Annotated in this window: 54 protein-coding genes (2 of these 54 cut by a window edge); 26 read left to right on the forward strand and 28 right to left on the reverse strand. The window is 66.5% G+C overall.

What is annotated here, in order from left to right:
• Together AC5ZH6_RS18275 and AC5ZH6_RS18280 are read right to left on the reverse strand one after the other, a co-directional pair.
• Positions 1 to 164: the 5' portion of a DUF3107 domain-containing protein gene (locus AC5ZH6_RS18275; protein WP_006368653.1), read on the reverse strand. Its footprint begins 67 nt before the window's first position; 164 of the gene's 231 nt are visible here — the first part of the coding sequence; its start codon is at positions 162 to 164; its stop codon lies beyond the left edge, outside the window.
• Positions 165 to 319: 155 nt separating this feature from the next.
• Positions 320 to 1009: a ferritin-like fold-containing protein gene (locus AC5ZH6_RS18280; RefSeq protein ID WP_006368654.1), complete on the reverse strand. Its 690-nt coding sequence runs from the start codon at positions 1007 to 1009 to the stop codon at positions 320 to 322.
• 365 nt (positions 1010 to 1374) lie between these two features.
• On the opposite strand from AC5ZH6_RS18280, the gene AC5ZH6_RS18285 reads away from it, so the two are divergent.
• Positions 1375 to 3036: a DEAD/DEAH box helicase gene (locus AC5ZH6_RS18285; protein ID WP_006368655.1), complete on the forward strand. Its 1662-nt coding sequence runs from the start codon at positions 1375 to 1377 to the stop codon at positions 3034 to 3036.
• Between the two features lie 47 nt (positions 3037 to 3083).
• Positions 3084 to 4385 (forward strand): Rv3212 family protein, encoded by a 1302-nt coding sequence (locus AC5ZH6_RS18290; RefSeq protein ID WP_211602014.1) that lies wholly within the window; start codon positions 3084 to 3086, stop codon positions 4383 to 4385.
• A 28-nt stretch (positions 4386 to 4413) separates the two neighbouring features.
• On the opposite strand, the gene AC5ZH6_RS18295 is transcribed toward AC5ZH6_RS18290, so the two are convergent.
• Together AC5ZH6_RS18295 and AC5ZH6_RS18300 are read right to left on the reverse strand one after the other, a co-directional pair.
• Entirely contained in the window at positions 4414 to 5205 is a 792-nt protein-coding gene (locus AC5ZH6_RS18295; RefSeq protein ID WP_006368657.1) for a ParA family protein, read from the reverse strand.
• A gap of 108 nt (positions 5206 to 5313) precedes the next feature.
• On the reverse strand, positions 5314 to 5889 hold the full coding sequence (locus tag AC5ZH6_RS18300) for an Asp23/Gls24 family envelope stress response protein (RefSeq protein ID WP_138944081.1): 576 nt from the start codon (positions 5887 to 5889) through the stop codon (positions 5314 to 5316).
• A gap of 87 nt (positions 5890 to 5976) precedes the next feature.
• Here AC5ZH6_RS18300 and AC5ZH6_RS18305 point away from each other — a divergent pair, with 87 nt between their 5' ends.
• Positions 5977 to 6924 carry a diacylglycerol/lipid kinase family protein gene (locus AC5ZH6_RS18305; protein ID WP_006368659.1) on the forward strand — a complete coding sequence of 316 codons (948 nt, stop codon included), beginning with the start codon at positions 5977 to 5979 and terminating at the stop codon, positions 6922 to 6924.
• A gap of 457 nt (positions 6925 to 7381) precedes the next feature.
• Positions 7382 to 7636 carry a WhiB family transcriptional regulator gene (locus AC5ZH6_RS18310; protein ID WP_006330074.1) on the forward strand — a complete coding sequence of 85 codons (255 nt, stop codon included), beginning with the start codon at positions 7382 to 7384 and terminating at the stop codon, positions 7634 to 7636.
• Between the two features lie 94 nt (positions 7637 to 7730).
• Here AC5ZH6_RS18310 and AC5ZH6_RS18315 read toward each other — a convergent pair whose 3' ends face one another.
• The 12 genes from AC5ZH6_RS18315 to AC5ZH6_RS18370 form a co-directional block, all read right to left on the reverse strand.
• Positions 7731 to 9257 carry a sensor histidine kinase gene (locus AC5ZH6_RS18315; RefSeq protein ID WP_006368660.1) on the reverse strand — a complete coding sequence of 509 codons (1527 nt, stop codon included), beginning with the start codon at positions 9255 to 9257 and terminating at the stop codon, positions 7731 to 7733.
• A 36-nt stretch (positions 9258 to 9293) separates the two neighbouring features.
• Positions 9294 to 9515 carry a biotin/lipoyl-binding carrier protein gene (locus AC5ZH6_RS18320; RefSeq protein WP_020170567.1) on the reverse strand — a complete coding sequence of 74 codons (222 nt, stop codon included), beginning with the start codon at positions 9513 to 9515 and terminating at the stop codon, positions 9294 to 9296.
• A 135-nt stretch (positions 9516 to 9650) separates the two neighbouring features.
• A complete protein-coding gene (locus tag AC5ZH6_RS18325; RefSeq protein WP_369758845.1) occupies positions 9651 to 9725 on the reverse strand; it encodes a 50S ribosomal protein bL37 in 75 nt (24 codons plus the stop codon).
• A 94-nt stretch (positions 9726 to 9819) separates the two neighbouring features.
• Complete coding sequence (rsrA, locus tag AC5ZH6_RS18330; RefSeq protein ID WP_288337708.1) at positions 9820 to 10140, reverse strand: mycothiol system anti-sigma-R factor; 321 nt, start codon at positions 10138 to 10140, stop codon at positions 9820 to 9822.
• Positions 10137 to 10991, reverse strand: coding sequence for a sigma-70 family RNA polymerase sigma factor (locus AC5ZH6_RS18335; protein WP_496169247.1), 855 nt, complete (start codon positions 10989 to 10991; stop codon positions 10137 to 10139). The genes rsrA and AC5ZH6_RS18335 overlap by 4 nt, the downstream gene beginning before the upstream one ends.
• A 270-nt stretch (positions 10992 to 11261) precedes the next feature.
• Positions 11262 to 11885 (reverse strand): helix-turn-helix domain-containing protein, encoded by a 624-nt coding sequence (locus AC5ZH6_RS18340; RefSeq protein ID WP_496167614.1) that lies wholly within the window; start codon positions 11883 to 11885, stop codon positions 11262 to 11264.
• 425 nt (positions 11886 to 12310) lie between these two features.
• On the reverse strand, positions 12311 to 13204 hold the full coding sequence (locus AC5ZH6_RS18345) for a helix-turn-helix domain-containing protein (protein ID WP_288337710.1): 894 nt from the start codon (positions 13202 to 13204) through the stop codon (positions 12311 to 12313).
• A gap of 239 nt (positions 13205 to 13443) precedes the next feature.
• Complete coding sequence (locus AC5ZH6_RS18350) at positions 13444 to 14511, reverse strand: helix-turn-helix domain-containing protein (RefSeq protein ID WP_288337711.1); 1068 nt, start codon at positions 14509 to 14511, stop codon at positions 13444 to 13446.
• Between the two features lie 4 nt (positions 14512 to 14515).
• Positions 14516 to 15226, reverse strand: coding sequence for a hypothetical protein (locus AC5ZH6_RS18355; protein WP_271353803.1), 711 nt, complete (start codon positions 15224 to 15226; stop codon positions 14516 to 14518).
• 119 nt (positions 15227 to 15345) lie between these two features.
• On the reverse strand, positions 15346 to 16755 hold the full coding sequence (gad, locus tag AC5ZH6_RS18360; protein WP_288337712.1) for a glutamate decarboxylase: 1410 nt from the start codon (positions 16753 to 16755) through the stop codon (positions 15346 to 15348).
• A 79-nt stretch (positions 16756 to 16834) separates the two neighbouring features.
• Positions 16835 to 18796, reverse strand: coding sequence for a YhgE/Pip domain-containing protein (locus AC5ZH6_RS18365; RefSeq protein ID WP_288337713.1), 1962 nt, complete (start codon positions 18794 to 18796; stop codon positions 16835 to 16837).
• 3 nt (positions 18797 to 18799) lie between these two features.
• Positions 18800 to 19486: an ATP-binding cassette domain-containing protein gene (locus tag AC5ZH6_RS18370; protein WP_496169248.1), complete on the reverse strand. Its 687-nt coding sequence runs from the start codon at positions 19484 to 19486 to the stop codon at positions 18800 to 18802.
• Positions 19487 to 20362: 876 nt separating this feature from the next.
• On the opposite strand from AC5ZH6_RS18370, the gene AC5ZH6_RS18375 reads away from it, so the two are divergent.
• From AC5ZH6_RS18375 to AC5ZH6_RS18385, 3 genes are all read left to right on the forward strand, one after another.
• Entirely contained in the window at positions 20363 to 21397 is a 1035-nt protein-coding gene (locus AC5ZH6_RS18375; RefSeq protein ID WP_208792036.1) for a linear amide C-N hydrolase, read from the forward strand.
• 148 nt (positions 21398 to 21545) lie between these two features.
• A complete protein-coding gene (locus AC5ZH6_RS18380; protein WP_288337714.1) occupies positions 21546 to 22046 on the forward strand; it encodes an aminoacyl-tRNA deacylase in 501 nt (166 codons plus the stop codon).
• A 46-nt stretch (positions 22047 to 22092) separates the two neighbouring features.
• Positions 22093 to 22842: an SOS response-associated peptidase gene (locus tag AC5ZH6_RS18385; protein WP_014360842.1), complete on the forward strand. Its 750-nt coding sequence runs from the start codon at positions 22093 to 22095 to the stop codon at positions 22840 to 22842.
• Between the two features lie 18 nt (positions 22843 to 22860).
• Here AC5ZH6_RS18385 and AC5ZH6_RS18390 read toward each other — a convergent pair whose 3' ends face one another.
• From AC5ZH6_RS18390 to AC5ZH6_RS18400, 3 genes are all read right to left on the reverse strand, one after another.
• The gene (locus tag AC5ZH6_RS18390; RefSeq protein WP_014360843.1) at positions 22861 to 23895 is read right to left on the reverse strand and encodes a zinc-binding alcohol dehydrogenase family protein; all 1035 of its coding nucleotides are present in this window, start codon (positions 23893 to 23895) and stop codon (positions 22861 to 22863) included.
• A 2-nt stretch (positions 23896 to 23897) separates the two neighbouring features.
• Positions 23898 to 25394, reverse strand: a complete 1497-nt coding sequence (locus tag AC5ZH6_RS18395; RefSeq protein ID WP_288337716.1) for a flavin-containing monooxygenase — start codon at positions 25392 to 25394, stop codon at positions 23898 to 23900.
• A 94-nt stretch (positions 25395 to 25488) separates the two neighbouring features.
• Complete coding sequence (locus tag AC5ZH6_RS18400) at positions 25489 to 26676, reverse strand: ATP-grasp domain-containing protein (protein WP_170320178.1); 1188 nt, start codon at positions 26674 to 26676, stop codon at positions 25489 to 25491.
• Between the two features lie 108 nt (positions 26677 to 26784).
• On the opposite strand from AC5ZH6_RS18400, the gene AC5ZH6_RS18405 reads away from it, so the two are divergent.
• Positions 26785 to 28050 carry an MFS transporter gene (locus AC5ZH6_RS18405; RefSeq protein WP_288337718.1) on the forward strand — a complete coding sequence of 422 codons (1266 nt, stop codon included), beginning with the start codon at positions 26785 to 26787 and terminating at the stop codon, positions 28048 to 28050.
• Between the two features lie 53 nt (positions 28051 to 28103).
• Here the strand turns inward: AC5ZH6_RS18405 and malQ are convergent, their stop codons facing one another.
• Entirely contained in the window at positions 28104 to 30272 is a 2169-nt protein-coding gene (gene malQ, locus AC5ZH6_RS18410; RefSeq protein ID WP_288337719.1) for a 4-alpha-glucanotransferase, read from the reverse strand.
• A 132-nt stretch (positions 30273 to 30404) separates the two neighbouring features.
• Here malQ and AC5ZH6_RS18415 point away from each other — a divergent pair, with 132 nt between their 5' ends.
• Positions 30405 to 31019 (forward strand): cysteine hydrolase family protein, encoded by a 615-nt coding sequence (locus tag AC5ZH6_RS18415; RefSeq protein WP_288337720.1) that lies wholly within the window; start codon positions 30405 to 30407, stop codon positions 31017 to 31019.
• A 13-nt stretch (positions 31020 to 31032) separates the two neighbouring features.
• Here AC5ZH6_RS18415 and AC5ZH6_RS18420 read toward each other — a convergent pair whose 3' ends face one another.
• The 3 genes from AC5ZH6_RS18420 to AC5ZH6_RS18430 form a co-directional block, all read right to left on the reverse strand.
• Positions 31033 to 32358, reverse strand: a complete 1326-nt coding sequence (locus AC5ZH6_RS18420) for an MFS transporter (protein WP_288337721.1) — start codon at positions 32356 to 32358, stop codon at positions 31033 to 31035.
• A 91-nt stretch (positions 32359 to 32449) separates the two neighbouring features.
• Positions 32450 to 33820 (reverse strand): FAD-binding oxidoreductase, encoded by a 1371-nt coding sequence (locus AC5ZH6_RS18425; protein WP_288337722.1) that lies wholly within the window; start codon positions 33818 to 33820, stop codon positions 32450 to 32452.
• A 15-nt stretch (positions 33821 to 33835) separates the two neighbouring features.
• Positions 33836 to 34516: an NAD(P)H-binding protein gene (locus AC5ZH6_RS18430; RefSeq protein ID WP_006368678.1), complete on the reverse strand. Its 681-nt coding sequence runs from the start codon at positions 34514 to 34516 to the stop codon at positions 33836 to 33838.
• Positions 34517 to 34740: 224 nt separating this feature from the next.
• Between AC5ZH6_RS18430 and AC5ZH6_RS18435 the strand changes: the two genes are divergently transcribed.
• Positions 34741 to 35352 carry a MarR family winged helix-turn-helix transcriptional regulator gene (locus tag AC5ZH6_RS18435; protein WP_288337723.1) on the forward strand — a complete coding sequence of 204 codons (612 nt, stop codon included), beginning with the start codon at positions 34741 to 34743 and terminating at the stop codon, positions 35350 to 35352.
• A gap of 77 nt (positions 35353 to 35429) precedes the next feature.
• Complete coding sequence (locus AC5ZH6_RS18440) at positions 35430 to 37262, forward strand: MFS transporter (RefSeq protein WP_496167619.1); 1833 nt, start codon at positions 35430 to 35432, stop codon at positions 37260 to 37262.
• Here the strand turns inward: AC5ZH6_RS18440 and AC5ZH6_RS18445 are convergent.
• Positions 37252 to 38103, reverse strand: coding sequence for a helix-turn-helix transcriptional regulator (locus tag AC5ZH6_RS18445; RefSeq protein ID WP_288337736.1), 852 nt, complete (start codon positions 38101 to 38103; stop codon positions 37252 to 37254). The genes AC5ZH6_RS18440 and AC5ZH6_RS18445 overlap by 11 nt on opposite strands.
• Positions 38104 to 38206: 103 nt before the next feature.
• On the opposite strand from AC5ZH6_RS18445, the gene AC5ZH6_RS18450 reads away from it, so the two are divergent.
• Positions 38207 to 38950 carry an SDR family oxidoreductase gene (locus tag AC5ZH6_RS18450; RefSeq protein ID WP_014360853.1) on the forward strand — a complete coding sequence of 248 codons (744 nt, stop codon included), beginning with the start codon at positions 38207 to 38209 and terminating at the stop codon, positions 38948 to 38950.
• Positions 38951 to 38979: 29 nt separating this feature from the next.
• Here the strand turns inward: AC5ZH6_RS18450 and AC5ZH6_RS18455 are convergent, their stop codons facing one another.
• The 3 genes from AC5ZH6_RS18455 to AC5ZH6_RS18465 form a co-directional block, all read right to left on the reverse strand.
• Positions 38980 to 39837 (reverse strand): ParA family protein, encoded by an 858-nt coding sequence (locus AC5ZH6_RS18455; RefSeq protein WP_288337737.1) that lies wholly within the window; start codon positions 39835 to 39837, stop codon positions 38980 to 38982.
• A gap of 96 nt (positions 39838 to 39933) precedes the next feature.
• Positions 39934 to 40167, reverse strand: a complete 234-nt coding sequence (locus AC5ZH6_RS18460; protein WP_014360855.1) for a hypothetical protein — start codon at positions 40165 to 40167, stop codon at positions 39934 to 39936.
• Positions 40168 to 40229: 62 nt separating this feature from the next.
• Positions 40230 to 40760 carry a hypothetical protein gene (locus AC5ZH6_RS18465; protein ID WP_288337738.1) on the reverse strand — a complete coding sequence of 177 codons (531 nt, stop codon included), beginning with the start codon at positions 40758 to 40760 and terminating at the stop codon, positions 40230 to 40232.
• 183 nt (positions 40761 to 40943) lie between these two features.
• Here AC5ZH6_RS18465 and AC5ZH6_RS18470 point away from each other — a divergent pair, with 183 nt between their 5' ends.
• The 5 genes from AC5ZH6_RS18470 (at position 40944) to AC5ZH6_RS18490 (ending at position 45888) form a co-directional block, all read left to right on the forward strand.
• A complete protein-coding gene (locus AC5ZH6_RS18470; RefSeq protein WP_496167621.1) occupies positions 40944 to 41417 on the forward strand; it encodes an NUDIX hydrolase in 474 nt (157 codons plus the stop codon).
• Positions 41418 to 41513: 96 nt separating this feature from the next.
• The gene (locus AC5ZH6_RS18475; RefSeq protein ID WP_006370705.1) at positions 41514 to 42515 is read left to right on the forward strand and encodes an NADP-dependent oxidoreductase; all 1002 of its coding nucleotides are present in this window, start codon (positions 41514 to 41516) and stop codon (positions 42513 to 42515) included.
• 61 nt (positions 42516 to 42576) lie between these two features.
• The gene (locus tag AC5ZH6_RS18480) at positions 42577 to 43407 is read left to right on the forward strand and encodes an aldo/keto reductase (RefSeq protein ID WP_006370704.1); all 831 of its coding nucleotides are present in this window, start codon (positions 42577 to 42579) and stop codon (positions 43405 to 43407) included.
• Positions 43408 to 43489: 82 nt separating this feature from the next.
• Entirely contained in the window at positions 43490 to 44677 is a 1188-nt protein-coding gene (locus AC5ZH6_RS18485; RefSeq protein WP_006370703.1) for an aminotransferase class I/II-fold pyridoxal phosphate-dependent enzyme, read from the forward strand.
• 5 nt (positions 44678 to 44682) lie between these two features.
• Positions 44683 to 45888, forward strand: coding sequence for a serine hydrolase domain-containing protein (locus tag AC5ZH6_RS18490; protein ID WP_006370702.1), 1206 nt, complete (start codon positions 44683 to 44685; stop codon positions 45886 to 45888).
• Positions 45889 to 45995: 107 nt separating this feature from the next.
• Here AC5ZH6_RS18490 and AC5ZH6_RS18495 read toward each other — a convergent pair whose 3' ends face one another.
• Positions 45996 to 46910 carry a type IV toxin-antitoxin system AbiEi family antitoxin domain-containing protein gene (locus tag AC5ZH6_RS18495; protein ID WP_035728172.1) on the reverse strand — a complete coding sequence of 305 codons (915 nt, stop codon included), beginning with the start codon at positions 46908 to 46910 and terminating at the stop codon, positions 45996 to 45998.
• 286 nt (positions 46911 to 47196) lie between these two features.
• On the opposite strand from AC5ZH6_RS18495, the gene AC5ZH6_RS18500 reads away from it, so the two are divergent.
• The 9 genes from AC5ZH6_RS18500 to AC5ZH6_RS18540 form a co-directional block, all read left to right on the forward strand.
• Positions 47197 to 48834, forward strand: a complete 1638-nt coding sequence (locus tag AC5ZH6_RS18500; RefSeq protein ID WP_006370700.1) for an aromatic/alkene/methane monooxygenase hydroxylase/oxygenase subunit alpha — start codon at positions 47197 to 47199, stop codon at positions 48832 to 48834.
• A 135-nt stretch (positions 48835 to 48969) separates the two neighbouring features.
• Positions 48970 to 50013, forward strand: a complete 1044-nt coding sequence (locus AC5ZH6_RS18505; protein ID WP_006370699.1) for a 2Fe-2S iron-sulfur cluster-binding protein — start codon at positions 48970 to 48972, stop codon at positions 50011 to 50013.
• A 47-nt stretch (positions 50014 to 50060) separates the two neighbouring features.
• Complete coding sequence (locus tag AC5ZH6_RS18510; protein WP_006370698.1) at positions 50061 to 51167, forward strand: aromatic/alkene monooxygenase hydroxylase subunit beta; 1107 nt, start codon at positions 50061 to 50063, stop codon at positions 51165 to 51167.
• 5 nt (positions 51168 to 51172) lie between these two features.
• Positions 51173 to 51508, forward strand: a complete 336-nt coding sequence (mimD, locus tag AC5ZH6_RS18515; RefSeq protein WP_170320219.1) for a propane 2-monooxygenase effector subunit MimD — start codon at positions 51173 to 51175, stop codon at positions 51506 to 51508.
• Positions 51509 to 51656: 148 nt separating this feature from the next.
• On the forward strand, positions 51657 to 52703 hold the full coding sequence (locus AC5ZH6_RS18520) for an amidohydrolase family protein (protein WP_006370696.1): 1047 nt from the start codon (positions 51657 to 51659) through the stop codon (positions 52701 to 52703).
• Entirely contained in the window at positions 52700 to 53488 is a 789-nt protein-coding gene (locus AC5ZH6_RS18525) for an iron-sulfur cluster assembly protein (RefSeq protein WP_006370695.1), read from the forward strand. The genes AC5ZH6_RS18520 and AC5ZH6_RS18525 overlap by 4 nt, the downstream gene beginning before the upstream one ends.
• Positions 53485 to 54546, forward strand: a complete 1062-nt coding sequence (locus AC5ZH6_RS18530; RefSeq protein WP_094600860.1) for an NAD(P)-dependent alcohol dehydrogenase — start codon at positions 53485 to 53487, stop codon at positions 54544 to 54546. The genes AC5ZH6_RS18525 and AC5ZH6_RS18530 overlap by 4 nt, the downstream gene beginning before the upstream one ends.
• A 70-nt stretch (positions 54547 to 54616) precedes the next feature.
• Positions 54617 to 56266, forward strand: coding sequence for a chaperonin GroEL (gene groL, locus AC5ZH6_RS18535; protein WP_006370693.1), 1650 nt, complete (start codon positions 54617 to 54619; stop codon positions 56264 to 56266).
• A 244-nt stretch (positions 56267 to 56510) separates the two neighbouring features.
• Positions 56511 to 57671 carry the 5' portion of a sigma-54-dependent Fis family transcriptional regulator gene (locus AC5ZH6_RS18540; protein WP_172398873.1) on the forward strand. The gene runs 612 nt beyond the window's last position, so the window shows 1161 of its 1773 coding nt (coding positions 1-1161); it begins with the start codon at positions 56511 to 56513; the stop codon falls past the right edge of the window.

Raw genomic sequence — 57671 nt, forward strand, 5'->3', positions numbered from 1 at the left:
GGCACGAGGTAGCGCGCACCGCGATCGTCGGTGAGCGAGAGCAGCGGCTCCTTGCCGGTCAGCACGGCCTCGACGGCCGCGAACGCCTTGTCGCTCTCCAGCGGAGACTGGATCGACAGTTCGCGAGGGCTGTCGGTGATACCGATCTTCACTTCAATGGTCATGGCCACCCTTCTGTGTGGAAACCTCGTGCGTCCACGCCGGCGGAGGAGACGCCGAGTGCCTGCCGCACAAGGCTAGTCCAGCGATCGCGGTGACCCACACCGGCTCCGCTCATAGCGAAAAGCGCGCCGATCTCCACCTTCGAACCCGAGCCCGATCAGCCCAACCCCATGTCGGACATCCGCTCGGCGTGCCGAGCGGTGATCGAGTCGAAGAAGTCGGCGACACCGTTGAGTGAGGTGGCCCCGGAGAACAGCAGGTCGGTCACGCCCTCCTCGGCCGCGAGCACCCACTGGGCGTGCGTGACGGCCTCACCGAGCAGGCGTCGGCCCCACAGGGTCAACGGCGAGCGCAGCGCCGGATCGGCGGCGATCGCCGCCTTGACCTGCTCCCGCGCGAACTGGGAGTTCCCGGTCTCGGCCATCACCTGGGCGACCACCTGCTGGGCGACCGGCGGCATCATCTCGGAGAGCTCGGTGTAGAAGTCGGCGGCCAGCCCGTCGCCGACATAGGCCTTCACCAGGGCCTCGAGCCAGGTCCGTGGGGTGGTTGCGCGGTGGTACTGGTCGAACACGGCGCGATAACGCTCGACCGACTCGGCGGGATCGAGTCCGCGGCGCGACACCTGCTCGGCAAGCAGTTCGAAGTGCGCGATCTCCGAGGCCGCCATCCGCGCGATGGCGATCCCGCTGGGAATGTCGGGGGCCATCGAGGATTCGTCGATCAGCCGGTAGAACGCGGCGTACTCGCCGGCGAGGAGCACCGCGAAGAGCTTGCCGACGGCCCTGTCCTCCTCGTCGTCGGGGGTTGCCGGGAGGGGTTCGGGCGAGGCGGTGGGCGACGACATGCCCCGATGGTAACGGTCGCGCGTGCAGGCGGCCGGTGAGCACCACGTACACTTGTGGACGGTGTGGTCGGCGAACGCCGGTCGTCCATGCACGTGGAGGCAGCCTTCCGGCGCCCTGCGCGCGTGCGACGCCGAGGGGTTCTCACACTCGGAGCCCGTCGGAATTCACCGACTCCTCGCAGACCACCCGGACATTGCGCGCGCACTGCCGAGCCCACCCGCTCGCCCGACGCGACCATGGCGGTCGCGCGGCGAACGCGAACCACCGGGGAGTTCCGAGAACCACTCGACCCGGTGCCACTCGCAGGATTCGTGGAGCCTTTCGTGCGCGCTCGAGCGACACACGAAAGGCACACGCACCACCCATGAGCACTCCCGAACTCCAGACCGACGAGGTCCAGACGACCATCGTCGACGAAGAGCACACCTCGCCGACCTTCGCCGACCTCGGCGTGGATGAGCACATCGTGTCGGCACTCGCCGACGACGGCAAGACCCGCACCTTCGCCATCCAGGAACTGACGTTGCCGCTCGCCCTCGGCGGCAGCGATCTGATCGGTCAGGCCCGCACCGGCATGGGCAAGACCCTCGGTTTCGGCGTTCCGCTGCTCCATCGCCTCGTCCACCCCGAGCAGTCGGGTGTGCGACCCCTGGACAACACCCCGCGCGCGCTGGTGATCGTGCCGACCCGCGAGTTGTGCCTGCAGGTGACCGGCGATCTGGAGGTGGCCGCCAAGAAACTCGTCGTCACCCTGCCGAGCCCTGATCCGGTCGAGGGCGACGACGCGCCCGCCACGAAGCCACGGCGTCGGCCGCTGAAGATCACCTCGATCTACGGCGGACGCCCGTACGAGTCGCAGATCGCGGATCTACGTGCCGGCGTCGACGTGGTCGTCGGCACCCCGGGTCGTCTGCTCGACCTCGCCCAGCAGGGTCACCTCATCCTCGGCAAGGTCGCGGTACTGGTACTCGACGAGGCCGACGAGATGTTGGATCTTGGCTTCTTGCCCGACATCGAACGCATCATGGCCACGCTGCCCGACCAGAAGCAGACCATGTTGTTCTCGGCGACGATGCCGGGGCCGATCGTGACCCTCGCGCGCACGTTCCTCAAGCAGCCAACCCACATCCGCGCCGAGCACGCCAACGACTCCGCCGTCCACGAGCGGACCACCCAGTACGTCTACCGGGCGCACGCACTCGACAAGGCCGAACTCGTCGCACGCATCCTGCAGGCGGAGGGTCGCGGGGCGACCATGATCTTCACGCGCACCAAGCGGACCGCGCAGAAGGTCGCCGACGACCTCGCCGAGCGCGGGTTCTCCGTCGGCGCGGTCCACGGTGACCTCGGCCAGGTGGCCCGCGAGAAGGCGCTGAAGAAGTTCCGCACCGGTGAGATCGACGTGCTCGTCGCCACCGACGTCGCCGCGCGCGGCATCGACATCGACGATGTCACCCACGTCATCAACTACCAGTGCCCCGAGGACGACAAGACCTACGTGCACCGCATCGGCCGGACCGGTCGCGCCGGACGCACCGGGATCGCGGTCACCCTCGTCGACTGGGACGAACTGCACCGGTGGGAACTGATCAACGCCGCACTACAACTCGGTGTGCCCGAACCGGCCGAGACCTACTCGACCTCCGAGCACCTGCGCGACGAACTGTCCATCCCGGAGTCGGCGACCGGACGGATCACCGCTCCCCGACGCAGCTCGGCCGACGGCGAGGGCGAACGCGCCGAGCGACGCGAGCGCCGGGAGCGACCCACCCGCAGTTCCCGCACGCGCCGCCGGACCCGCGGCGGTCAGGCGGTCGACGCGGACGGCGAGCAGAACACGACTGCCGATGCCGCGACGACGGCCGACACCGACGAGCGCCCGGCCGACAGCAAGGGTTCGGCCGACGCGGAGTCGGCCAACGACGCCGGCGACGCTCCCCGCAAGCGCCGGCGTCGCCGTGGCGGCGCCCGACATCGTGGTGGGCAGAACGCGCCGGCCACCTCGGACACCGGCGCCTCGGAGTAGAGTCCACCGGACCTGCCGACGCGCAGCCGCGACGAGGAGTATTCGAGATCAGCACGTCGACCCCATCCCGGAAGCCGCCTGCGCGTCGGGTACGCCCGGAGCGACGCACCCGCGTCGACCTCCTGGTGAGCCTGTTCATCGTCGTCGTGCTCGTGGTGGCGGGGGCGATCGTCTGGTGGATCAGTCCCGCCCGGACCACCGACAGCGTCACGGCGAGTACAACTCCCCCGGCGATCACACCGGCCACCGGCGTGCCCGAAGCCTTCGCCTCACGGTGGTCTGCCGAGTCCGCGGCCACCGACGTACCGGCGCTCACGGCGTCGACGATCGTCGCCGCCGACGGCGGGACGGTCGCCGGTCACGACCCCACCACCGGCCGGGTCCTGTGGCGATACTCGCGTGACTCCGCACTCTGTACCGCTGCGGCCGCATGGCCCAGCAGCGTCAACGAGGTCCTTGCGGTGTACCGCAATTCGCGCGGCTGCTCGGAGGTGACCGCGCTCGACGGGTCCACCGGTGCCCGCAAGGGCGCCCGCACCAGCGATGCCGACGACACCCTGCACCTGATCACCGACTCCGGCTACGTCCTGGCACAGGGGCCCGGCCGTCTGGAGACATGGGGATCGAACATGGTGCGCGGCATCGAATACGGACGCGTGACCGCACCGGTCAAACCCGGCGTGCAGCCCGGACGCACCGACTGCCACCTGTATTCGTCGGCGATCTCGGGCGATCGGGTCGCGGTCATCGAACGATGTGCGGGCGATCCCGGATACCGGCTGACGGTGCTCGGTGCGCTACTCGACAGCAACGAACAGGTCACCCAGTACGGATCGTCACTCATCACCGATCGGGCGTCAGCCGACCCACCCGCGCTGATCGCGATGAGCACCTCCGGGATCGCGGTCTACGACGGCGGCACCAACGGCAACGGTCCCACGCCTGCCACCCCGAGGATCCGCCTGTTCACCGCCGACGGCGCCGCCGGCGCATCGAGTGAGGTCAAGGGGTCACCGCAACCCCCGGTCGACAGCGTCGCCACGTTCTCGTCGGGGCTGATCACCTACTACACCGGCCAGGCCACCGTCGTCTTGGACGCGCAGTCGCTGCGCCCGCGCTATCAGATCCCGGCGGCCCTCGGTCCCGGTGAGGTGATGGCCGGTCAGTTGTTGCTGCCGAGTCCGTCGGGGATCACCGTCCGCAATCCCGCCGACGGCGCTGACATCCGCACCATCACCCTGCCGCGGCGCTCTCCGGCCGACGGCACGACGGTGATCCTGCGTGTTCTCGGCGATCTCGTCGTCGAGCAGCGCGGAGCCCAGCTGGAGGTCTTCGGGCCGCAGGCGTGACGCCCGGACCCCGGCGCGGAACGACGGATCAGGCGAGGTCGGCGGTACGCACGTCCCCGCCGCCGTCCCAGTACTTCCAGAGATTCTCGGCGAGCTCGCGATATGCGGTGGCGCCCTTGTTCTTTCGGCCCCGCATCACCGATGCACCGGACGCCGACGCCTCGGCGAAACGCACCGTGCGCGGGATCGGCGGATCGAGGACGGGAAGGCCGTAGCGGTCGGAGACATCCGAGAGCACGTCACGACTGTGGGTGGTGCGCGCGTCGTAGAGGGTCGCCACCGCGCCCAGCATCGTCAGCCCCGGGTTGGTGATCTGCTGGACCTCGGTGACCGTGCGCATCAGTTGACCGACGCCCCGGTGCGCGAGCGTCTCGCACTGCAGGGGCACGATCACCTCGTCGGCGGCAGTGAGCCCGTTGAGGGTCAGCACACCCAGCGACGGCGGGCAATCTATCAGGATCACGTCGAAATCCTCGGCGACCTCCGCGAGCGCCCGTTTCAACGCGTACTCCCGGCCAGGCCGCATCAGCAACAGTGCCTCGGCCCCGGCGAGGTCGATCGTCGCGGGCAGCAGGGTGACGTTGTCCTCCGTGTCGAGCAGGACGTCAGCGATCTCCTCGTCGCCGAGCAGCACGTCGTGCACCGACGACTGCACCTGATCCGGATCGTGACCGAGCGAAAACGTAAGGCACCCTTGCGGATCCAGATCCACAACGAGAACCGACGAGTCCAGGTCCGCCAGCGCCGCCCCCAACGACGCGACCGTCGTGGTCTTGGCCACCCCACCCTTTTGGTTCGCAACCGCAAGCAAGCGCGTCATGGGTCCACTGTAAGGCTTTACCCAGGCAAATACTGTGCGCCGACCCGTACCCCACCGCGACGCCCAACCGTGGGCCGCTGCGATGCGAGGGGCCGCCGCGATGCGCAGCTACCGCTTGGGCCCTCGTTGACGTCGCGTCGTGCGCTCGGCCCGCCGTGCGGGTGCGGGCGTCGGCTCGTCCATCTCCAGATCGCCGGCCAGCCAGCGGATCGACGCCGGCGTGAACAAGCCCACCAGTGTGATGAGTGCGAGGACGGCCAGCGGGACGGCGAACCACGGTTGGTGACTGGTGAACAGGTAATACGACACCGGTAGCAGCAGGATCTGCGCGACCAGCGAGATCGCGCGTCCCCACCGGCGGCCGACGAGTAGCGCCACCCCGCCGGCCAGCACCCCACCGAAGATGATGGCGAGCCACAACGCGGTACCGATGCCGTTGAACGCGTCGTGCCGGTCCTCGGTCAGACCACGCACCACGAGGACGACGGCGATGACCAGGGCCACCACGCCCTCGAGGGTCGTCAGCGCTCCCGCCACCCGAATGGCGGTCGGCGGCCCATCGGTGTCCGCCGGATCGCGGTGGGACACCGACGCGTCCGACTCGCCCGGTTCGGTGACTCGCGGCTGGTCATCGCCGGATCGCCGGCCGCGCTGCCCACCCCCCGGCTCACTGCGTTTGCTCACCTGTCCAGGGTAAGCGGACCGGCCGCGGGGCTCACAGCGCCCGCCCGGCCGACCACGTCGGGCATCGACCCCATATCCTCGGGTGTCGTGCGCGTCATGCTCATCGTCAATCCGTTCGCCACCGCGACCAGCCCCGCGGGCCGCGACGCTCTCGTCAACACCCTGAGCGCGCACTTCCCGGTCGACGTCGAGCACACCACCCACCGCGGACACGCAGGTGAACTCGGTGCGCGAGCGGTGGCCGAGAATTACGACGCGGTGATAGTGCACGGTGGCGACGGGTCAATCAACGAGACGGTCAACGGACTGCTCGGACCCCCCACACACACCCCGCCGGCCCACCTGCCCGCCCTGGCCGTGATCCCCGGTGGCAGCGCCAATGTGTTCTCACGCACACTCGGTATCGATCCCGATCCGTTGCAGGCGACCCGTCAGATCATCGATCTGCTCGACCGTGACAGTCACCGGCGAATCGGCCTGGGCCACTCCGCCGATCGATGGTTCCTGTTCAACGCGGGTATGGGGATGGACGCGATCATCGTGCACGCGATGGAGGACAAGCGGCACGCGGGCAAGCCCGCCACCCCCGGTCGCTACCTCTGGACGACCATCGCCAGCTTCCTTCGAAATGCCGGTGGCACAGCCAGTTTCACGGTCACCGCAGCGGGTCACGACCCGAGGACCGGCGTGCGGTTCGCCTTCGTCTCCAACACCAGCCCGTGGACCTACCTCGGCCGGCGTGAGATCCGGATCAATCCGAGCACCGGCTTCGACACCCGGCTCGGCGTCTTCGCCGCGACGTCGACCGGCGTGCTGCGCAATCTGCCGCTGGCAACGCGTCTACTCACGCAACGCAATCCCAAGGCGCATCACCTCTTCCGCGACGACGACGTGGCGTGGGTCACGTTCGCAGCCACCGAACCGGTGGATGTGCAGATGGACGGCGACTACATCGGGGCCTACACGGACATCCGATTCGATCATCGACGTGACGCGCTCGACGTGGTCGCACCCGTGCCGTCGCCGACGGCCTGACGCAACACCCGAACGCAACATCCCCGTCACCGTGTCAACACCTGGCCGCAGCACGGCGAGGGCCCTTGACAGCGCGGCCCGCCCCCTGTGACATGGAGCGTTGTCACGGTTGCCCGGTGTTGCACGTCACCCGGCCGTGTGACGAAGCGGACGATCGAGAACAAGCCGACCTGGGAAAACGCGTGACGCGGCGCGGGATCGAAGCGTAGGATAGATCATCGGAGTTCGAGCTGACGCACGGACCCCCTGCCACCGGGGGTCAGCCGAAGTGATATTGCGACAACAGTGATATTGCCCACGTGTTAACGGAACACCATTGACTTCGGCTGGATTCGTGAAAGTATTCACAAGCAACAGCGCGGAAACAATCGGTGCCTCCGCGTGAACGATCGGTTACAGCCAACACGAACCAACCAACGGTTATCGAGTGGTGCCCTGCGCACCTGAAGGAGAAGGAATGGACTGGCGTCACAAGGCAATCTGTCGCGACGAGGATCCGGAGCTGTTCTTCCCGGTGGGAACCAGCGGTCCGGCCATCGCCCAGGTCGCTGATGCGAAGCTCGTCTGCGCGCGGTGCCCGGTCACCGCCGAGTGCCTGTCGTGGGCTCTGGAATCGGGCCAGGACGCAGGCGTCTGGGGCGGCATGAGCGAGGACGAGCGTCGGGCACTCAAGCGGCGCACCGCACGCACCCGTACCCGCAGCAGCGTCTAGCGAGCAGCGAACACGGCCGCCACTGTCCGGCGGCCCACAAGAGACCCGGCCTCGGCCGGGTTTTTTGTTGCCGCCGCCCGGCGGACCGCAGATCTCAGCGCGGTTCCCGGCGCAGCGGCACCACCAGGACGACCTCGGCCCCCGGACCGTCGGGATTGGCCCCGGCGCGCACCTCACCACCGAGTTCGATCGAGACCAGGGTCTGCACGATGCGCAGCCCCAGGCGTTCCGACGCCGCGAGGTCGAAGCCGTCGGGTAGCCCCGAACCGTTGTCGCGCACCGCGATTCGGAGCCGACGGACATCGCGGTCGGCGTGGATGTCGATGCGCGCGTCGGTGCGCGACGGCGCGAATCCGTGCTCGATCGCGTTCTGCACGAGTTCGGTGAGAACCATCACCAGTGGCATCGCGAGATCCGAGGCGAGCACGCCGAGCCGGTCGCGGCGGCGCACCATCACCGGCTGCTCCCCCGAGGCGACGTCGACGAGGGTGGGTACGAGGCGATCGACGGCCTCGTCGAGGTCGACCTCTTCGTCGACGCTGCCGGAGAGCAATTCGTGGACGAGCGCGATGGAGGCCACACGTCGTACCGCCTCGGTGAGTGCGGTGCGTGCCTCGTCGTTGGTGGTGCGCCGCGCCTGCAGGCGCAGCAGCGCCGACACCGACTGCAGGTTGTTCTTGACGCGGTGGTGGATCTCCCGGATCGTCGCGTCCTTGCTGATGAGGGCGAGGTCGCGCCGTTTGACCTCGGTGACGTCGCGGATCAGGACCACCGCCCCGGAGCTGACCCCGCGCGGACGCAGCGCGACAGCACGAATGAGCACGGTGGCACTGCGGGCGTCGGCTTCCATCCGCATCCCGATGTCGCGGTAGGGGCCCGCGGGCGGATCGCTGATCCCACAGGCTGCGTCGATCATCACCGCGGCATCCTGCGACTCGAACGGATCGGTCAGCAGTGTCGCGGTCACCTCCGAGAGCCGGGCGCCACTGAGATCGGAGGTCCAGCCCATGCGGTGAAACGCCGACAACGCGTTGGGACTGGAGTAGACGACCATGCCGCGGGCGTCGATCCGCACGAACCCGTCGCCGGCACGCGGGGTCGACAGCCCCTGCGGATTGCCCTCGTACTGCGGGAACGTGCCGTCGGCGACCATCTGGCACAGGTCGTTGGCCGAATCCTGGTAGGCCAGTTCAAGCGGTGAGGGCAGCCGCGGATGGGTCAGATCGACCGCACGGGTCAGCACCCCGACGATCCGCTCGTCTCCGGCCGGGTCGACGAAACGCACCGGCACCGTCTCGCGCCGGATGGCCATCGCCCCGAGCCACGTCGGGTCCTCGTCCCGCAGGATTCGGCCCTCGGCGAAGGCCCGGGCCACCTGCGGATGCACCGCCGGGTCGACCACGGTGCCGACCTCGTCACTCGGGAAGACCGTCGAGGCGGTGTTGGGCCGGCATTGGGCAACGTTGACGATCTCGCCGGTGTCGGTGCGCACCGACAGAACGAAGTCGGCGAACGACAGATCGGCGAGCAGTTGCCATTCGGCGACGAGCCGCTGCAGATGGCCGGCGGCGCTGTCGGAAAGGGTGGTGTGCTCGGCGAGCAGATCGACCAGGGTGGACATCGGCGATCGGGTCTCAGTACACCGGCACCGGGCCGGTCACGCTCGTTCGTAGACGGCGATGACGTCGCCGGCCTGGATGACGTCGCCCACCGCGACCTTGATCTCGGCGAGGGTGCCCGCGTCCTCGGCGAGCACCGGGATCTCCATCTTCATCGACTCCAGGAGCACCAGGGTGTCGCCGACCTCGACGTGCTGACCCGCCTGGACCAGCACCTCCATCACGCTCGCCACGATCTCTGCCACGACGTCCTCAGCCATGCCCATGAATCTAGGGCATGGGTGACCTCCGGGCAGAAAGCGCCCGAGACCGGAGAGGCCACGACACGAAAAAGCCCGGGCGGGAGCCGATCGTGTCGATCGGCGATCACCGCGCCGGGCGTTTCGCGTTCGCGCTCAGGCGTTGGGACGCTTGCCGTGGTTGGCTGCGTTCTTCTTCCGTGCGCGCTTCTTGCGTCCGCGCTTACCCATGACGGGCCTCCTTCATCCAGATGTGCTCAGCGATTGTCCCACGTGCGGCATCCGATTCGACAATCGCCCATCCGGATCGACCTGCTCGGGAGACCTAGTCCCCGGTCGAGTAGCGCGTCTCGGTGACGATGACGGACTTGCGGATCTCGATCCGCAGCCGGTCCCGCAGACCCGCCGGTGCCCGATCGCCACCGCACTTGCGGTTGATGAGTGCTTTGAGTTCGCTCTCGATGCCGTAGTGCGCCAGACACGACGGGCAGTTGTCGAGGTGCCCCTTGAGTCGGGCGCGCGCGTCCGGGTCGCATTCGTTGTCGAGCAGCAACCAGACGTCGGCGATCACCGCCGAGCAGTCCAGGGAGCTGAACTCCGGGTCGTCGTCGGCCGGTACCTGTGGTTGCTCACTCGTCGCACTCATCGGGCCACCTCGCTCGTCGTCGCCGCACGGTTGAATCCGCGCTCGCGGGCGACGTCGGCCAGCAACTCACGCAGTTGGCGGCGTCCGCGGTGCAGGCGGGACATGACCGTTCCGATCGGTGTGTCCATGATCTCGGCGATCTCTTTGTATGGCAGTCCCTCGACGTCGGCGTAGTACACCGCCATCCGGAAGTCCTCGGGCAACGCCTGCAGCGCCGCCTTGATCTCGTCGTCGGGGAGTGCGTCGAGGGCTTCGATCTCTGCCGACCGCAGGCCCGTCGAGGTGTGCTCGGCGTTCGCGGCCAGCTGCCAGTCGGTGATCTCGTCGGTCGGGTATTGCGCGGGCTGCCGCTGCTTCTTGCGGTAGCCGTTGATGTAGGTGTTGGTCAGAATCCGGTACAGCCAGGCCTTGAGGTTGGTGCCCTCGCGGAACGACGCGAATGCGGAGAACGCCTTCACATAGGTCTCCTGCACGAGATCCTCGGCGTCGGCGGGGTTGCGCGTCATCCGCAGGGCTGCGCCGTACATCTGATCGAGCAGCGGCAGTGCGTCGCGCTCGAAGCGCTCGGTGAGGTCCTGCGCGGACTCGCCCGGGTCCGCGCGCCGCGGGGCCGCCGAACCGGGTCCGTCGGACGCTCCGGTCGTGGGGCTCGATCCTGCTGAGGGGCCCGACGCTTCCGGATCGGCCCCCGGGGAGCTCTCGCGGCCGTCTGAATCGGGTTCGGTCACTGCGATCCCTTCGGTGGTGACGCCGGTGGACACCGTTGCCGGTGGCCCGATGATGTCGACCAAGTCTACCGATCCACGGCCTGTGGGCGGAGTCGGATCCGCCCGGGGTGTATCGAGCAGCATCTCCGAGGTCACCTGCCCACCTTCCTTCCTCAGCATCGACACTGTCGTCGCTCCCGGGGTGGCGCACCTCGCTTCACATGCGGCGATGCACTGTGTTTCCACCCGAGCATTTCTTCCCAACAGGCTCGAGGCGCTAATTGTTCCGCGGACGTGGCAACGACCGTTCGTGTCGCAGTCCTGAGGCTCACACCCGCCGCGCATTCGGGTGTCGACGACCGAACCTGCGCTGGGTGGATGCGTGGGCGGCGAGGTGTACCACTGCTCGGGAACTCACCACCCGAAATCGACGACCTCGCCTGGGCCATGGGCAACGTCCCGGTTGTGGCGGGGAATAGCACCGGCGCGGACCTCGACTGGGGTGAGCCCCAACGTATGTCGGAGTCGATGGCGCATCGTGGACACCGACGAGAATCCGGCGGCAGTTGCGACGTCAGCGATGGGCATCTGCGGCATCTCGATGAGGAGCATTCGCGCTTCCTTGAGGCGCCGAGTGGCGATCATCTCCCCAATCGACTCATTCGACGTGGCGAAGTAACGCGAAAGTTGACGGCGACTCAGCTTCAGTTCGCGGGACACCGCTTCGACACCGAACTCCGGGTCACGAAACTCTCGCTCGATCAGCTCTGTCGCGCGCCGACGAATCTTCGTGGCGACGTCGTCGAGGCTGTAAGGACGATAGGTCTGTTGATCCGCAACAGATTTCACCAACTCAACACTCGCCGACTGGATCGCTGCATCGATGCTCGGAGAACTCACAGGAGCCCAGGACGTTCGGGCCAACCGGACAACAAAGGCACCGACCGCGCGCACGAGGGCTGTGTCAGTGGGCGTCGGCCTCAGTCGATGAAGCATAGCCTGTGCGTCGGAGCTGAATGTGGAGAACGGAATGCTCATCCGGGCGTACTCACACGACTCCCTCACCGATAGTTCCCACTCGATCGCGTTGCTCAGTACGACGAGTTGGCCGGCCGTGAAAGTCGCCTCGAACCCACCCGGTCTTCGCGTCACGCAACCAGACGACGAGAAGACCAGCAGACTGAGTTCGGCGTCACGCGAGTGGTCCTCCACCGCCCGGTGGTGACTTACCGCGCATGGCGTCAGAAGACAGTTCGAGACGGTGACTGTCCCGACGACCGTCGTGTGCAACAGTGCCTCGAAACCGTCCGGGTCGGCGGAGTCCACGTGGGTCGAGCCCAGGAACTCGGCGAGACCGGTCCTACCCCGGTATCGCTTGATGGTTTCGGCGGGAGAGGTCGTGTACCGCGCGCGCCACCGAGTCGCTCGCGCCGGTTCCAAAAATCCGCGCCCGGACGTCCGCCTCACGTGTCGCACACCGTGCCCGACCGAGTCACCGACTGCCGGTATTCGTCAGGAGTCATGTCGTATGCCGCGCGAAACCGATTGCGCAATGTGGCGGGCGAGGAGAAGCCCGCCGCGTGCGCCACCCCGTCGAGCCGCACCCGACCCGGTTGCGACAGTAATGTCCGGGCTCGTTCGAGGCGGCGGCGTGCGATCATCTCCGACAACGGAACCTCCGATCCCTGCATGCCGCGATAGAGATGACGCTTACTCATGTGAAGTTGTTTGGCGAGTGACTCGACGTTGAAAGAGGGGTCGCGGAAACCTCTGTCGATCAGATCTGCGACGGCCTCTCTGAGAAACAACGAATTCTCCGGCAACTGGTCATGGTCATGTTTCTCTTGTCCGAGCACGGCACGCACCACCTCGATGACGGCCCGCTCGGTGTCGAGGTCCACGTCGATGCCACCAACGGCGACATCGCGGGCAAACCGGGCCACAAGGTTGGCACAAGCTCTGGTCAGCAGTGTGTCGGGTCCGGTCGGCGGCACCGACGCCCCACCCGCGATCTCCTCACCGAGCGTCTCTGCGGGTACCCATATGCCGGCCGCATCCGACACCCCATGAGTGACCAAATCGTAGGGAACGCGGCTGTCGGTAATGGTGAGTTGCCCGGGCCGCGAACGAAAGTCGTGGCCGTTGGCCTCCCCTGTCGTCCACCCGATACTCTGCACAGCGAGAATCAGAAAGTTCGACGGATAGTCGCGGATGCGTTGCGCTGTTCGCCGAGTGCGTACCGAAGTCTGTAGATAGCAGAAAGTGAACAGCTCCGACAACGGCCTCCAGTACACGAGTTGCTCGAAGTCGTCGGGCTGCTCCGCTTCGAGTTCCACGAGAACCGCGTACAACTCCATGCCGCGCCGCCCTCGGGTTCGCACCTGACGAGACCTGTTCGTTCCCAATCGGCCCTCGGCCCCGTTGAGTTGGCGCCACCGATTGACAACGGCAGGGTCGAAACCAGACTGGAGGGACTGGGACATCGCAACCTGCCATCCTGTCGCCGGCCCGGAGCGCGTCGACCGTCGACCTCGTTCCACATGCCCCCTTCTCGAGGATAGCAACGGGGTATGGCGATTGCCGCTTCGAGTATTCGTCAAGGCCCACCACCGAGATCGGCGTCTGACCCGCGCGATTCACGCCGTCCCGCGTTCTTCCTCGATGTCTCTTGCCGAAACTCGTTCGGAGTCATCGAGAATTCGGCGCGGAACCGGTTCCTCAGGGTTGCTACAGAGGCAAATCCGCTTGCAGCAGCGATCATCTCGATTGTTGAGTACTCCCTGTGGATCAACAGTTCACGGGCACGCATCAATCGCCTCCTGGTGATCATCGTCGTTGGTGTCTGTCCGGTGTCGGTGAAATGTCGGTAGAGCTGGCGACGGCTCATGTGCAAGGACCGCGCAATCTCATCCGCCCGGAACTCCGGGTCCTGAAAACACTGTTCTATGAGGTCTCTGGTTGCGGCACGAACACTGTCCGAGTCGTTGAATACCCCGGAGAGGGTGCGAGCGTGCGGTCGCTGCGTCAGAACAGCGCGAACAAGATCGACTGCTGCAAGCTCCGAACTCGGGTCGACGTTGACTCCCCTGGCCGCAACATCATTGGCAAAATTTCGTATGAATGCTGCCGCGGCCCGGGCCAACGGCGTGTCGCTGAGTATCGGGGCTGCGAGCCTGTGTGACGAGCCGAGTTCGTTGCCGAGCAGGCGGGTCGGTACCCAGATTCCCGCCTCATCGGAGATCCGGTTCGTGGTGTGCGAGTACCCCTGATTGTTGTCATAGACCAGAACGCTGTCTCGTGAATCGTTCACCACTGTCTCCGCCCCCTGGCAGAACCTTCCGCCGGGTGGGGTGGTCGTGGCGAAGACCAGGAAGGGCCAAGGATGGTTTGCAACGGCTTCGGTCGACCGCGACACCGTACACGGGGTTCTCAGCGCGACGTAGACCAGGAGATCGGTCAGTGCACGCCAGCAGAAGATCTCGTCGAAGCCGTCGGGAATCGTCGCGGACACCGAGAGTTCCGGATGCCGGTTGATCAGCCCGTCGCGTCCGGTGCGGCGGACGTAGTGGGTCGTGTTGTCGCCCGCCGGGTCATCTGCTCCGATCCGCGCACGCCAGGCATCCACCACGTCCGGTGGGAGACCCCGGCGCCAGCCACCGACCATGAGATCACCGGACTCGCTGTCGATCTCTTGCTCGGGTACTCCACATCGGCAACACGATCAAGGACGCCACGAAGAAGCAGACCGCACCGACGAACGTACCGGTATTGGCGAGTACGTCGTCGACGGTGTTGCCGTCGGGGGTGATATACGCACCCACCGCCGACACGCCGAATGCGATGCAGCCCAGCATATTCACTTGCCCCGCCCACCACGCGACATCTGTCGGGTTCCACAATCTGTTGTCGTGCGAATAGGCCACGATGACGAACACTCCCGAGATGAGGAAGGCTACCGAGCCACCGGCGTCCGGCGACCACACCAGGTGTTTCTCGGCGGCGAGAGTATGCGCGGCGACCGCCGACGTGGTGCTGACATTGAACAACAAGGTGCCGAAGGATTGGGTCGAGGCGGCCAGCCACTCGGCCCGCACCATCCGGCCGGGCGGGTAGTCGACCGCCACACTCACTGCGCCGCTGTTGATCACCTGAACCAACCCGGCGCCGGTGAAGAACCAGGCACCGATGAAATAGCAGATATTGGCGTTGGCGGCACCCATCCAGATGCCCAACCACGGTGCCGACCCCAGGCCGAAAAGGGTCGAGCCGATCATGAAGCCCCAGCACTGTTTGGTCAGCGTGGGTGCCAGCAGTGTGCGCTTCCACGGTGGCGTGCGATCGGCACGCCCGGCTGAACCCGGCATCGCCGCTGTCGTCATCGGTGTCCTCCTGGTTGCGCATCTCACGGCGGTCGAGGGGGTAATGGGCCCGAGAAGGGTCCTCTTGTCGTCGAACGCCGGCCGACCAGGAATGAATGTCGGCCGGCCGACGATACCCGTCAGTGGTGGAAGTGTGAGCCTGTTCCCTCGCGTGGCATCGGCGACTCGAGTTTGTCGAGGAACGCCACCTCGCTCTCGAGGTCGGTCAGCAACGCGGTCGCGAGATCATGGCTGAGTCCCGCGCGCACTACGATCCGCTGCAGGGTCCAGTCCGCCAACCCGTCGGCCATCGGATACGCAGGAACCAACCATCCCTTGAGCCGCAACCGATCCGACAGGTCGTAGAGCGACCACTTGTCGGTGTAACCGTCCTTCAGTTTCCACGCGAACACCGGAATCGTGTCACCCTTGCTGACCAACTCGAACGGCCCCAACCCGGCGATCGCCGACGACAAATACGTCGCCACATCGATCGACCCCTGCTGGATCAACCGATACCCTTCGCGCCCCAGCCGCAGGAAGTTGTAGTACTGCAACAACACCTGCGCACCCGGACGCGAAAAGTTGAGCGCCAACGTCGGCATGTCCCCACCGAGGTAACTGCAATGAAACACCATGCTCTCCGGCAACGCCTCGGTGTCACGCCACACGATCCATCCCAGACCCGGATACACCAGCCCGTACTTGTGACCCGAGGTGTTGATCGACACCACCCGCGACACCCGGAAATCCCATTCCAGATCCGGCTGACAAAACGGCGCCACCATCGCACCCGACGCACCGTCGACATGGATCTTGACATCAAGCCCGGTGTTCTTCTCGATCTCGTCGAGCTTCGCCGAAATCTGTTGTACCGGTTCGTACAAGCCGTTGTAGGTCACCCCCAGGATCGCGACGACCCCGATGGTGTTCTCATCAACATACTTCTCCAACTCGTGCCCATCGAAGACGAAATGCTCCTCCGACACCGGCACCCAGCGCGGTTCGACCTCGAAGTAGTTGAGGAATTTCTCCCAGCACACCTGCACCGCTGTCGACAACACCAGATTCGGCTTCTCGATCGACTTGCCCTCCGCCTTGCGCCGAGCCTGCCAGTGACGCTTGAGCGCGAGTCCGCCGAGCATTGCCGCCTCCGACGACCCGATCGTCGAGGTCCCGATGGACTTGTCGACATCCGGCACGTGCCAGAGATCGGCGATGATCTTCCAACACCGATCCTCGATCGCCGCGGTCTGCGGGTACTCGTCCTTGTCGATCATGTTCTTGTCATAGGTTTCCGCATAGAGCCTGCGGGCCTCGTCATCCATCCACGTCGAGACGAACGTCGCCAGATTCAACCGCGCGTTCCCGTCGAGCATCGCCTCGTCGTGAACGATCTGATAGGCCGTCTCGGGCAGACTCATGCCCTCGGGGATGGCGAACTTCGGATATTCGGTGGCCTCACCGGGACGCACGAACACCGGGTTCACCGTCAACGAATCGTTGAGATTGGTGGTGGCGCGGGCATTGGTGTGCTTTCGCGTGGTCATGACTGATGTCCTTCCGACTGACGAGATGGGCGGTGATGAGTGCACGAATGATGGGGTCGGGGTCGTCGCCTCGTGAGGACTACACCTCCACCGGCGGATACAGCCGGTCCATGGTGTACTGCCTGTTGCGGCGCGCGGCCAGGGTCGAGACCGCCAGGAAGACCGCGGTCAGCACGAGTATGACCGCCAGGGACCCCCAGAATCTGTAGTCCACGTTCTCGGCGACGGTGAGTTGTCTCAGGCCCGTCACCGTGTAGGTCATGGGATCGACCCAGTGGATGTACTGGAAGGGTTTGGTCGTGGTCGGCACCGGATAGATGCCGCCCGCCGAGGTGAGCATGACCATGAGGAAGGCCAGCGTCACCACTCTGCCGACCGCGAGCCCGAACAACGCGTTGAACATCTGGATCATCGCGAGGAACATCGCGACCATCAGCAGCATGAACCCGAAGGTCGCCCACGGATGCGACGGACGCAATCCCACCGCGAACACCACCACCAGGTAGAGGATGGCGGCCTGCAGGAATCCGACGAAGAACGTCGGGGCATACGACGCGAGTACCACCCGAAACGAGTTGAGCCCCTGGGCGATCGGGCGGGCCTGCAGGGGTTTGAACAGCATCCAGGCGATGATGCTGCCGACGAACAACGCCAGGCCGAAGAAGAACGGCGTGAATCCCGTTCCGAACGTCGACGCCTCGTTGAGGGTGGTCTCCTTCAACGCGACCGGCTGACCGAGCGTCTTCGCGAGTGCATCCTTCTGCGCCTGCGACCACTGGGGGACGGCCTTGATACCCTCGTCGACGCCGGTCGCCAACTGTTGGGTACCTGCGGTGAGTTGTGTTGTGCCGGAAGCGAGTTGGTTGGCACCGTCGGACAGTTGCACCAGGCCGCTGCTCAACTGGTCGGCACCCGAGCTCAGCTCACCCGCCGCAGACCTCGCCGCCTGGATGTCGCTGGTGAGTGTTCCACTCTGCAGCAGACCCATCACGGCGCGCAGCGGACTGTTGGGGTCGGACAGTTGCGCCGAGAGAAGGTTGGCATCGCCGCGGACCTGGGTGAGCTGATTGCTCGCCGTGGGCCCGAGGCCCTGATTCCCGAGGAAGTCCTGCACCGGCGCCAGCGAGCCCGCCAACGCGCGGACATTGGGGTCGAGGCTGGTGCGGAGTTGACCGATGACCGCGCCGAGCGCGTTGTAGGCCTGCGACTGGGTCTGTGCGGCCGCGTTCAGCTGGGTGGTCACCGCACCGGTGTTGGCCGCGAGCCGGGTCGCGGTGGCACTCAGCTCGGCCGGACTGAGCCCGGAACTTCCGTTGAGCGCGTTGAGGATCGGCGTGGTCACCGAGTCGACGGCACTGTTCAGCTCACCGAGGCCGGCGGCCAGCTGTCCCGCGCCGTCCTTGGCGGTGACGAGATTGGTCGAGAGTTCGTGCGCCCCGGTGTTCGCCTGTTTCATCCCGGTGTTGAGCTGGTTCACCCCCGATTGCACCTGCGCGAGCTTGGGCATGAGTTTGGTGACGTCCTGCAAAACGATGTCGAAGGTCTGGGCGCCGACCTGGGCGCCCACCTGGTTCACCACCTGCTCGGCGGCGTCCTGCCCCATCACCGTCGCCAGATAGTTGGTGGCGTCGTTGTAGGTGAAGACGAGCTGCGCCGAACGCGCATTACCGCTCGCGGGCGACGAGACGGCCTCGCTGAAGTCCTCGGGCAAGGTGATCGAGAAGTAATACTTGCCGCCGGCCACGCCGTCGGCCGCTTCCTGCGCCGAAACCTCGTGCAGGTCGAGCTGTTTGGAGTCGACCAGCCCCTGCACCACCTGGTCACCGGCCCTGAGCGGTTGACCCTGCACGGTGGCGCCCTGGTCGGAATTGACCAGGGCGACCGGGATCTTGTTGACCGCGTCGAACGGATTCCAGAACGCCCACAGGTACAGCGCCCCGTACATCAGCGGCATCAGGATGATGACGATGAGGGCGAGCCGAGGCATCCGCCCCCGGTAGTAACGCTTGAAATCGCTGCCAGGCGAGAAAGCGGCGAGCATCCTCTAGATCCGATCTTCTTGGTCGAGCTTGACGAATTCGTGGTCGGTGAGGTTGTGCACCTCGATGACATCGCGGAATCCCAGGTCCGAGAAGCCGCCGTTGACGTCGGCGGTGACGACGGTCTGGTGCCGGCCCAGGTCGATCAGCCGCTGCAGCAGCATGTGGGAACTGTTGACCCGATTGAGTCGGTCGACTCCCCCCACCACCAGCAACTCCGGCCTGGCGACGTTGGCCACGGCGATGCGGAACAGCGCCGCGGTCAACTCGGGCAGTTCCTCGACGTAGGCGTCCATCGTCGGTAGCGCGTACGGGCCGAAGACCGGCCGACAGATCCTCTCGAGATCGTCGGCGTCGGCTTGCGGCACCCACTTGTACCAGGGCGCATGCCACCGGATGGTTTCGGTGAGGACGTCGTGGACCCGGATCGTCTGCTCGATGTCGTCGACCTCGTCGATGTCGGCGATCGCCGCCCGGGCGAACAGGTGCTGAGCCTTGTTGGTGCGTCCGAAGGCCGTGAGATGACCGGAGGATGGCTTCATCCGGCCGGCCAGAGTCAGCATCAGCGCCGTGCGCCCTCGACCTCCCGAACCGACCAGCACGGTGACGCCGCCGCGCCGAACGGTCAGGGTGGTGGGGCCGAAGATGTGGCCCCATGATGCCCGGACCCCGATGTCCTCGGCGATCAACAGCGGCTCACCGTACTCGGAGGGAACCGTCGGTGTGCCGATGCCGGCTACGGGGATCTGTTCGGTCGGTGCTCCGTCGGCATCGTTGTCGTCCGGTCCGAAGTCGGCTCTCGCCTCTGTCACGGCTACCTTTCTCCCGTGCCCACACGCACGTTGTTGTCCGTGGCGGCCCGCTTTTGTTCGCTGACCGAAGAATCCACCATCTCGACACTTCGCACGAATTCTCTGCACGCGGCCGTGAAACCAACGACGTCATCTAATCTCAGCGTTCGTCGATTCGCCAACAAACTTCCACTTCGCATCCGAGCGACAATCGTCTCGCGAGCAGCCCATCGATTCATCCGTTCGGACCAACGCGGCACCCGGTACCGCGCTCGCGACCTCGCGAGATGCGGCTCTGCCGGGCTCGGGGCGAGCACTTTATCATCGGTATCGCCGCATTGTGGAGAAATCTTGGTGAATGCCACCTCGGCCCGCGCCGATCATCGGTGTCGGCGGTGCACGAATTGTGACACAGATTTGTTGCACATCTGTCCCGAATCCGATGTCTCGACCTCCGCTAGGGTGACGACGACAAGATCGGCTATCAGTCAGCATGATTCGGCGTCACCGGGGTGATCGGAGTCGGCCCACGAGCGCCGCGGGCACCACATTCGAGGTGCGACATGGCCCGATTTGGGACATGATGCCGACGAATCTGCGACAGTTCTCGGCATAACCCAAAGAATCGAGCCGGACACGACGTGGCGACCTATCGGTACCGGGATAATCGAAGTCCGGGGTCGCGCACTTTTCACGGTCGCCCGAAAAGAATTCACCCCTGCAGCAGGACCACCACGCGTGCACCAGGCGCACGCCTTCGAGAAAGCGGACCCAACAATGTGCACTCGCGTGATCTGGCCGGATGCCAACGGCTCGGTTGTCGTCGGTCGTAACATGGATTTCCACAAAGACCTCATGACGAACCTGTGGAAGCAACCCCGGGGAGTGCAGCGCGACGACGGGGTCAAGGGAGAACTCACCTGGACCTCGAAATACGGCAGCGTCATCGCCACCGCATTCGACATCATCTCCGTCGACGGACTCAACGAGGCGGGCCTCGGCGGACACGTCCTGTGGCTGGCCGAGTCGACCTACGGACAACTCGACGAGTCCCGCCCGGCGTTGAGTCAGGCAATCTGGCTGCAGTACTTCCTCGACAATTTCGCCACCGTCGCCGAGGCGGTCGCCTGGATCGACGAGACGTCGGTGCAGGTCATCCAGATGCCCGATCCGACCGGTGGCAATCCGCCCACCATCCACCTCGCGCTGGACGACGCCACGGGCGACTCGGCGATCATCGAGTACATCGACGGTCGCGCGCAGGTCTATCACAGCGCCGATTACCACGTGATGACCAATTCCCCGACCTACGACCAACAGCTGACGCTGCTCACGCGCTGGGAGGGGCTCGGTGGCGATCAGCCGCTGCCCGGTGACACCGAGGCCGAGCACCGCTTCGCCCGCGCGGCCTACTACGCGAAGCGACTGCCGCAGCCGAGTACCCAGCTCGAATCGATCGCGAGCATGTTCAGCGTGATACGCAATGCCGCCCAGCCGTTCCGGATCCCCGACCCCGGCAAGCCGGATGCGTCGCAGACGATCTGGCAGGTCGTGCTCGACCTGACCAACAAGCGGTACGTGTACGAGTCCACCACCCGACCCAACGTGGTGTGGGTCGACCTCGCCGATCTCGACTTCTCCGAGGGCAGCGGACAACTCAAGCTCGACCTGCTGAGCAAACTGTCCCTCGAGGGCGGGATCGCGGGCAACGTGGCTTCGGACTTCGCCGACGACGGACCGATGACCTTCCTGTCCTTCGCACTCCTCGAACAGCTCGAGAAAGCCCAGGGCGCGAGCGCCACCAAATCCTGAGCGCGAGCGCCACCGAGTCCTGAGCGCGAGCGCCACCAAGTCCTGAGCGTCCCCCGGCGAGCGACGTCGGCTCGGTGCGATTTGCCGTGACGGTGGCGTCCACGACATCGTGGACGCCACCGTACTCATGCAGCGAGAGGACATCGGTATGGCCGCCACCCCAGCCGTCGCCGCGCTCACCGCGCAGTCGATACCCCATCGCCTGCACCGCTACCGCCACGACCCGCGAACCACCGCCTACGGCGCCGAGGCCGTCGACGTGCTCGGCGCGGCCTTCGGGGTGGTTGCCGAGCAGATCCTCAAGACGTTGGTCATCGAGTTGTCCGGCACGCGCTCGGGTCTCGCGGTGGCCGTCGTGCCCGTGCCGCGCTCGTTGTCGCTGAAGGCAGCGGCCGCCGCCCTCGACGCCGGGCGCGCGGTGATGGCCGACGCCAAGGTGGTCACCCGGAGCACGGGGTATGTCCTCGGCGGGGTCTCCCCCATCGGACAGCGCACCACCCTGCCGACCGTCGTCGACGAGTCGGTTCTGCGGTGGCCACACGTGTGGTGCAGCGCCGGGCGCCGGGGACTCGAGGTGGAGGTGGCCCCCGCGGATCTGATCGCGATCACCTCGGCGGTGACCGCCGACATCTGCGCCGCCGCGGGCTGACGGGTCACGCCGTCCGAGCCTGGCGCACTGGGGTAGACATGACGACATGTGCGGACGTTATGCGGTGACCACGGACCCGGCGAAACTCGCTGCCGAGATCGACGCGGTGAACGAGGTGCCGGTTCCGCTGGACGCCGCGGCGGGCACACCGGGGTCACCGGGGCCCAACTACAACGTCGCGCCGACCACGACGGTGATGACTGTCGTCAAACGGCACGACCACGATGATCCCGACGACGACCCGCGACTGCGCGTGCGGGCCATGCGGTGGGGGCTCGTCCCGGCGTGGGCCAAGGAGGTCGGCAAGGGACCGCTGCTGTTCAATGCCCGCGCCGAAACCGCTGGGGAGAAGAGTTCGTTCCGGGCGTCGGTGAAGTCGCGACGCTGCCTGGTCCCGATGGACGGTTGGTACGAGTGGAAGAAGGGCCCGCCCGACTCCAAGGGCAAGCCGACCAAGGTGCCGTTCTTCATGTCACCGGTCGACGGAACCCGGTTGTTCATGGCCGGCCTCTGGTCGGTGTGGCACGACCGTACCGACGACGCGGCGCCGCCGCTGCTGAGCTGTTCGATCCTGACGACCGACGCCGTCGGCGATCTGCGCGAGGTCCACGATCGGATGCCGCTGATCATGCCCTACGACAACTGGGACGCGTGGCTCGATCCCGACCACCGTGCGCCGGATACTCTTTTCGCGCCGCCGAGTGCCGACGTCGCGGCCGCGATCGCGATTCGTGAGGTGTCACCGCTGGTGAACCGGGTGGCCAACAATTCCCCGGAGCTCCTGAACCCGGTGTGAGGCGCCGCGCCCGGTGGGTCAGTTGTCGGGGACCAGCACCGCCGCGCCGTCGAAACGTCCGGCCTTCAGGTCGGCGAGGGCGGCGTCGGCCCGCGACAGCGGGTAGGTGTGGGTGGTGGCGGTGATCCCGTACTCCTCGACCAGCCGCAGGAATTCGCGACCGTCGCCCCGGGTGTTGGCCGTCACCGAGCGGATCTCCTTCTCATAGAACAGCTCTCGCTCGTAGTTGAGAGCCGGGATGTCGCTGAGGTGGATGCCGGCGATGGAGAGCACCCCGCCGCGGTCGAGGGCCCGCATCGCCACCGGCACGAGCTCACCCACCGGGGCGAAGGTGATCGCGGCATCGAGCGGTTCGGGCGGGGCGTCGTAGGCATCGACCGCGGAGACCGCACCCAACGACAGTGCCAGCTCGCGCGCCTGCTCCCCCCGCGTCATCACGTGCACCCGCGCACCCTGCGCGATGGCGATCTGCGCGGCGAGATGCGCGCTGCCACCGAATCCGTAGAGCCCCAACCGACCTCCGGGCGGCAGCGACGCCCGCATCAGCGCGCGATAGCCGATGATGCCGGCACACAGCAGCGGGGCAAGGGTCACATCGTCGACGCCGCCGGGCAGGTGATAGGCGAAATCGGCAGGTACGGTGGTGAATTCGGCGTAGCCGCCGTCGACATCCCAGCCTGTGTAGGTCGAGTTCGGGCAGAGGTTCTCCGCGCCGCGCACACAGTAGCCGCAGGTGCCGTCGGTGTGGTGGAGCCAGGCGACGCCCACGCGGTCGCCGACCGCGTATCCCTGTGCGCCGGCGCCGAGTCCGACGACCTCGCCGACCACCTCGTGGCCCGGGGTCACCCCGACCCGGTGGACCGGCAGATCACCTTCGCAGACGTGCAGGTCGGTGCGACACACCCCGCACGCACGCATCCGGACGAGCAGCTCACCGACACCGGGTTCGGGGATCGGCTTGTCGACCGGCTGCAGCGGTCCGGGGCGATCCGAACTGTCGTGGTCCGACCCCGGGTCGATCGGCGCAGGTGTGGTGACGGCCCATGCACGCATGCTCACACAGTAGGCGCCATCCGGTACTCGTAGGCGTCGAGTGGGAATCTGCCCATCTCCCGCAGGGTGGTCAGCGTCGACGTGGGGCGCAGCAGCGCCGCCTCCCCCTGGTGGTTGAAGTAGTAGCTCCGTGAACTCGCGCAGTCGCCGCGGTAGAAGACCGACGAATCGAGCTTGTCGGTGACCTCGTCGAGGAACTGCGCATTCGCCTGCTCGGTGACCTCGAAGGTTGTCGCTCCGCGTCGTTTCAGCTCGCCGAAGAGCCGCCCGATGTGGATCATCTGGCCTTCGATGGTGGTGAAGTATGACAACCCGCTGTAGGAGTAGGGACTGTTGAGCGACAACAGATTCGGGAATTTCGGCATGGTCAGCCCCTGGTAGGCCTGGAATCGGCGGGTCCGCCACCAGAGCCCGAGCTCCACGCCGTCACGTCCGACGACCGGAAAGGCGGGAAAGTTGCTGTCCCACAGATCGAATCCGGTGGCGAGGACGAGGGTGTCGATCTCGGTGCGCCGACCGTCGCCCGCGACGATGGCGTCGGGTTCCAGATGGCCGATCCCATTCGTCTCGAGGGTGACATTGTCGCGGACGAACGACCGGAAGTAGCTGTTGGAGAACGTCGGTCGTTTGCATCCGAAGTCGTAGTCGGGGGTCAGGGCTCGACGCAACGCCGCGTCGGGGACCTGCGCCCGCAGATGCGCCCGTGCCAGCAGCGCGGCACCCTTGTTGCCCAGTTTGGCCTGGCGGAAGTGCAGCACGCCGACCACCATGAGCAGTTCCAGCGCTGCCGTGTTCGCCAGGCGTGCCGCGCGCTGCACCAGGGGCACCCGGGCGAACAACTGCTGCACCGGCTTCGGGATCGCCATGTCGAGCTTGGGCACCACCCAGATGGGAGTGCGCTGGAAGACCGTCAGTTGGCGCGCCACCCGCGCCGCCTCGGGGATCAATTGCACCGCGGTCGCACCGGTTCCGATCACCGCGATGCGCTTGTCGGTGAGATCGGCGGAGTCGTCCCAGTCGGCGGTGTGCAGGACCGTGCCCTCGAAGGAGTCGATCCCCGGGAAGTCGGGGATGTGGGGTTGGGAGAGGAAGCCGGTGGCGGTCACCAGATACCGGCACGTGCGCGCCATTCCGTCACCGGTGCGCACCACCCAGAACTGCTGCCGCTCATCCCATTCGGCGGACTCGACACTCACGCCGAACTCCATGTGCCGCTTGAGATCGTAGGTGTCGGCGACGTGCGTCGCGTAGCGTTTGAGTTCGGGGCCCGGCGCGAACAATCGCGACCAGTAGGGGTTCGGCGCGAACGAGTACGAGTAGGTCACCGAGGCGATGTCGACGGCCAGGCCCGGGTAGTGGTTCACATGCCAGGTGCCACCGAGGTCGTCCTCGCGTTCGAGGATCGCGAGGTCGTCGATGCCGAGACGTCGGAATTCGATGGCCGCCCCGAGCCCACCGAATCCGGCGCCCACGATGATCACCTCGTGATGTGGTCGCATGTGCCCTCCTTCGCGAGGTCACGCGCCCGGGAGGTCACCGCGACCATTACCTGTTACCAGGCTTCACAGTAACCCACATCACCCTGGGAGGTCATCAGGGGATCGGCGACCCGTCGTAGAGCACGTCGAAGAACTGGGTGGCCACCAGGGTCTCGCCCTTGACCCGGTTGATGCCGAGCTGTTTGCGATACGCCAGCACATGCTGCAGCGACAACGCCGAATACAGCAGTGGCAGATGATCTTTGCGCTGCTCGTACACGCCCTTCGCGCCGCGCGAGGCGCGCAGGTCCGCACGGGCACGACTCGGGTGCATGAGGGCGTCACGGATGACTGCGGCCCGGATCATCTTCTTGCGGCCCTCGGGCACGACGACGAGCTCACCGGGATCGAACAGCGCGGTGTCGAACTCCTCGGCGGTGGCCAGCGTGCACCCGGCGGTCGGGCGCGGGTTGCACTCGACCATGTGGTGCACCCCGTCGTCGGTCATCAGGTAGTCGAAGCTCAGTTGTCCGTGCCAATTCAGTTCGCGTGCAATGCGTTGCGCGGTTTCCAGCGACTGCGGCGAATCCACCGACCGGAAGACCACGCCCCCGCGGTTGTCGATCGCGAGCGGGTGTTCGTAGCAAGAATGCAGGACGACCTCGCCGTGGTGGACCACACTCCAGCTGCAGCGGTCGACGCCGGCCAGGAATTCCTGGACCAGCCAGGGGTCCTCGGGGGTGGGCGTGATGTCGTCGAGGTCGGTCTCGCCGGCGAGCGGTCCGGTGTTGGTGGCGATGTCGAGACCGCCGCGCCCGAAGGCCGCCCGAGCGAACCAGTGATCCCAACGGCCGGTCGCGGCACGCAGTTCCGCCGGGCTCGTCGCGGTGATCGTCTCGGCGACGGGTAGGCCCAGCCGCGCGCACAGTTCGGTGAAACCAACCTTGTCGTGCACCATGCGCAGGGTGTCGAAGTCGGGGAAGAACAACTCGACGTCGCGGCCGTCGGCGAGCTGATCTCGATGCCTGGCGAGATAGAAGACGTCCTCGAACATCGGCAGCAGCCAGTTGATCCGCTCGGAGTCGAGAATCCCCGCGATGGCGTCGACGTAGGCCTGGGTTTCCTGGGTGGGTGCGGGCACCACCATGTGCTTGCTCGCGCCGCGCGAATGGTTGCCCGGGGCCGATCGGAAGGTGTCGGTCGCGACGACGAACCGGCCCGTCTCCCCCAGCTTGTGGATCTCGTCGACGGCGAAGGGCATCCGGGACGTGGTGACGAGGATTCTGGGATCGACAGGCGCCATGCCACGACGGTAGTGCACCGACGGTTCGCCGAGTGGATACTCCGGTCCGACCGCCACCGCGCATCACGTCGGTGAGCGCACGCCATCGGGGATACGCTGTGGAGGGTCATGGCTTCCCACACACCGACTCCCGGTCCCGGCGGAGGAGATCCGCGTCCCCCGACGCGCCGCACACTCGGTGCGGGATCGGCGTTCGCCGCCGCCGTCGCCGCGTTCGCCGTGGTGATGATGGGCACCACGCTGCCGACGCCGCTCTACGCGATCTATGGCGCCGAATTGGGCTTCGGCGTCACGACCACGACGGTGATCTTCGCCGTCTACGCCGCCGGGGTCATTGCGGCGCTCATCGTGTTCGGCCGCTGGTCCGACGTCATCGGCCGACGGCCGCTGTTGCTGGCGGGCGTCGCCATCTCCGCGATCAGTGCCGTCGTCTTCGTCACCGCGGGCGGGCTGGCCGAGCTCCTGGCCGGGCGCGTCATCTCGGGGCTGTCGGCGGGTATCTACACCGGCACCGCCACGGCGGCGGTGATCGAACTGGCCCCGCGATCCTGGCAGTCGCGCGCTCCGGCGATCGCCACCGCCGCGAACATGGGCGGGCTGGGACTCGGCCCACTGGTGGCGGGCATTCTCGCCCAGTACGTCCCCGCGCCCCTGCACACCGTCTTCGTGGTCGACCTGACGGCGCTCGCCGTGGTCGGGGTGGCGATCTGGTTCGTCGCCGAACCCGCACGCCTGCGGCCCGGGGCCCGGCTGGGCGTGCAGCGACTGTCGGTGCCACCGCAGGTACGCGAGGTGTTCACCGGGCCGGCGATCGCAGCTTTCGCCGGATTCGCGGTCCTGGGCACCTTCACCGCGGTGGCGCCGTCATTTCTCGCCAAGGTGATCGGCATCGACAATCATGCCGCCGCCGGGGCACTCGTCGCGGTCCTACTCGCGTCGTCGGCGACCATTCAGATCCTCGGGCGCCACGCGCCCACCGGTGCGGCGCTGATCACCGGGTGCGCGACGCTCGTCGTCGGGGTGGCTGTCCTGGCCTGGTCACTGGCCGCGGCGTCGCTGACCCTGATGATCGTCGGTGCGGTGATCGCCGGTGCCGGGCAAGGTATTTCGTTCAGCAAGGGCATGGCGGCGGTGGTCGCGGCGAGCCCACCGGACCGGCGCGCGGAGGTGACGTCCACCTATTTCGTCGTCGCCTACATCGCGCTGTCGGTCCCGATCATCGGGCAGGGCATCGCCGCGGCCCAATGGGGTCTGGTGACCGCCGGGATCGCCTTCGACGTCGGGGTCGGGGTGCTGTGCGCGGTCGCGATGGTTCTCATCGCCGTGGCGTTGCGCCGGGGCCGAACGGCCGGGCGGGACTCGGCCACATCCTAGGTCTCACCGCCGGGGCGCGCCGTCATCACGGACGTCATCACCCGAGAAAGCCCTCACCACAGGAAGTCATCGTCCTCGCGAGATCCACCCCCGACGCCCGCGTCCTCGAGCGCGGCCACCAGCGAGGCGAACCGCGCGTTCGACGGCAGGTCCTCGACGAGCACCGGACGCAGCTCGTCGTCGGCGAGGGGGATACACCAGTTGGGATATTGATCGCCGTCGGTGCCGGGCTGGTTCTGGATGCGCCGTTCCCCGACCGCGTCCACCAGCGCCACCCCCAACAGCAGTGACGGGCTCGCCGCGATGAGTTGGTAGAGAGCGTTGATCGTCCGTGGATCGGTCAGCGGGATGTCCGGTGACCACAGGCCACGCTCGATCGCCAGCGCGAGGATCGCGTCGCGGTCGCGTTCCTCGCGGGCCCGGTCGTCGTCCTCGCTCTCGGTGAGCAGTCCGAGTTCGGCCCGCAGGGTGATGTGGTCGCCGGCGAGATAGCCGACCGTCGGTGGCAGATCGTGGGTGGTGACCGAGGTCAGACACAACTCCCGGTACTCCTCGGGCGGAATGGGCGCGTACTCACCGTGCTCGAACCACAGGATCGAGCAGCCGAGGATGCCGCGCGCGGCCAGTGTGTCCTGCACCGTCTTCTCGAACACGCCGAGGTCTTCGCCGATGACGACGGCCCCGGCGCGTTGTGCCTCCAGCGCGAGGATCCCGATCAACGCGTCGTGGTCGTAGCGGACGTAGGTGCCCTCGGCCGCGGATCGTCCCTCGGGAATCCACCACAGCCGGAACAGACCGAGGATGTGGTCGACGCGCAGACCACCGGCGTGGCGCAGCACGGTGCGCAGCATGTCGCGATAGGCCGCATATCCCGACTCGGCGAGTCGTCGCGGATGCCACGGTGGCTGATTCCAGTTCTGGCCTTGTTGATTGAAGCCGTCCGGCGGTGCGCCGACCGTCGCACCGGTGGCGAGGACCTCGCCGAGGGACCACACGTCGGCGCTGTCGCGACCCACTCCGACGGCGAGGTCGGCGATGATGCCGATACGCATTCCCGCCGCCAGTGCGGCGTGCTGGGCCCGGGCGAGTTGTTCGTCGCAGATCCATTGCAGCCACGTGTGGAACTCGATGCGTCCGGCCAGCCGTCGGCGCTCGGTCTCGACGAAGACCGGATCACCGAGTTTGTCGGACCACGCCGGACTGTCCCGCCCGTATTTCTCGACCAGCGCGCACCAGGTGGCGAAATCACGCAGGCCGGCGCCCTCACGACGACGGAACTGCCGGTACGCTGCGGCACGCGCCGCTCGCAGCGGAACCGCGTGCAGCAGCTCCAGCGCGGTCAGCTTTGCACGGAAGGCCTTGTTGCGCTTGATCTTCTTCGTCGAGAGGTCGTCGGCGACGAAACCCCTGGCGAGTTTGTCGACACGTTTGCGGTCGGCCTTGGGCAGATCGACGTACTCCGCGATGTCGGTGATCGCGATGTAGAGGGGATTGACGAATCGGCGGGTCGCCGGCAGATACGGCGAGTTCTCGATCGGGGGCACCGGCTGCGCGGCGTGCAGCGGGTTCACCTGGACGAAGTCGGCGCCGTAGGTGCTGGCCGTCTCGGCGGCGACCTCGGCGAGGTCGGCGAAGTCACCGACTCCCCATGACCGTGCGGAGCGCACCGAATACAGCTGCAGCGCCGTCCCCCAGCGCTGCTCACCGCGCAGGGCGTCGGCGGTTCTCAGTCGCCGAGGCGTCACGATCAACGGCGCCGTCGCCGTGCTCCCGCTGATCTCGTCGGTGACCGAGATCGTGTGATAACCCGGCGAGAGTCCTTCCGGGACTGCGAAACTCGCACGTCCGGTGAGCACGCCGTCGACGGGGCGCGGTTCCCACCACACGTCGAGTTGTACCGGGCGCACCCGGTCTCCGGCTTCGGTGGTGACCTCGACGTCCACGGGATTGCCGTGGGGCACATGGACCCAGAACACCGCGGCGTCGCCCTCGGTGACCACGGTGACCGGCGGCACCAACGTGCGCCAGTCGGCGATCTCGGCGTCGGCGAGGGCGGCGTCGATCTCCGCGTCGGTGTCGGCGGCGATACCCATCGCCCCCAGCACCGCGCGCAGGGTCGCCGCACTCACCTCGTGTTCGGCGGAGTCCCATCCCACATAGCTGGTCGCCACACCGGTGCGGCGCGCCAGCTCGGCCAGTCGTTGCCCTACCGAATCGGTCACGACTGCATCGTCTCATCGTCGGGATCGTGGCGCTCGGGTTGCCGAGGACGCCGCCGAGGACTTGAATCAAGTGTGGCGTAGCTCACCCGATGAGTTCGCCTGCATCTGTACCGCCCCGAGTGAGGAATCCCCATGTCCGACACGCTCACCCTCGATCCCGCCACCACCGCTCTCGTCCTCATCGAGTTCCAGAACGAGTTCACCTCCGACGGCGGTGTGCTGCACGATGCGGTCGCCGAGGTGATGGACAAGACCGACATGCTCACCAACACCACCTCGCTGGTGCAGGCTGCCCGCGAGGCCGGGGTGACGATCATGCATGCCCCGATCACCTTCGCTCCCGGCTACGGCGAGCTCACCCGACACCCGTACGGGATCCTCAAGGGCGTCGTCGACGGCAACGCCTTCGTGAAGGGCACGTGGGGTGCGCAGATCGTCGACGAATTGGCACCCGCCAACGGCGACATCCTCATCGAGGGCAAGCGCGGACTCGACACCTTCGCCTCGACCAACATCGATTTCATCTTGCGCAGCAAGGGAATCGAGACGGTGATCCTCGCCGGATTCCTCACCAACTGTTGTGTGGAATCGACGATGCGTTCGGCGTACGAGAACGGATACCGGGTGATCACGCTCACCGACTGCACCGCGGCGACCTCGGTCGCCGAACACGACAACGCGATCTCCTTCGACTACCCGATGTTCTCGCATCCGGTCGAGTCCGCCGACGTGCGTGCGGCGCTGTGAGCCGCCCGACTCCTCAGAGGTGCAGGTCGCGCTGCCGGATCGCCGCCGTCGCGGCCACGCTGATCAGTCCGGTCGCCACCAGGTAACCCGCCGCCCACCACGGCGAGCCGCCACCGGCACCGATGAGTGCGGTCAGGATCAGCGGTGTCAGACCCGAGGCATAGATGCCGGAGAACTGGTAGACGACCGAGAGTCCGGTGTAACGCACCGGCGTCGGGTAGAGCGAGGCGAACAAGGTGCCCTGGGCGCCGTAGAACAGTGCGTGGACCACACCGAAGACGATCACGAGTCCGACGGTGAACCACACCAGCTTCTCGGTGCCGAACAGTGCGAAGACCGGATAGACCGCGACCGCGTAGGCGATCATGCCGATCAGGTAGATGCGTCGCGGCCCGTAGCGGTCGGTCAGCACCCCCGACGCCGGCAGGCCCACCGCCATCACCAGAGCCGCGATGGTGACCGACACCAGGACCGGCACGCGAGGTAGGCCCAGACTGCCGGTGGCGTAGGCGATCGCGAACACACCCCAGGTGTTGAACGCCGATCCCTCACCCCAGCGCGCGAGCAGACCGAGGACGGTGTTGCGGGTGTTGGGCGGGAGGACGACGTCGCGCAGCGGGGCACTCGACTTCTGCTCGAGCTCGGCGACCTCACGGAAGGCCGGGGTCTCCGAGACCTTCAGCCGCACCACGAATCCGATGACAACCAGCACGATGCTCAGCAGGAACGCGATCCGCCATCCGTAGACCAGGAAGTCGTGATCGTCGAAGGCCACCTGGAGTATCGCGAAGACACCGGTGCCCAGGGCGAGCCCGAGCGCCAGGCCGATCTGCGGGATCGACCCGAACAGACCACGACGCCGCGCGGGGCTGTGTTCGACGGCGAGCAGCACCGCGCCGGCCCATTCGCCGCCGAGGGCGAATCCCTGCAGGATTCGCAGGCACAGCAGCAGTACCGGGGCGAGGAACCCGATCTGCGCGGCGGTCGGCAGGACGCCCATCAGTGCCGTCGCCGCGCCCATCAGGACCATCGTCACCGCGAGGGTGCGTTTGCGGCCGATGCGGTCGCCGATGTGTCCGAACACGACGCCACCGATCGGGCGCACGACGAAGCCGACGGCAAAGGTCGCGAACGACAACAACGTTCCGACAAAGCTGCTCTGGTCGGGAAAGAAGACCTTGGAGAACACCAGGCTTGCGGCGGTCGCGTAGAGGAAGAAGTCGTACCACTCGATGGTGGTGCCGAGCAGGCTCGCGGCGACGACCGTGCGTAGCCGGCGCCGCCGTGCGGCGTCGTCCTCGGCGGGAACGTCGGTGATGTCGGTCAGGGTGGAACTCACAAGTGCTCCACCGTAGGGATGCGTTCTGGGCACGACCAGGGTCACGATCACCGTGATCGTAATGTGGCGTGGCCGTGCGGCGCGGCTCGACTCAGCCGAAGAGCACTCCGGGATTGAGCAGACCCTGCGGATCGAGGGCGTCCTTGATGGCGCGCATCGTGGCCAGGTCGGTCGGCGAACGACCGAGTCGGATCCACGCCGTCTTCGCCCGGCCGATCCCGTGTTCGGCGCTGATGCTGCCGCCCAGCCGGGCGACGATCCCGAAGACGGCGTCGGTCACGGCGTCGGTCGCCTCGACCGGCACATCGAGGAAATTCACGTGGATGTTGCCGTCGCCGATGTGCCCGAACAGGATGGGGCGGCAGGCGACGTCGAGATGACCAGGCAGGTCCTGTAATTCGGCAATGGCGTGCGGAAGGGACCGGATCGGGAACGACACGTCGAGTTTGACGACCGGGGTCGTGGTGGCACGCGCGACGGCCTCGGTGTGACTCTCCCGGATCTCCCACAGCGCCCGCGCGGGACCGGGTTCGAGCACGGCGTCGACGATGCCCTCGGCGTCGTCGAGGAGGTCGACGACGGCTGTCTCGGTGTCACCGGCCCCGGAGACCTCGAGCAGAAGATGGTAGGGAGCGGGGGTGGAGACCGGACGTCGGCTGCCGTGTTCGCCGACGAGATCGACACCCTCGCGGGTCATGAACTCGGCGGCCTCGATCACCAGACCTGCCTCGCGGGCCCGCCCGATCAGGGTGAGCGCATCGGCCACCCGCTCGAGTGCGGCCACGACGACAACGGTGGCGACCGGCGGGCCGACCAACCGGAACAGCACTCGGGTGATGATGGCCAGGGTGCCCTCACTCCCCGCGAGCAGTCCCGGGATGTCATATCCCACATTGTCTTTCACGAGCGGCGACCAGCGTCGCAGGACGTCACCATCGGCGCGGACGGCCTCGATGCCACAGATCGCCGCGCGGGTGTTGCCGTGTCGGATCATGCGGATGCCACCGGCGTTGGTGGCGACGACACCGCCCGCAGTGGCGCTGTCCCGGGAGGCGAGGTCGACCGGGAACATCAGTCCGTGGACCGCGGCGTGTGCGTCGATGGCGGCGATCGTCGCTCCGGCCTGCGCGCCCACGCATCGTCCGATCGGGTCGACCTCGTCGAGATCGGTCATCCGCGCGGTGCTGAGAACGATGCGTCGGCGCCCATCCGCGGTCGCCGGTGGTACCGACCCGCCGACGAGGCCGGTGTTGCCCCCTTGAATACAGACCTGAATCTTCGCAGCGGCAGCCACTTTCATCACAGCAGCCACCTCGTCGACGGTGCGCGGCCGGACCACCGCGTCGGCGATGCCGGTATAGCGACCCATCCAGTCGACGAGATATCCGGCCATGGCGTCATCGTCGGTGAGCACGTTGCGCTCACCGACGATCTCCGCCAGAGCCGGCTCGAAACCGCTCATGTCAGTGCGTCTCGCTCAGGCCAGCGCCTTCTCGATCGGCACGTCACCGTCGTTGAACTCGATGACCCGCTTCGCGGTGGCCGGATCGGCGATCACCGCCGCGGCGACCGCGGCGACGTTGTCGCGACTGACCTCGCTCTTGGATGTCGCGCTCTCTGATGTTCCGGACCCGGCGGAGGTGTCCGATCCCCCGACCTCGATGCGGCCGGAGCCCGGGTCGTCGGTGAGTCGGCTCGGCCCGAGAATCGTCCAGGCCAGATCGGTGCTCGTGAGATGGGCGTCGGCCGCAGCCTTGGCCTCGGCATAGGCGTAGAACGAATCATCTTCGGGGACACCGTGATCGGGTCCGGCACCGTAGTACGAGACCATGACGTAGCGCGGCACGCCGGCCGCCGCTGCGGCGTCGATGGAGCGGATCGCGGCATCGCGGTCGACCGCGAAGGTGCGCTCGGGGTTGCCGCCACCCGCACCTGCCGACCACACGACGACGTCGGCTCCGGCGAGCACCTCGGCGATGGCCCCGGTGTCGAGGTGCTCCACATCGGCGACGACGGGCGTGGCGCCGGTCGCGATGATGTCGTCACTCTGCGCCTGGTTGCGGATCACCGAGCTGACCGCGTCACCTCGTGCGGTGAGCAGCCGCGCCAGTCGCAGCGCGATCTTCCCGTGTCCCCCGATGATGATCACTCGTGCCACAGTGCACCTCGTTTTCGTGTTGGGTTCTCATTCGTCTTGGGTTGGTCGGGTGCGGTTCGTCGCCATCCCGCCCTACTCCACCGTAAGCACACGCGCCCGACGAGAATTCCCGCCGTGAATCCGAGCACGCCCGAAGTGCACATCGAAGCATCCGGACTTTACCGTTCGCTTACTTAGCACTAAGCAACTATATTCGGAGCATACCTCCCGAAAGGAGCGCGCCGATGTCGCCGACCGCACCGGACACCACAACCATCGTCGAGACGACTGTCGAACCGGACACGCCCGCCACTGCCACGTCCGCCACTGACACGCCCGCCACTGGCACGTCCGACGTGGCGGTCCTTTATCACCATCTGGTCCGGATCACCCGCTCACTACGCTCCGGTGGGCAGGGTGTGCTCAGTGCGGGTGTGGCCTCGGCACTGTGGACGATCATCAATCACGGTCCGCTGCGCCTGTCCGAGCTCGCCGACCGCGAGTCGGTGACGATGCCGACGATGTCACGCATCGTCGCCTCCCTGGAACAGCAGGGTTTCGTCGAGCGCGCGCCCGACCCCGACGACGGACGTGCGCGACAACTCGTCGCGACCGTCGCAGGCACCGAGCACATCAACCACGCCCGGTCGGCGAAGGCCCAGATCCTCGGCACCGCGATGGAACGCCTTGACCCGCAGACGCGTTCGCATCTGACCGAAGGGGTGGTGGCCCTCGCTGCCGCCCTCTCCGACACTGCCCTCTCCGACACTGCCCTCTCCGACACCGCGCTGTCCGACACCGCACTCTCCGGCGACGAACTCGCCGATTCTGCCGAGCACTCGGTTCCACCCCGATGACGGCGCGGCGAGCGGGCCGCCCATCCCCGCTCGCCGCGCGCCCCGACCATCCACCACCGGTATCGCAGGAGAAGACAGTGACCGCCCCCATCCCGACCGCCGACCCGGCTCCGACCGCGCCTTTCGGTCCTCACTACAAGTGGATTGCGTTGTCCAACACCACGTTGGGCATGCTCATCGCCACCATCAACTCCTCGATCGTGCTCATCGCACTGCCCGACATCTTCAAGGGCATCAACGTCAACCCCCTCGACAGCAGCAACACCAGCTACCTGCTGTGGATGATGATGGGCTTCCTCGTCGTCACCGCCGTCCTCGTGGTCAGCTTCGGCCGCCTCGGCGACATGTTCGGCCGAGCGCGCATGTACAACATGGGCTTCGCCATCTTCACCATCTCCTCGATCTTCCTCGCCATCACCTGGTTCGACGGCAGTGAGGCAGCGATCTGGCTGATCTTCTGGCGCATCGTGCAGGGCGTCGGCGGCGCCTTCCTCATGGCCAACTCCTCAGCCATCCTCACCGACGCCTTCCCCGCCAACCAGCGCGGTCTGGCCATGGGCATCAACGGTGTGGCCGCCATCGCCGGTTCGTTCCTCGGCCTGCTCATCGGCGGCATCCTCGCCCCGATCCAGTGGCACTACATCTTCCTCGTGTCGGTGCCCTTCGGTGTCATCGGCACCATCTGGGCGTATCTGAAGCTGCACGATCTCGGTGAGCGCAAGCACGCCAAGATGGACTGGTGGGGCAACATCACCTTCGCCGTCGGCCTGATCGCGATCCTGATCGCCATCACCTACGGCATCCAGCCCTACGGAACCCACGCCATGGGCTGGACCAACCCCTGGGTGTTGACCGGGTTGATCGGCGGCGTCATCGTGTTGGCCGCGTTCGTGTTCATCGAAACCAAGGTCGACAGCCCACTGTTCGAACTGAGCCTGTTCAAGAACCGGTCGTTCACCTTCGGTAACCTCGCCAACCTCGCCGGTTCCATCGGCCGTGGCGGTTTGCAGTTCATCCTGATCATCTGGCTGCAGGGCATCTGGTTGCCGCAGCATGGATACGACTACTCCCGTACCCCGCTGTGGGCCGGTATCTACATGATCCCGATGACCATCGGCTTCCTCATCAGCGCACCGGTTTCCGGAGCACTCTCGGACAAGCTCGGCACCAAGTGGTTCACCACCATGGGCATGCTGATCACCGCAGGCACCTTCGGCGCGCTCATCGCGATGCCGGTGAACTTCACCTACTGGGTGTTCGCCCTCGTGCTCCTCATCAACGGCATCGGCATGGGCCTGTTCGCCTCACCCAACCGCGCCGAAGTCATGAACTCCCTACCCATCACCTCGCGTGGTTCCGGCGCCGGCATGATGACCACCTTCCAGAACGCCGCGATGGTCCTGTCCATCGGCCTGTTCTTCTCGCTGATGATCGCCGGACTCTCCACCCACCTACCCGACGCCATGTACTCCGGACTGACCGCCAACGGCATGCCCGCACCCGCTGCCGACGGCATTGCCCACATCCCCACCGTCGGCATCCTGTTCGCGGCATTCCTCGGCTACAACCCGATCCGCGAGGTCGCCGGCCAAGCACTGCAAGGACTCCCACAGTCCAGCGTCGATCACCTCACCGGCCTCAACTTCTTCCCCCACCTGATCAGCGACCCCTTCTCCGACGGCCTCACCGCAGCATTCACCTTCGCACTCATCTGCTGCGTCCTCGGCGCCATCGCCTCACTGTTCACCGGCACCAAGCCCACCACCGTCGAAACCGTCCCTGCGACAGACACATCGGAGCCGCGTTTGTCGGTGGGTGAGGAACTCGCCTCGGTCGCCGGCGAGGCGTCGGGCGCGTGCCCGTCGGAACTGGTCGACAGCACTGCGGCGCGTGAACACCTCAGATCGTGACCGCCGAGAGCATCGACAGTTTCTCGTGGCTTTCGCTTCCGGGTATCGCGGTGTACACCAGCAGGGCGTGCGCGCGGTCCGGGTCGAGGAGCGTCTGACAATTCACCTCGATCAGGTCGAGGTCGGGATGCAGGAGACGCTTGACGTCGTCGGCGAGTCGGGTGCCGACGTCGTGCTCGTCCCACAATTCGGCGAACTGCGGACTCTGCGAACGTAATTCGTCGGCCACCTGCGCCGCACGCGACCGCGGGCCCTGCATCGTCACCGCTGTCCGCAGGCGCGCGGTGTGCGCTCGCGCGTGATGGTCGTGATCGGCCTCGGGAAACCGTGCGCGTGTCGCCTCATCGGTGAACCACCGGTAGGTGATGCTGCGGCGATACCCGGTGTGAACACTGTCGTCACCGATGAGCGCCACGCACAACGCGTTCTGCCACAACGTTTCTCCCGCACTGTTGACGACCATCGCCGGGGTGTCGGTGAGCCGGTCGACGATCCGCATCATGCCGGGGCCGACGTGATCGTCGTGCGCCATCCGATCCGGTGGATTCAGGCCGGCCAGCCGGAACAGGTGGTCGCGTTCGTCGAGCCGCAGGTGCAGCGCCTGGGCGATCGCGGCGATCATCTGCGCCGACGGATGCGGCCCACGCTGCTGTTCGAGCCGGCTGTAGTAGTCCGTCGACATACCGGCCAGCTGCGCCAACTCCTCGCGACGCAGCCCGCGGGTGCGTCGGCGGACTCCGGCGGGCAGCCCGACGTCGGCCGGTTGCAGCGCATCGCGCCGGGAACGCAGGAACTGTGCGAGTCCGGCTCGGTCGATGGTGGTTCCGAGGCTGGTGATCATCTGTCCACACCTACTCCGGCCGGCCGGCACGATCCAGGGATCACCGATCCGTGGATGGGTGGGCCCTGGCGGGCAGGGGTACACCGATGGTGAAGTGGCATCCATGAAACTCACCGACAACACCGTTTTCATCCCCGGCGCGACCTCCGGCATCGGCCTGGGGTTGGCACTGCGCCTGCACGAGCTCGGCAACACCGTGATCATCGGTGGACGCCGTACGGCGCTGCTGGACGAGATCGCCGCGGCCCACCCCGGCATCCACACCGTCCGCATCGACACCGCCGATGCCGACGACATCACCCGGGTGAGCACCGAAGTGCAGCAACGTTTTCCCGAGACCAACGTGCTCATCGCAATGGCCGGGATCATGCGCCCGGAAGACTTGACCACAAGCGGTTTCCTCGACACCGCGGAGGCCGTGGTGACAACCAACATCCTGGGACCGTTGCGACTGGTCGCCGCGTTCACCGAGTTCCTCTCCGGCCGTCCCGACGCCACCATCATCACCGTCTCCTCGGGACTCGCCTTCACCCCGATGGTCGCCACCGCGACCTACAGCGCCTCCAAGGCGGCGATTCACTCATTCACCGACTCGTTGCGAGTGCAGTTGGCGCCCAAGGGGATCGACGTCCTGGAGCTGGTTCCTCCGGCCGTACAAACCGACCTCATGCCCGGACAGGCGCAGGCCGAGTGGGCGATGCCGCTCGAGGAATTCCTCGACGAGGTGCTGAGCCTGCTGCCCGACGCGACCGATGAGATCCTCGTCGAACGGGTCAAGCCGCTGCGCCATTCGGAGGCGCAGGGCACGCGTCGTGAGCTCATCGAGCAACTGGCCCAGCTGAGCTGATCGATGTGTCCGCCGGCGAGCGCCCGAGGTCAGGGGAGTTTGACCAACGCTTCGTTCATGACCGCACGCGTGAGTGCCTCGAACTGCTCGTAGTGGCCATGATGGCCGTATTTGGCGCGCAGCGTCGGCCACGGCTCGAACGCGGCGGCCGCGCCGACGACGTTGCCCTCGTGGATGTAGGCGGGCAGCACGTTCTGGATGGTGGTGTCACGACGCAGCCGCTTGACCGTGTCCTGGTGCAACACCGACGACGGCCGATACTTGCTGATGACGACTCCGAGCTCGCGGATGTCGCGTCCGATCTCTTCGGCAAAGTCGGCGACGTGCCGCTGGACATGCGGAATGGCGTAGGTGGACAACACATCCGGAATGGTCGGGATGAGGAAGCCGTCGGCGCAGGCGAGCCCGTTGAGGGTGAAGGGCCCCATGGTGGGTGGGCAGTCGATGAGGATGAAGTCGTAGTCGTCGGCGACGGGTGCGATGGCGCGGCGCAGGATCTCCACGGCGGCGGCGTGATCGTCGGCCAGTACCCGCCGCGCACTCAACTCCTCGGCGAGCTCGATCAGATCCAGCGATGCCGGCAGCAGGTCCACACCGGTGACCTCCGCCACCGAGGACACCCCGGGCTGCAGTACGGCCTCACGGTCGAAATACGAGGTGCCGTCGAGGGCGTCGGAGAACAACGTGGCAAGGGTCCGGCCCCGATCGTTGAGTTCGAGCCAACGCTCGGGGCCGATCATGACCGTCGTCAGGCTGGTCTGGGCGTCCAGATCGACCAGGAGCACCCGTTTGCCGAATACGGCGGACAAGAATTCGGCGACCCCGGCGGTCACCGTCGTCTTGCCCACCCCGCCCTTCAGACTGATGGTGGCGATCACCCTCGGCATGAGGGGAGGGTAACCGCAGTGGGGTCATCGTCGCAGGTCGACGCTTTCTCTGCGAGTCTGCGTCGGCTGGTCTGCTCCGGCTCCCCCTCTCCGGGATCAGAAGCCGGACGACGTGGGTCCGCCCTTGCTGCGGGAGGCCCGGAACAGCATGATCGCACCGTAGACGGCCAGGCCGATCAGACCGATCCAGAACAGTCCCTTGAGGATTGGTCCGAGCATCGCCAGTGCGATGAGGACGATCGCGATGATGCCCAGGACCTTCCAGAAGTTCGGGCCGTTGCGGCGTGCGCTGCCGTCGTGGGTGGTGGTGGCGTCTGTTGTGGTGTTCATGACTCCACCATGCGCCGTCCGTCGGCCGAATTCACTGGTCAGCACGGTTTCTGGGGGAAAGATCAGGGGTCTCCCCCATCCGAGCCGCGCCCTGCGGCGCGGGCCCGGGGGTCGGGGTCACCGGTGGTGTAGTGGCAACCCAGGACTGCGGGACCACTGATCGCACGGCGGTCCCGAAACCAGGCGACGCACACGTCCGCGACGCAGCCGCGTGAACGGGTGAGCAGATATCCGTGCGTGCAATCACGGAACCGATCCTCGTAGTTCCAGCGGTCGAGCATCGCGCGCGGTACCGCGTATCCGGCAACCGCCGGGATGGTCATCACTGTCGTCGAGAGCCTGACCATGAAGGTTTGGTCACGCAGTACCAGGATCTGAGCACACGGCACGTCGCCGGCATCGTCGGAGTCGTCGTACTCGGCGGGACCGAGGTCGAGGACGCCGCCGGCGGGGATGCCCGCCACCGAGTCGGCGAGCCAGTCACGCATCGCCGTCCAGGCCAGGACCGGATCGGGTTCGCCTGTTTCGGGCGTGACGAGATCGGGTGTGTTGGGGTCGGGAGCATCGAAATCGGGGGTGTGTGGGTCGAACACCGTGGCCTCCTCTGCGTCGGGATGGGCCCAGTGAAGCATCGGCCACCGACAAGAACTCGAACGCGAGTGCGAACCGTCGACGGCGGTCGCCTCACCAGCGGGAATGTGAACACGGTCACCGGCGCTGGCGCGGCGCGCCCGCGCGCCCGGCGGTGTGCGGATGCGGAAGGCAAGATCGTCATCATGCCGATCCCCGAATTCATCCGTGATCTTCGTGCGCACGTCGGACATGCCCCGCTGTGGCTGTCGGGGGTCAGCGGGGTCGTCGTCGACGACTCCGGCCGCGTGTTGCTGACCCACCGAGCCGACACCGAGGAGTGGGCAGTGGTCTCGGGGGTCCTCGAGCCCGGCGAAGAACCCGCGCACGCGATCGTTCGGGAGATCGCCGAGGAAACCGGGATCACCGCGGTCGTCGACCGTCTGACGAGTATCGACGTGACACCGATGATCACCTATCCGAACGGGGACCAGACGCAGTATCTCGACGTGTGCTTCCTCGCGCGGCACGTCGACGGCGAACCACGCGTCGGCGACGACGAGAACCTCGCGGTGGCCTGGTTTTCCCCCGACGATCTGCCGGAGCCGCTCGCGGAGACCACCCGCCACCGTGTGGCCCGCGCGCTCGACGGGGACGAACGCGCCTGGTTCCGTCGCTGAGGTCGATCTCGCTGAGGTCAATGTCCTGAGGTCAATGTCCCTGAGGTCAACGTCACCGTCGGAATATCGCGCGGCCCGGGTGTCCTTGAACCGAACATGGCCGATTCCCCGAACACCAACACCCCAGACACCAACGACAACACCCTCGACATCGACTCCGCCGCGGTGACCGCCCGACAGGTCGTCGCCGTGCGGTACGGCGACCCGGTCGAGGCCCTCGAGGTCGTCAAGGCCGAGCTGCCGGTCCCCGATCCGGGGCAGGTCGTGGTGGCGGTCGAGGCGATCGGGGTGAACCCGATCGACGCGAAGATCATCCGGGGTTTCATGGGCACCGACGAGTCCGCCCTGCCGCGACCTGTCGGCAATGAGTTCGCAGGCACCGTTAGGGCCGTCGGCCCCGGTACCGACGATCTCGCCGTCGGCGATCCGGTCATCGGCTATCCGGTGCCCGGCGCGTACGCCGACCACGTTGTGGTCGCCACCGACCGGCTCCATCGCCGGCCCGAGAGCCTCGACGTTCAGCGCGCCGCCGGCCTGTTGCTGGTGGGCATGACCGCCGCCGATGCCATCGCCACCGCACACGTCGCCGACGGCGATGTCGTCGTGGTGCACGGCGGCGCGGGTGCGGTGGGTGTCGTCGCCGTCCAACTCGCCGTGAAGGCCGGGGCGACGGTCATCGCCACCGCCGCGCAGACCAATCACGAGTATCTGCGCGGGCTCGGGGCGATCCCGGTCACCTATGGCGACGGGCTGATCGAGCGCATCCGCGAGGCGGCGCCGGGGACGGTCACCGTCGCCATCGACACGGTCGGCACCGATGAGGCGATCGATGTCTCGCTGGAACTGGTGGCCGATCGTTCACGCATCGTGAGCATCGCCGCCTTCGGTCGCGCCGAGGACGGCATCGTGTTGATCGACGGATCGAGCAGCGACAGCAAGCGCCACCGGGCCGAGGCCATCGAGCCGCTGATCGCCGCGGCCGCCGACGGGTCCCTGGTGACCGAGGTCGCCGCAACGTACCCTCTGGACAGGGCCGGTCACGCATTGGCCGACCTGTCCGGGCGCCACCCCCGGGGCAAGTTCGTCCTCCTCCCGTGAGGTACTCCCCCCGTGCGCGCCTGGCGGGTCCACACTCCACCATCACAGTGAAAGGTGTTTCATGACAGTCCCTTCCATCACACTCAACAATGGCGTCGAGATCCCTCAGCTCGGTTTCGGGGTCTTCCAGATCAAGCCCGAAGACACCGTCGAGGCCACCCTCTCGGCCCTCGAGGTGGGTTATCGTCACATCGACACCGCGCAGATGTACGGGAACGAAGCCGAAGTCGGTGAGGCAGTACGCAAGTCGGGCATACCGCGCGACGAGGTCTTCATCACCACCAAGCTCAACAACAGCTTTCACGCCTTCGACGACGCCCTCGAGGCCACCGACAAGTCCCTGGAACGGCTCGGTGTCGAGCACGTCGACCTGTATCTGATCCATTGGCCGCTGCCCGAGGTCGGCGATTTCGTCGAGACCTGGAAGGCGATGGAGAAGATCTACGCCGACGGCAAGGCCCGCGCGATCGGTGTCTCCAATTTCCAGAAGCATCACCTCGAGCGCCTGTTCGCCGAGACCGAGGTCGTGCCCGCGGCCAACCAGATCGAGGTGCACCCCTACCTCACCCAGAACCCGTTGCGCGCCTTCGATTCCGAACACAACATCGCCACCGAGGCATGGTCGCCGATTGCGCAGGGCGACGTCCTCGATGATCCGGTGCTGAAGAAGATCGCCGAGGAGAAGGGCCGCACGGTGGCACAGGTGGTGTTGCGCTGGCACATTCAGCGCGGCGACATCGTCTTCCCCAAGTCGGTGACGCGCTCGCGGGTCGAGGAGAACTTCGCGCTCTTCGACTTCGATCTCTCCTCCGAGGACATGGCTGCCGTCGACGGCCTCAACAAGGACAAGCGGCGCGGACCCGATCCCGACACGTTCAATTACGTTCCCTGACCGACCCGTGTCCTGACCCACCGTTGACCTGACCGGCCCACCCACCGACCCCTCCGGCGCGCGCCGTGAGCAGAATGTGTCCATGCACATCTCGCGGCGCGCGCACCGGGTGGCACCCTTCTACGCGATGGAGTTCGCCAAGAAGGCCGCGGCCGTGGAGGCGGCCGGACACCGGGTCATCCGACTCAACATCGGCGAACCGGATTTCGGCCCGCCCCCGCAGTTCCTCGCCGCCGCCCGCGACGCCGCCGACGGCCGGCCGATGGCCTACACCGAGGCCCTCGGCACCGTCGAGCTGCGCGAGGCGATCGCCGGGTTCTACGCGACACACTTTCGCGCCGAGGTCGATCCGCGTCGGGTCGCCGTCACCACCGGTGCCTCGGCGGCGCTGCTGCTGACCTGTGCTGCGCTGATCGACGACGGCGACGGCGTCCTCATCGGCGACCCGTCCTATCCGTGCAATCGGCAGTTCGCCGAGAGCTTCGGAGCGCGGGTGTCGTTGATTCCCACGACACCGGAAACGTATTACCAACTGACACCGGACCTCGTCACACGGTCGTGGAAAGAGGAGACACGCGGGGTGATCGTGGCATCGCCGTCGAATCCGACGGGTACCTCGATCCCCCACGACGACCTGCGTCGGCTGTGCCGCGACGTCACCGATCGCGGTGGGTGGAGCATCGTCGACGAGATCTACCTGGGCCTCGCCGACCCCGACGCCGACGGCCATCCGCCGCGCAGTGTGCTCACCGACCCGACCGCAACGGCGTCGACCGTCGTCATCAACAGTTTCTCCAAGTACTTCGGCATGACCGGATGGCGGCTGGGGTGGGCGATCCTGCCCGACGGCCTCGTCGACGTCGTCGAGCGGCTCGCGCAGAACTACTACGTCAGTCCGCCGACCCCGGCGCAGCACGCGGCCTTGAGTTGTTTCACCCCGGAGTCGCTCGGTGTCGCCGAGGATCGTCGACGGGAGTTCGTCAATCGCCGTCGCCTCGTCCTCGACGGTCTCGAGCGCATCGGCCTGCCCGTCCCGGTCCCGCCGGACGGCGCGTTCTACGTCTACATCGACGTCTCGCCGACGGGCCTGGGGTCGGCGGAGTTCTGCGACCGTGCCCTGCTCGAGGCGCACGTCGCGCTCACCCCGGGCAAGGATTTCGGCGTCGCCACCGCCGACGACCACATCCGGCTGTCGTATGCGGCCTCGACCGCCGATCTCACCGACGCACTCGAGCGGTTGGAGCGCTTCGTCGGCGACCTGGCAGGGTAGTCGCCATGGCGACACCCACACCACACTCCGCACCACACGCCGCACCGGACGCCGCGACCGACCGCATCGCCCGCGCTGCCGACGACTGGTTGCGTTCCACCGACACCTCGGCCCTGCCCGGCGTCGTCACCGGGGTGAGCACCGCCGAGCAGACCGTCCACCTCGGTTCCGTCGGCCCGATCGCCACCGACTCGGTACTCGCCCTCTACTCGGTCACCAAGTCGCTCACCGCAACCGTCGCGCTGCAACTCGTCGACGACGGCGTCCTCGACCTCGACGCCCCCGCTGCCGAGTACGAGCCCCGTCTGGCCGGACTCACCGTGCTCGACGGATGCGACGGCGACGGCACGCCGCGCCTGCGGGAACCGGCAAGCATCCCGACCACCCGGCAACTCCTCACCCACACAGCGGGTTTCGCCTACGCCTTCTTCGACGCGGACTTCACCCGGGTGGCCCGGGCCCAGGATCTGCCGGACGTGGCCACCGGCACCGTCGAATCCTTGGGTACGACGCTGATGTTCGATCCCGGCACCCGCTGGGAGTACGGAACCAACCTCGACTGGGTCGGATTGGTGATCGAGGGCATCACCGGCCACCGCCTCGGTGACACGATGACACAGCGGTTGTTGACGCCACTGGGCATGTCCGACACCACCTTTGCGCGCGACGGTGCCGCACTGGCCCGTGCCGCCGTACTGCACGCCCGTCTGCCCGACGGCTCCCTCAAGGCGCTGCGCGCCCCGACGGCGCCGGATGCACCACCGGTCGACATGGGCGGGCAGGGCCTCTACTCCACGATCCCCGACGTCCTTCGGTTCCTGCGGCTGTGGCTGCGCGGCGGGCGCACCGAGCACGGCGAGCAACTCCTGCGACCGGAGACGGTCGCCGCGGCCACCGCCGATCAGCTCGGCGACCTGCAGGTCACCGCACTGCCCGGCGTCGATCCGCGACGCACCCGCGACGCGGAATTCTTCCCCGGCATCGCCAAAGGCTGGAATCTTCTCGCGATGACCAACGAGACCGACGCCCCCACCGGGCGCCGCGGCGGCTCCTACGGGTGGGCCGGACTGGCGAACGTGTACTTCTGGATCGATCCGTCGAGCGGGATCGCCGGCGCCTGGGGGACCCAGCTCTTCCCGTTCGCGGACCCGACGGCAATGACCGCAGCGCTGGATTTCGAGGCCGCGGTGTACCGAGCGCTCGACGACTGAAACGCCGACGACGCAGACCCCGACGACCGGCGCAGACCTGTGTCGACTTCGGGTTTGTGTGTCCTGCAGGACACGCAATGCCGAAGTCGACACACATTCGCGACAGGTCAGGCCGCCATCAGCGCGAGGTGAACCAGCCAGTGACGCACCTTGGCGACCACGGTGCCGCGCCGGAGATCGTCCCAGACCCAGCGGATCACCATGATGCCCATCGCGCGGAGCGCGTCTTCGCGTGCCTTCTCGCGCAGCACGACCTCGGTGACGTCCTCTCCGGGCCTCAGTAGCTTCTGGTACTTGACCTTGCCGTCGAACTCCCCGACGAGCAGACCGTCCCAGTCGAAATCGGTCCGGGCGACGAAGATGCCGTGCTTGTCGTAGAACTCATGCTGCAGCCGAGCCGGACGCAGCCCGGCTTCGATCAGTTGGGCGCGACTCCACGACTCCCCCGGGCTCTCGGCATTTCCGTCGGCGAAGCGCAGTGCATGCCGGGCCCGCCCGACCCCGCGACGAGAACCGGCCAGCATCATGGCCATCACCTCACGATCGGCACCCCGCCGGAGCGCGGCGTCGAAGACGGCCAGTGCCCTCGCGAAACCGTCGGCGCCGCAAGCGACATCGACGGCGGTCCGTTCGAGCGAGGTCACCGACACGCCGTCGATCACGACGGTGTGCGCCTCGGATACCTCGCCGACGTGACAGTGCAGCGTCGTGGTCCGAAAGCCCGTCGGCGCGGTGCGGTGGACACGACGGAAGTTGGGTTCGAGCATGGCGAGGCCGTGGACCGCGGCCGCGCTCTGGTGACTCAACGGCGCGTCGGAGGTCCCGGCGAGCACCGTTGCGATCGCGGTCAGTCGGTGGAGTTCCTCGGGCTCCCGGCGCACCGCCTCGGCGTAGACCCCGCGGACGATCCGCACGATCTGCTTGGTGCGCACCGCTCGGGCGAGATCCTCGTCGGTCAGTCCGACCGCGATCACCGACGCTCGATGGATGAGGCCGTGGGTATCGGTGGGAAAGGTCATCATGCCGAGTTGGACGCGGCACGCGTTGCCGCAGTTCCGCCCGACGTCAGATCTTCCGCAGATGTGTGTCGACTTTGAGTTTGTGTGCCCTGCAGGACACACAAAGGCGAAGTCGACACACATCCGCGCTGGTCAGCCGGTTTCAGGCCCACCACAACCGCCGATCCACACCAATGGATATGTGGCCAGTCTCACAGTGAGACGGGTGTGAGACGCGTCACGCGGTTGTATCGGTAGCGCTTCAGCCCGCAGGCCGACACCGCGTCGGCTCTTCTACAGGAGGCGCACATTGAGCAGGCAGAGCTTGACCAAGGCCCATGCGAAGATCACCGAGCTGTCGTGGGAGCCCACCTTCGCCACCCCGGCAACCCGGTTCGGAACCGACTACACGTTCGAGAAGGCACCAAAAAAGGATCCGCTCAAGCAGATCATGCGGTCGTACTTCCCGATGGAAGAGGAGAAGGACAACCGCGTCTACGGCGCCATGGACGGCGCGATCCGCGGCAACATGTTCCGTCAGGTCCAGGAACGCTGGCTCGAATGGCAGAAGCTGTTCTTGTCGATCATCCCGTTCCCCGAGATCTCGGCGGCCCGCGCGATGCCGATGGCCATCGACGCCGTCCCCAACCCGGAGATCCACAACGGTCTCGCGGTACAGATGATCGACGAGGTTCGTCATTCGACGATCCAGATGAACCTCAAGAAGCTGTACATGAACAACTACATCGACCCGGCCGGCTTCGACATCACCGAGAAGGCCTTCGCCAACAACTACGCGGGCACGATCGGCCGGCAGTTCGGCGAGGGATTCATCACCGGTGACGCCATCACCGCCGCGAACATCTACCTGACAGTGGTCGCCGAGACGGCATTCACCAACACCTTGTTCGTGGCGATGCCCGACGAGGCCGCGGCCAACGGCGACTACCTGCTGCCGACGGTCTTCCACTCGGTGCAGTCCGATGAGTCCCGGCACATCTCCAACGGCTACTCCATCCTGCTGATGGCCCTGGCCGACGAGCGCAATCGTCCGCTGCTCGAACGGGATCTGCGCTACGCATGGTGGAACAACCACTGCGTCGTCGACGCCGCGATCGGTACCTTCATCGAGTACGGCACCAAGGACCGCCGCAAGGACCGGGAGTCCTACGCCGAGATGTGGCGTCGGTGGATCTACGACGACTACTACCGCAGTTACCTTCTGCCCCTGGAGAAGTACGGGTTGACCATCCCGCACGATCTCGTCGAGGAGGCCTGGAACCGCATCGTCGACAAGCACTACGTGCACGAGGTCGCCCGCTTCTTCGCCACCGGCTGGCCGGTCAACTACTGGCGGATCGACGCCATGACCGACACCGACTTCGAGTGGTTCGAGGAGAAGTACCCCGGCTGGTACAACAAGTTCGGCAAGTGGTGGGAGAACTACAACCGTCTGGCCTACCCCGGCAAGAACAAGCCGATCGCCTTCGAGGACGTCGACTACGAGTACCCGCACCGCTGCTGGACCTGTATGGTGCCGTGCCTCATCCGCGAGGACATGGTCACCGACAAGGTCGACGGCCAGTGGCGCACCTACTGCTCGGAGACCTGCGCCTGGACCGACAAGGTGGCGTTCCGCCCGGAGTACGAGGGTCGACCGACCCCGAACATGGGGCGCCTCACCGGTTTCCGCGAATGGGAGACGCTGCATCACGGCAAGGATCTCGCCGACATAATCACCGATCTCGGCTACGTCCGCGATGACGGCAAGACCCTGATCCCGCAACCGCATCTGGATCTCGACCCCAAGAAGATGTGGACGCTCGACGATGTGCGCGGCATCCCGTTCGGCAGCCCCAACGTGGCGCTCAACGAGATGAGCGATGACGAGCGTGAAGCTCACATCGCCGCCTACATGGCCAACAAGAACGGGGCCGTCACGGTCTGATCCGTGACGCCCTGATCCGGAACGCCAGGAGCCCCTGGCGAGGGCGTATCGAGGCCCACCACCGCACGCGTGACCTCGATACGCCCTGGCCGTTCCGGCCACACCCGCACACCGCCTTGCGCCCCAGGAGACTTCATGGCCGACACCCACAAGATCAGCTTCGAACCCGTCGACATCGAGATGGAGGTCGGCGAGGACGAAACCATCCTCGACGCCGCATTCCGACAGGGAATCCACCTCATGCACGGCTGCCGCGAGGGCCGTTGTTCGGCCTGCAAGTCGTACATGCTCGAGGGCGACGTCCAGATGGACGACTACTCCACCTTCGCCTGCAATGACGCCGAAGAGGCCGAAGGTTACGTACTCCTCTGTCGCACATACGCTTACAGCGACTGCGAGATCGAGCTCCTCAACTTCGACGAGGACGAACTCCTCGGCGGTGCACCCATTCAGGATGTCACCACGAAAGTCGCTGCAATCGAACCGATGACCCCCGACATCGTGTCCCTGAAACTCGATGTCGTCGAACCGGAGTCCGTGGAGTTCAAGTCGGGACAGTATTTCGACCTGTTCATCCCGGGCACCGAGGACAAGCGGTCGTTCTCGATCGCCACCACCCCGGCCACCCCGGATCGGCTCGAGTTCCTGATCAAGAAGTATCCCGGTGGACTGTTCGCCGGCATGCTCACCGACGGCCTGTCGGTGGGTCAGGAGATCAAGCTGAACGGTCCGTACGGGTCGTGCACCCTGCGCAACGGGCACGTCCTGCCGATCGTGGCAATCGGCGGCGGCGCGGGGATGGCGCCGCTACTGTCTCTCCTGAGACACATCAGCGAGACCGGCCTGAACCGACCGGTTCGGTTCTATTACGGAGCCCGCACCGCCGCCGATCTCTTTCTACTCGACGAAATCGCCACTCTCGGTGAGAAGATCGACGACTTCTCGTTCACCGCATGTCTGTCGGAGAGCACCGACAACGCACCCGAGGGCGTCACCGTCATCGGCGGGAACGTCACCGACATCGTCAACGACAACGAAGCGGACCTGGCCCGAACGGAGGTGTATTTCTGCGGTCCCCCACCCATGGTCGATGCAGCTCTCGCACTGGCGGAACAGCATTCGGTTCCCCACGACCAGATCTTCTACGACAAGTTCACCAGCCCGGCATTCGACTCCTGATCACGACCACCGCGGTCGAGTCAGCCTGAACGACAGGAACGAAAGGTATGTCCGCACCAGCGCAACCCCGGGAACGCAGTTTCCCGTCCATCGAATTCACCGACGCCGAGGCCGGCGCACGGGAATTCCCGAGCAGCCGCAGCCGCAAGTACAACTACTATCAGCCCTCCAAGAAGCGCGCCACGATCTACGAGGACGTCACCGTCGACGTCCAGCCGGATCCCGAACGGCACCTCACCCAGGGCTGGATCTACGGCTTCGGCGACGGCCCCGGCGGATACCCGAAGGAATGGACCTCGGCGCAGTCGAGCAACTGGCATCAGTTCCTCGACCCCAACGAGGAGTGGGAACAGTCGATCTACCGCAACAACTCCGCAGTCGTGCATCAGGTGGATCTGTGCCTGCAGAACGCCAAGCGCGCACGGGCCTACGACGGCTGGAACTCCGCGTGGCTCAAGTTCATCGAGCGCAACCTCGGAGCCTGGATGCACGCCGAGAGCGGCATGGGCCTGCACGTGTTCACCTCGATTCAGCGGTCCGCGCCGACCAACATGATCAACAACGCGGTGTGCGTCAACGCCGCCCACAAACTGCGTTTCGCGCAGGATCTGGCGCTGTTCAATCTCGACCTCTCCGAGGCCGAGGAGGCGTTCGACGGGTCGGCGCACAAGGAGGTCTGGCAGTCGGCTCCCGAGTGGCAGCCCACCCGCGAGGCCGTCGAACGCCTGACCGCGATCGGCGACTGGGCCGAATTGTTGTTCTGCTCCAACATCGTCTTCGAGCAGCTGGTGGGCTCGCTGTTCCGATCCGAACTGGTCATGCAGGTCGCCGCCCGCAACGGCGACTACATCACCCCGACGATCGTCGGCACCGGAGAGTACGACTACGACCGGGACCTGAACTACTCGCGCGCCCTGTTCCAGATGCTCGCCCGCGACGAGAAGCACGGCATCGACAATCGGAAGCTGTTCTCGCGGTGGATGTCCGAATGGGTTCCCCGGTGCCTCGACGCCGCGCGCGGACTCCAGCCGATCTGGTCGCAGCCGGCGGACAAGTCCGTCACGTTCTCATCCAGCCTCGAACACGCGAAGACCAAGTTCGCCGATGTCCTGGCAGCCATCGATGTCGATATCCCAGAGGAGTTGAACAAGTGAGCACCATGCAATTCGGAGCCGACACCGAGTTCTCCAACATGTGCGGTGTGACGCTCATGAACACACCGATCGGACGCGTCGTCGCCGACGTGATGGGCGCCAAGGACGGTGTCGAACTCACCGAATACCCGTCGATGATCCGCGTCGACGGGGTCAACCGCCTCGACTTCGACTACGACGAACTGACCGACGCCCTCGGCCAGGACTTCGACGGATCGATCTTCGAGGAGATCAGTTCGACCCACTACGGACGGATGGTCCATCTCGACGACAAGACCATCCTGTTCGCCAGCCCCGAGGACGCCGCCGAGTTCATCGGCTTCGACCTGACCGCCTCCTAGGAGCGGTCGCCAGAGAACTTCGCCGCCGGGGTCATTCCGCCCCCGCAAGCAGGCCCCGGCGGCGAATTCCACCATCCGACAAGACACCACAGCACCAGTTTTCAGCCCACACAGCCCCGTCAACGCCGCGAGAGAGCGAGTGATACCGATGTACGAGAAGAATGGCGACAAGTATTTCATCGTCGATGCCCACGTCCACCTGTGGGACGGCCGCGAATCCAACCAGCGCAACATCCACGGCAAACAGTTCATCGACTGCTTCTACGACTATCACCGCAATCTCAGTCCCGCCGAGGAGCTGTGGGATTACGACACCTACTGCTACTACGGCCCCGATCGCCTCATGCGGGATCTCTTCGAGGAGGGGCCGGCCGATCACGCCATCTTCCAGGCCACCATCCTGCGGGATTTCTACGTCAACGGTTTCGCGCAGGTCGACGACTCGCTGAAGCTCTGTCAGGACAATCCCGGCAAACTCACCTACAACCACGCCTATGATCCGCGCGACGGCGAGGACGGCCTCGAGCAGCTCCGCCGCGACGCCGAGACGATGGATCTCAAGGGCGTGAAGCTCTACACGGCCGAATGGCATGGCGACTCACGGGGATACAAGCTCGACGACCACTGGTCGCGCCGGTATCTCGAGGAGTGCATCAAGCTGGGCATCAAGAACGTGCACGTGCACAAGGGCCCCACCATCCGGCCGCTCGACCGCGATGCCTTCGACGTCGCCGACGTCGACAAGGTCGCCACCGACTATCTCGACCTGAACTTCATCATCGAGCACGTCGGGCTCCCCCGCCTCGAGGACTTCTGCTGGATCGCCACCCAGGAGTCGAATGTCTACGGCGGTCTGGCCGTGGCGATTCCGTTCATCCACACGCGGCCGCGCTACTTCGCACAGATCATCGGTGAGCTCCTGTACTGGATCGGCGAGGACAAGATCCTCTTCGCCAGCGACTACGCGCTGTGGACACCGCAGTGGCTGGTGGAGCGTTTCGTCGACTTCCAGATCCCGGAGGACATGACCGAGTACGCCCCGATCACCACCGATCAGAAACGAAAGATCCTCGGCCTCAACGCCGCCGCGCTGTACCCGCACATCGAGGTGCCCGCCGAGCTGCGCATCCCCACCGATGCCGCCGACCCGGGAGCCGAGGTGGCCGCGGGCGCGAAGGATGCGGTGGCATCATGACGGCGCTGTCGGAGCCGACCGATACCGATGTGATGGTCGTCGACGCGGTGCTCGGGGCACTCGGTACGGTGCTCGATCCCGAACTCGACCAACCGATCACCGAGTTGAACTTCGTCCGATCGATCTTCATCGACGACGACGGGGTCGCCGTTCACCTGCGGTTGCCCACGTCGTTCTGCTCGCCCAACTTCGCGTATCTGATGGCCTCCGATGCCCTCGACGCACTCGAGGACATCGACGGCATCGGGGATGTGCGGGTCATGCTCGACGACCACCACGACTCGGACAAGATCAACGCCGGGCTCGCCGCGCACGCCGGCTACAAGGGCACCTTCGGTGTGGAGGCCGAACAGGATCTCGAGGAACTGCGGCTGACGTTCCTGCGCAAGGCGCACACCGCGGCGATGGAACGCGCTGTGGCCAAGCTCATCTCGTCCGGTCAGGCCACCGTCGAGGACTGTGAGCATCTGTTGCTGCGCGATCTGCCCGACGGCCCCGCCAAGTGGGCACTGCTGCGCCGCCGCGTGCAGCTGGGCCTGGGTGTGTGTCCCAACTGCCGGGTCGTCGTCGGTGAGGACGGCACCACGCTGCCGCCCGAGCAGATCCCGATGCGATTGCGCTTCGCGCGATCGGTGCGGATCTCCATGGAGGGCAACAGCCATTTCTGCCGCGGCCTGCTGGCCACCCGTTACGCCGACGACGGCGAGTGTGACGGCACCAGCGGCCCGGTCATCACCAATCTGCGCACCAGCGGGGGCGCAATCGACGAGAAGAGGTCGGCATGAGAGCAGTACAGGTGGTCGGATACCACGACAAGTTGCAGCTCAACGAGATTCCGGATCCGGAGATCACCGGGCCACTCGATGTGATCGTGCGCATCGGCGGTGCCGGCGTGTGCCGGACCGATCTGCACATCCTCGAGGGCCAGTGGGAGGCCAAGAGCGGTGTGGCCCTTCCGTACACGATCGGCCACGAGAACGCCGGCTGGGTCGAGGCGATCGGCGATGCCGTCACCAACGTCGCGGTGGGCGACAAGGTGATCCTGCACCCGCTGATCACCTGCGGGCTGTGCCGGGCGTGCCGCGACGGTGACGACGTGCATTGCGAGAACAGCAAGTTCCCCGGCATCGACACCGACGGCGGCTACGCCGACTATCTGAAGACGACCGCCCGCAGCGTGGTGCGCATCGACGACTCACTCGAGCCCGCCGCGGTGGCCGCACTCGCCGACGCCGGGTTGACCGCCTATCACGCGGCCGCCAAGGTCGCGCGGATGACCCGCCCCGGTGACACGTGCGTCGTGATCGGCGCAGGCGGATTGGGCCACATCGGGATTCAGGTGCTCTCGGCGATCTCCGGAGTCACCATCGTGGTGCTCGACCGCAACCCCGACGCGGTGGCACTCGCCGTCGAGGTCGGTGCGCACGAGGGAATCGTCGCCGACGGCGCCGGGAGCGAAGCGAGCGGGCCGAATCAGCACGGCAACCACATCGAGAAGGTTCTGGCACTGACCGATGGCAAGGGCGCCGAGGCGGTGCTCGACTTCGTCGGCGAGGGCGGCGCGACCGCCGAGGGCGTCGCGATGCTGCGGCAGGCCGGCAACTATTTCGTCGTCGGGTACGGCGAGAACATCAATGTCCCCACCATCGACATCATCTCGACCGAGATCAACTTCATCGGCAATCTCGTCGGTTCCTACAACGACCTCACCGAACTGATGACGCTGGCCGCCCAGGGCAAGGTCACGCTGCACACCGCGACCTATCCGCTCACCGATTTCCAGCAGGCCCTCGACGACCTCGATGCAGGCAAGGTCAGGGGGCGCGCCATCCTGATCCCCTGACCGCACCCGAGAACACCGTAAACACCCGAAAAGATCTACCCCACAAGACATTCGAGAAAGGTTGGACAACATGGCCAAGGAGTTGCGCTACAACGCCGAAGCGCGGCTGCGGCTGGAACGGGGCGTCAATGCCCTCGCCGACGCGGTCAAGGTGACGTTGGGACCCAAGGGTCGCAACGCCGTCCTGGAGAAGCTCACCGGACCACCGACGATCACCAACGACGGTGTGACCATCGCCCGCGAGATCCAGCTCCGAGACCCGTTCGCCAATATGGGCGCCCAACTGGTCAAGGAAGTCGCCATGAAGACCAACGGGGTCGTCGGTGACGGCACCACCACCGCGACGGTCCTGGCCCAGGCCATGGTCCGGGAGGGCCTGCGGGCCGTCGAGCAGGGCGCCAATCCGATGCGGGTGCGGCGGGGTATCGAACGCGCCGTCACCGCCGTCCTGGGCTCGCTGACCGAGCAGGCCGTGCAGATCGGCGGCCGCAGTGACCTCGAACGCATCGCGTCGCTGGCCGCCAGCGACGACGAGGTGATCGGTGAGGTCATCGCCGCCGCCGTCGAACACGTCGGCAAGAACGGCGTCATCACCACCGAGGAGAGCGACACACTCGGGCTGTCGGTCGAGGTCGTCGACGGCATCGAATTCGATCACGGGTACATCTCCGGGTACATGGTGACCAATCCCGAACGCATGGAGGCGGTGCTCGACAACCCGGTCGTGCTGCTCACCAACAAGAAGATCACCTCGGTGCAGGAGATCATGCCTGCCATCGAGGTCGCCAAGCGTGCCGATCGGCCACTGCTGGTGCTGGCCGAGGACGTCGACGGACCGGCCCTGCAACTGCTCGTCGGCGGCAACATGCACAACACGATGCGGTCGGTGGTGGTCCGCGCCCCGGGATTCGGGCATCGCCGGATCGCCGAACTCGAGGATCTCTCGGTCGCCCTGGGCGGCCACGTGATCGCCAAGGACACCGGGATCGAACTCTCCGAGGTCAGCATGGAGCACCTCGGCACCTGTGATCGCGTGACCGTCACCGAGAACGAGACGACCATCGTCGGCGCGCACGGCGAGCAGGAGCTCGTCGACGCCCGGGTGCGCCATCTGGAGGCCCAGCTCGAGCGGGCACGAATCGACGCCGACCGCGACGCCCTGGAACTGCGGATCGCGCGGATGACCGGCCGGGTCGCGGTGATCCGGGTCGGCGGTGTCACCAGTGTCGAGCTCAAGGAACGCATGCTGCGGGTCGAGGACGCCCTGGCCGCGACCCGGGCAGCGGTGGAGGCCGGGATCGTCTCGGGTGGCGGCACGGCACTCGCCCAGTCCCACCGGGCCCTGGAATCGCTGGACACCTCCGGCGATGAGGGCGCCGGTGTGCAGGTGGTGCGCAACTCGCTGGCCGAGCCGCTGTTCTGGATCGCGACCAACGCCGGCTACGACGGCGAAGAGGTGGTCAAGGTGGTGACCGGGCTGCCCCTCGGGCACGGGTTCAACGCCCTGAGCGGCTCCTACGGCGACATGTTCGACGAGGGCGTCATCGATCCGTGCAAGGTGACCCGCGCGGCATTGGAGAGCGCCGCGTCGATCGCGGCATTGCTGATCACCACCGAGACAGCGGTGGTCGAGGAGGTGCTCGGCAACCCCGGCGCCATCCCCGCGCCGGGCTTCGGCGATCTGGCCGAGGGCATGGTCCGCCCGTCCAACATCTACTGAGTCGTGTGTGTGCCGGGTCGACGGGCCCGGCACACACCGCCCGGGAATGATCCGACGCCGAATCATTCCCACCCAGGACTGGGCCGGCCGCGATCCGGACGATGAGATTCGTTCGCGGCGTTGATCGCGGCCGGTCCTCCCCAGGGGGTACACTCGCAGCAGGTGAGACCCAGATCACAGCGGAGCCCCCGATCGCAGAGGAGCCTTTTGCTCGGTGATTCCACAGCCCACACCACCAGCAGCCATGTCCACCGCAGCGATCGCCAGAGCCCGGGAGAAATTTCTGAGCGACGACGCGCTCGATGATGCCGTCCGCGACTCGATTTCGACGTCGTGGAAGCGTTCGCGTGCGTTCAACGTCCACGCTGATCGTCTCGAGCTGCCGTTCGTCCGCGAACCGAACCTCGAGGGCCCGTTGGTCAGTGCGGCCCGCCCGATCCTGAGCCAACTCGCCGACGATCTGTCCACCGAGCCGGTCTCGATCATCCTGACCTCCGCCGACGGGGTGGTGCTCTCACGCACCACCGCCAGCCGCCGCCTGCAGCAGATGCTCGACGAGGTCAGCCTCGCCCCGGGGTACAGCTACAGCGAGGAGCACGCCGGCACCAACGGAATCGGCACCGCACTCGAGACCCGCCAGCCCACCCTGGTCCGCGGATCCGAGCATTACGCCGGATGTCTCGGGCCGCTGTCCTGCGCGGGTGTGCCGATCGTGCACCCCATCTCCGGGGCGGTCGTCGGCGCGCTCGACCTCACCTGTCCGTCCGACGACGAACACCCCTCGACGCTGCTGCTGTCCCTGGCCAAATCCGCCACCTCGCAGATTGTGCACCGCATGGTCTCGCAGGCCAGCGAACGGGAGTCCCGGCTGCTCAACGCCTACCTCGCCACCTGCCGGCGAGCCCCGCAGGCGATGGTGCTCGCCATCTCCGGCGACGTGGTGCTGATGAACCGTCGACTGCGCCACAGCATCGATCCCGGCGACCAACTCGCGATCCTCGAACACGCCGTCGACCAGTCCCCGGACCGGGTGTCGGCGAATCGCGTCAGCACATTGCCCAGCGGTCGGGTCGCGCGATTGTCACCGGTCGACGAGCACTACGACTCCGATACCGCGATCGCGGTGTTCCGGGTCCATCTCCTCGATTCCGCGCCCACGCCTGCTGCCTCCACCCCGCTGCGTCCTGTCGCCTCGTTGCCCGGGGTGGTCGGACGCAGCTCGTCCTGGCGGCAGTGCTGTGCACGGATCTCCGGTCACGTCCAGGCCGGGCAGTGGATCGCCGTGGCCGGCGAAAGTGGTTCCGGCCGTACAGCTTTGCTGCGCGCTGCCGCCGAACGCTACCAGCCGTCGACGACGCGGATCTTCACCGCCGACGATTTCGATGCCGACCCCGATTCCACGTCG

The sequence above is a fragment of the Gordonia sp. YC-XJ4 genome, from assembly GCF_059511865.1.

Coding starts and splice junctions, on each gene's coding strand:
- AC5ZH6_RS18450 (WP_014360853.1), top strand. CDS start 38,207: ATGAAACTCACCGACAACACCGTTTTCATCCCCGGCGCGACCTCCGGC.
- AC5ZH6_RS18435 (WP_288337723.1), top strand. CDS start 34,741: ATGTCGCCGACCGCACCGGACACCACAACCATCGTCGAGACGACTGTC.
- AC5ZH6_RS18335 (WP_496169247.1), bottom strand. CDS start 10,991: ATGCTGCTCGATACACCCCGGGCGGATCCGACTCCGCCCACAGGCCGT.
- AC5ZH6_RS18385 (WP_014360842.1), top strand. CDS start 22,093: ATGTGCGGACGTTATGCGGTGACCACGGACCCGGCGAAACTCGCTGCC.
- AC5ZH6_RS18375 (WP_208792036.1), top strand. CDS start 20,363: ATGTGCACTCGCGTGATCTGGCCGGATGCCAACGGCTCGGTTGTCGTC.
- AC5ZH6_RS18310 (WP_006330074.1), top strand. CDS start 7,382: ATGGACTGGCGTCACAAGGCAATCTGTCGCGACGAGGATCCGGAGCTG.
- AC5ZH6_RS18490 (WP_006370702.1), top strand. CDS start 44,683: ATGGCGACACCCACACCACACTCCGCACCACACGCCGCACCGGACGCC.
- AC5ZH6_RS18415 (WP_288337720.1), top strand. CDS start 30,405: ATGTCCGACACGCTCACCCTCGATCCCGCCACCACCGCTCTCGTCCTC.
- AC5ZH6_RS18485 (WP_006370703.1), top strand. CDS start 43,490: ATGCACATCTCGCGGCGCGCGCACCGGGTGGCACCCTTCTACGCGATG.
- AC5ZH6_RS18460 (WP_014360855.1), bottom strand. CDS start 40,167: ATGAACACCACAACAGACGCCACCACCACCCACGACGGCAGCGCACGC.
- AC5ZH6_RS18315 (WP_006368660.1), bottom strand. CDS start 9,257: ATGTCCACCCTGGTCGATCTGCTCGCCGAGCACACCACCCTTTCCGAC.
- AC5ZH6_RS18400 (WP_170320178.1), bottom strand. CDS start 26,676: ATGGCGCCTGTCGATCCCAGAATCCTCGTCACCACGTCCCGGATGCCC.
- rsrA (WP_288337708.1), bottom strand. CDS start 10,140: ATGAGTGCGACGAGTGAGCAACCACAGGTACCGGCCGACGACGACCCG.
- AC5ZH6_RS18280 (WP_006368654.1), bottom strand. CDS start 1,009: ATGTCGTCGCCCACCGCCTCGCCCGAACCCCTCCCGGCAACCCCCGAC.
- AC5ZH6_RS18480 (WP_006370704.1), top strand. CDS start 42,577: ATGACAGTCCCTTCCATCACACTCAACAATGGCGTCGAGATCCCTCAG.
- AC5ZH6_RS18470 (WP_496167621.1), top strand. CDS start 40,944: ATGCCGATCCCCGAATTCATCCGTGATCTTCGTGCGCACGTCGGACAT.
- AC5ZH6_RS18380 (WP_288337714.1), top strand. CDS start 21,546: ATGGCCGCCACCCCAGCCGTCGCCGCGCTCACCGCGCAGTCGATACCC.
- groL (WP_006370693.1), top strand. CDS start 54,617: ATGGCCAAGGAGTTGCGCTACAACGCCGAAGCGCGGCTGCGGCTGGAA.
- AC5ZH6_RS18530 (WP_094600860.1), top strand. CDS start 53,485: ATGAGAGCAGTACAGGTGGTCGGATACCACGACAAGTTGCAGCTCAAC.
- AC5ZH6_RS18520 (WP_006370696.1), top strand. CDS start 51,657: ATGTACGAGAAGAATGGCGACAAGTATTTCATCGTCGATGCCCACGTC.
- AC5ZH6_RS18445 (WP_288337736.1), bottom strand. CDS start 38,103: ATGATCACCAGCCTCGGAACCACCATCGACCGAGCCGGACTCGCACAG.
- AC5ZH6_RS18395 (WP_288337716.1), bottom strand. CDS start 25,394: ATGCGACCACATCACGAGGTGATCATCGTGGGCGCCGGATTCGGTGGG.
- AC5ZH6_RS18365 (WP_288337713.1), bottom strand. CDS start 18,796: ATGCTCGCCGCTTTCTCGCCTGGCAGCGATTTCAAGCGTTACTACCGG.
- AC5ZH6_RS18285 (WP_006368655.1), top strand. CDS start 1,375: ATGAGCACTCCCGAACTCCAGACCGACGAGGTCCAGACGACCATCGTC.
- AC5ZH6_RS18355 (WP_271353803.1), bottom strand. CDS start 15,226: ATGACGACAGCGGCGATGCCGGGTTCAGCCGGGCGTGCCGATCGCACG.
- AC5ZH6_RS18510 (WP_006370698.1), top strand. CDS start 50,061: ATGTCCGCACCAGCGCAACCCCGGGAACGCAGTTTCCCGTCCATCGAA.
- AC5ZH6_RS18320 (WP_020170567.1), bottom strand. CDS start 9,515: ATGGCTGAGGACGTCGTGGCAGAGATCGTGGCGAGCGTGATGGAGGTG.
- AC5ZH6_RS18350 (WP_288337711.1), bottom strand. CDS start 14,511: ATGGTCGGTGGCTGGCGCCGGGGTCTCCCACCGGACGTGGTGGATGCC.
- AC5ZH6_RS18345 (WP_288337710.1), bottom strand. CDS start 13,204: ATGGAGTTGTACGCGGTTCTCGTGGAACTCGAAGCGGAGCAGCCCGAC.
- AC5ZH6_RS18495 (WP_035728172.1), bottom strand. CDS start 46,910: ATGATGACCTTTCCCACCGATACCCACGGCCTCATCCATCGAGCGTCG.
- AC5ZH6_RS18475 (WP_006370705.1), top strand. CDS start 41,514: ATGGCCGATTCCCCGAACACCAACACCCCAGACACCAACGACAACACC.
- gad (WP_288337712.1), bottom strand. CDS start 16,755: ATGACCACGCGAAAGCACACCAATGCCCGCGCCACCACCAATCTCAAC.
- AC5ZH6_RS18390 (WP_014360843.1), bottom strand. CDS start 23,895: ATGCGTGCATGGGCCGTCACCACACCTGCGCCGATCGACCCGGGGTCG.
- AC5ZH6_RS18340 (WP_496167614.1), bottom strand. CDS start 11,885: ATGAGCATTCCGTTCTCCACATTCAGCTCCGACGCACAGGCTATGCTT.
- AC5ZH6_RS18425 (WP_288337722.1), bottom strand. CDS start 33,820: ATGAGCGGTTTCGAGCCGGCTCTGGCGGAGATCGTCGGTGAGCGCAAC.
- AC5ZH6_RS18405 (WP_288337718.1), top strand. CDS start 26,785: ATGGCTTCCCACACACCGACTCCCGGTCCCGGCGGAGGAGATCCGCGT.
- AC5ZH6_RS18455 (WP_288337737.1), bottom strand. CDS start 39,837: ATGCCGAGGGTGATCGCCACCATCAGTCTGAAGGGCGGGGTGGGCAAG.
- AC5ZH6_RS18525 (WP_006370695.1), top strand. CDS start 52,700: ATGACGGCGCTGTCGGAGCCGACCGATACCGATGTGATGGTCGTCGAC.
- AC5ZH6_RS18295 (WP_006368657.1), bottom strand. CDS start 5,205: ATGACGCGCTTGCTTGCGGTTGCGAACCAAAAGGGTGGGGTGGCCAAG.
- mimD (WP_170320219.1), top strand. CDS start 51,173: ATGCAATTCGGAGCCGACACCGAGTTCTCCAACATGTGCGGTGTGACG.
- AC5ZH6_RS18505 (WP_006370699.1), top strand. CDS start 48,970: ATGGCCGACACCCACAAGATCAGCTTCGAACCCGTCGACATCGAGATG.